The organism is Bradyrhizobium sp. AC87j1 (assembly GCF_002936975.1).
Lineage (GTDB): Bacteria > Pseudomonadota > Alphaproteobacteria > Rhizobiales > Xanthobacteraceae > Bradyrhizobium > Bradyrhizobium shewense.
Window position 1 is genome coordinate 1 of sequence record NZ_PTFE01000036.1, and the last position, 56,704, is coordinate 56,704.

Below are 56,704 nucleotides of genomic sequence, written 5' to 3' on the forward strand. Positions count from 1 at the left end.
GTGGTCTCCTCGATCTGCGCCTTGATCTGGGCCACGCGCGCCTCGATGTCGGCCTTCTTGCCGGCGCCGTTGACGATCGTGGTGTTCTCCTTGTCGATCATCACCTTCTTGGCGCGACCGAGCATGTTGAGCGTGACGTTCTCGAGCTTGATGCCGAGATCTTCCGAGATCGCCTGGCCGCCGGTCAGGATCGCGATGTCCTGCAGCATGGCCTTGCGGCGATCGCCGAAGCCCGGAGCCTTGACGGCCGCGACCTTCAGGCCGCCGCGCAGGCGGTTCACGACCAGGGTCGCGAGGGCTTCGCCTTCGACGTCCTCGGCGACGATCACCAGCGGCTTGCCGGTCTGCACCACGGCCTCGAGCAGCGGCAGCAGCTCGTTCAGCGAGGAGAGCTTCTTCTCGTTGATGAGGATGTAGGCGTCGTCCATCTCAACGCGCATCTTGTCGGCGTTGGTGACGAAGTAGGGCGAGATGTAGCCGCGGTCGAACTGCATGCCCTCGACGACGTCGAGCTCGGTCTCGAGCGACTTGGCTTCCTCGACGGTGATGACACCCTCGTTGCCGACCTTCTTCATGGCGTCGGAGAGGAACTTGCCGATCTCCTGGTCGCCGTTCGCCGAGATGGTGCCGACCTGGGCGATCTCGTCGTTCGAGGTGACCTTCTTGGAGTTCTTCTGGAGGTCCGCAACCACGGCTTCGACCGCGAGGTCGATACCGCGCTTCAGGTCCATCGGGTTCATGCCGGCGGCAACCGACTTGGCGCCTTCCTTCACGATCGCCTGGGCCAGCACGGTGGCGGTGGTGGTGCCGTCGCCGGCCGCGTCAGCGGACTTGGAGGCGACTTCGCGCACCATCTGCGCGCCCATGTTCTCGAACTTGTCCTCGAGCTCGATCTCCTTGGCGACGGTGACGCCGTCCTTGGTGATGCGGGGAGCGCCGAACGACTTGTCGAGCACGACGTTGCGACCCTTCGGGCCGAGCGTGACCTTCACCGCGTTGGCGAGAACGTCGACGCCGCGCAGCATCTTGTCGCGCGCTTCAACCGAGAATTTGACTTCTTTGGCTGCCATCTGGAATTTTCCTTGGATAATGTTTGACTGGAGGGAAAGAGGCTCTTAGGCCGCCTTCTTCTTGGAAGCGGGGACGTCGAGAACGCCCATGATGTCGCTTTCCTTCATGATCAGCAGATCGACGCTGTCGATCTTGACTTCGGTGCCGGACCACTTGCCGAACAGCACGCGGTCGCCGACCTTCAGGTCGATCGGGATCAGCTTGCCGGCTTCGTCGCGGCCACCGGGGCCGACGGCGACGACTTCGCCCTGCGAGGGCTTTTCCTTGGCCGTGTCGGGAATGATGATGCCGCCAGCGGTCTTCTCTTCTGCGTCGATGCGCTTGACCACGACGCGGTCGTGAAGCGGACGGAATTTCATGCAGTCCTCCTAAGCATTTGCTCAGATTGATGTTTCAAGGGATGTTAGCAGTCGATGCCCGCGAGTGCTAGCACGAGCGAAGCTGAAATAGGACAGGAATTTTGCGGGAGCAAGGGCTTCTAGCAGAAAAATCAGCACCCGGAAGCGCGGACTGCCAGAATCTCTTTTCCATCGTTAACCGAGGCCGGGCCCGTATTAGCACGGTGCCGCCTCTGCTGCTAACGCATTGAATTTCAACAGCTTGTTAAACTTTTGGGCTTGAGATGGGTTGTCAGTTTGCGTCACATTTCTCTCATGTGAGCGCATCAGTACCGGGTGGCTCGTAAGGCGCACACCGACCAGGCCGCCCCTTGAATGCGCTCCTGCAAAGGAGGTTGGCATGGGCGTGCGGAGTGGGGGCGTTTCCGAGGACTTTCGGAAACAGCTTTTAGGTTACGGGCTGACGACGGCGCAAATCCTCTACCGGATGCCGGATCATCCCTCGCTGCTCCAGACCTACGTCTGGCAGAACTACGACATGTTTCCGAAATTCCCGGCGCTGAAGGATTTCCTGGCCTTCTGGCAGGAAAAGCTCGACGGTCCCCTCCATTCGGTTACCGTCGCGCACTCCAAGCTGATCAAGCCGGCCGAACTGCGCGCCGTGGATGGCGTGTTCCGGCTGCATTGAGACGAACACCGGTTTCGTACGGTGGGCAAAGGCGCTTAAGCGCCGTGCCCACCATCTCTCCATGATCGCGCGCGGAAGGTAGGCACGCTCTCCGTTGCAGCTCGTCGGACGAACGCACTATTCCCGGGATCGCCTGAGGGGCGATCAGGCGCCGTCGCTGCAATAGCGTCTCCACATCGCGCGATAGGCCTCGTCGACCGCTCGCCCGTATGAGACGGGGTTGCTGGCGGCTGCGGACCGGATCTTGTCGGGCAGTTCGCGGCGCAACCTGTCGAGCTCGCTGATCTCAGAACCTCGGCTCGTCGCGATTTCGATATACGCCTCATGACTGTCCGTGACCCAGTCCGGCAGGCCAAGCGCCGTGAGGATGGAGCCGGCAGCACGGCTGGGCAGGCTGTTGCCGAGCTTCGCCACCACCGGCACGCCCATCTGCAAGGCTTCCCAAGTGCTGACACCGCCATTCTGCGGGAACGGGTCGAGGCAGATATCGACGCGATTGAACGATGCCAGATGTTCGCTTCGCGAGGTGGCACCGAGCATATCGACGCGTTCGGCCGGCAATCCGCAAGCCTCGAACCGGGCCAGCAAGTTCTCGCGGACCAGCTGGTCGTCCAGCGCGACGTCCTTGACCAGCAGTCGCGAACCCGGCACCCGCTCGAGAATCCTGGACCAGACTTGCGCAGCCTCGTCCGAAATCTTGCTGACGCGGTTGAAGACGCCGAACGTGACGAACCCGTTCGAGATCGCCGGCGTTGGTGCCCGCGGAATCTCGGTCGGCAGCGACGCCAGCGTCACGAAGCACGGCAGGTCGACAACGGTCTCGGCAAAGAGATGCCGAACTTCTAGGGGAATCGCGACCGGGTCCGAGAACAGATAATCGATCGTCGGCAGCCCGGTGCCGGTGCCGTGGCCCCAGCCATGCACCTGGACGGGTGCCGGCTTGCGCGCAAACACGCCGAGGCGGTTGCCTCGGGTATGGCCGGACAGGTCGATCAGGATATCGACGCCGTCGGCGCGGATCTCGGCGGCGAGGCGATCTTCGGTCCATTGCGAGGCGTCGCGCCAGCGATCGGCGATCCCCTGGAATTCGCCGGTCGTCGCATCCACTTTCGACGAGCAGGCGTAGCACACGACCTCGAACTGTGCCCGGTCATGGTGTTGGAGGACCGGCTTGAAAATCAACGCGGCCGAATGCGCGTTGAAATCCGACGAGACATAGCCGAGCACCAGACGGCGATCCGGATCGCGGCTGTTGTCATGCGGCCTCGCCGCTCCTGAAGCGATTTTCGCGCCGACACGCTCCCACCACACCTGACGCGCCTGCTGATGCCGTTCGACGGTGGCGTCCCCCGCAAAATCGAGCGTGAATATCTTGTTGGAGATCGCGCTCTGCAGGTCAGGCTGGATGTCGAGGGCTCTGTCGAAACTGGCGAGGGCTTCGTCGACCCGGCCAAGTCCGGCGAGGCAAAGGCCCAGCACCAGGTGAGCTTGAATGGAATCGGGATCGATCGCGAGCGCCTGCTCGCAGTCGTGGGATGCGTGGGCAATTTGCTGGATCTGGAGCAGGACACTGGCCCGCGCGAGCCACCCATTCGCGTCGTCGGGTGCCAGCGCAATTGCCTGATTGCCGTCTGCCAGCGCTTCGTCAAATCGCTGAAGTTCCCGTAAAGCCGTGGCACGGTTCGCCAGCGCCGCGGCATAGTCAGGCTTGATCGACAGCGCGTGGTTCAAGCTTGCGATGGCCTCGTCATAATTGCGCTGACGGCACAGCGCCCACCCCCGGCCGTTGTGGGCTTCGGCAAGATTTGCGTTGAGTGCGATCGCCTTGTCGTAGCTATGGAGCGCCTCCTCGTGAAGATCGAGGGCCACGCTCGCGTTACCGAGATTGGAGAGGGTTGCGGCGTGGTTGGGCCGCAAGGCGAGGGCCTTTCGATAGCTCGCGCAGGCCTCGTCGTGACGCCGCAGCCCGTTGAGCGCGACGCCCAGCCTCATATGAGCATCGGCAGATTGCGGATCCACGGCGACCGCCCGGCTCAGCAGGATTTCGGCTTGCTGAAAGTTTTTGGCATCAGACTCCAAAGCGCCGAGCATGTGCAGCGCCATGAACTGGTTGGGCGCGAGCTGCAGGAGTTGCCGATAGGCAGCCTGGGCCTCGGCGAGAAGCCCCATCTTGTGTAGCTGGAGCGCGTGCCCGAGCAACGGCAGCACTTCGGCCTTTTGCCGTTTCTGCAGCCGGGCATTTTGAAATGCACGCTGACCTACGCTGTTGCCCATGAATTCATTCCCCCAGAATCTCTCTTCGAGATTAATTCAGCGAGAGAACGAATACGAGACGACGGCCGCTCGCCACGACAGCCTGGGACAAGCTACGACCGATCGGCTCATCGAGCCGCCAGCCTTGCGCTCGGCAATTGCCGCCTCATCCAGGACTGGATAATCTGTCCTTCGGGTTGTACCCGTCCGGGCGCGGCTCAGATCAGGGAGGCAGAGAATGGCCAAGCAAAAGGCATCAAGACCCGCAACGAAGACCGCGGTGAAGAAGCGGAGCGGCGCCAAGGCGCCGGCGCGATCCTCGGCCCGCAAGGCGGTGAAGGCAAAGGCTCGCACTGCCGTACCGAAGAAGCCCGCACGTCCCAGGCAGCGCATCGCGATCAGCCATCACCGCGAGGAAGACTTCAAGGCCGATGGCCTGCGCGCTTACGCGAAATACCGCGACCTCGGCATCGCCGACGCAAGCCGCGGCCTCGCGCAAGCGCACGTGATCCGGCTGCAAGGTCCTTGCGATCCGGCCGAGGTGTCAAAGCTGCATTTTCACGACGTCGACTTCCAGATGGTCTACGTGCTCAAGGGCTGGGTGAAGACCTATATGGACGGGCAAGGCGAGACCTTGATGAAGGAAGGCAGCGCCTGGACCCAGCCGCCGAAGATCAAGCACATGATCCTGGATTATTCGGACGACGTCGAACTGCTGGAGGTGATCCTGCCGGCGGAATTCAAGACGGTGGAGTTGAAGGCGTAGGCAGATCTCTCTCCTTCGTCGTTGCTATGACGGTTCGTAGCCCGGATGGAGCGAAGCGTAATCCGGGGCCGCCTGCGACGACGCAGACCTTCCCGGATTGCGCTGTGCTCCATCCGGGCTACAGGACCGTCGCTACTCCAGCCCCACCGCCGCCCATCAAACACGTCGTCAGCGTTCCCGTCACGATCGCTAAAAAGCACCCGATCTGCGAAACCGGGCACTTACCAGTCGGATGGTTTCAGCTGCCCTGCAGGGCGGGCGCTAACCAGTCGAAATACCTCCCCCGTCAACTCAAAGCTGTGAAAACGCGGGAGTGCTTTCATGGCGACCAACACTTTTGGCCGACGCGGCGTTGTGGCGCCGCCCTCAAGAGCGTCGTTTCAACCCGTCGCCGCGCCGACTATTCGGGAGATCGTGCGTGATCCCGCTCGGCCCTTGCCTAGTGAGGGGACACTTTTTGGCGACAACAAGCTTCTGGCCGATATCCCTTTTCTCACCATTGGCCTGATTTTCGGTCTGCTCCTGATCTTCGCCCTGCAACGCGGTCTGGCCATCGACGTTGCGCGGGACGGTGACCTCGATGTCCGCTCGCTGATCGCTCAGGGCGCCTCCGGTTACGATCTCGTTGTCGGACGAGGAGAGTGGTGGAGGATTGGCCTTGCGCCGCTGCTGCACGGCAGCGGGTGGCACCTCATCAGCAACTGCGTTGGGTTGTTCATCGTTGGCGTCAGGCTGGAGTCTCTGATCGGCCGTGGCTGGTTTGCGCTGATCTTCGTCGCCAGTGCAGTGGCGGGTGAGGTCGGCTCTCTGCTGGGCAATGGCCCCGGCACGGTGGGCGTCGGCGCGTCCGGCGCCATTACCGGGCTCATTGCCGCGCTGTTCGTCGCGAGCTTCGATCCCGAAGCGGACGCCGATCAAACCATATCGCGATTGAAGACGTCGCTCTTCTTCGGCGTGCCCGCATTGCTGCCGCTGGCCTTCGGCGCCTCGGGCAATGTCAACTATTATGCCCATGCAGGCGGTGCGGTGGCCGGCGCCGCGCTTGCGATCACGCCGTGGCTCGCCTTCTGGTCCTATGACAGCCTGCCGCGGAGCGCCAGCATGACGTTGCTTGCAGCATCCCTCGGATCTCTGATCTGCGCCGGCTTCGCCGCTGTCCATTATTCGTCCTACATGGCCGATGCCGTGCATTATATCCGCGCGTCGGAAGTGCCGGCGAAGGCTGACGAGATGGTCAGCCGGTCGTTCGATCTCGTCACCCGCTACCCAAAAGATGCGCGGGCCCACGTGTTCCGTGCGGTCTTCTTCCTGGAACAAGCGAACCTCAGTGCCGCCGAGACGGAGGCGCGAACCGCCTTGTCGCTCGCCGCTTCAGATGTGGCGGGTGGGCCGGTGCGCTCCGGCGCGCAGGGCTTGATGGCGGTGTTACTGTGGGCGCAGGGACGAACCAGCGAGGCGAAGGCCATGGCGGTCGAGCCCTGCCGTGCCAAGCTGGCCGAGGTGCGTCGCATCTTGCAGAAGTCGAAATTGTGCAGTTGACCGGGCTACGGCATCGCCACGGGTCACGTGATGACCCCCACGACCGCGCCCATCAAGCAGGTCGTCAGCGTCCCCGATACGATCGATTTCAGCCCGAGCGCGTTGATCTCCTCGCGTCGCTCCGGCGCCATCACGCCCAAGCCGCCGATCATGATGCCGAGGCTGGCGAAGTTGGCGAAGCCGCACATTGCGTACAGCATGATCAGTCGCGAGCGCGGGTCGAGCGCATTGCCCGGCAGCTTCGAGAAGTCGACATAGGCGATCAATTCGTTGAGCACGGTCTTGGTGCCCATCAGGCTGCCGGCGGTGATCGCCTGGTCCCATGGCAATCCCATCAGCCAGCACACCGGCGCCATCACGAGACCGAGCAGGCGCTGTAACGAGATCGCGGCGCCGCCAACATTCGGCAGCAGGCCGAGCATGGCGTTGACGAGATAGACCAACGCCACCAGCACAAGCAGCATGGCGACGATGTTGATCAGCAGCTCGATCCCCGCGCTGGTGCCTTTCACGATCGCATCCATCGTGCTGGAGACTTCCATCTCCGGATCTTCGAGCGTGCCGCCGGTACGCGTGTTGGAGGTTTCAGGCACCATGATCAGGCTGACGAGGATCGCGGCCGGCGCGCCCAGCACGGAGGCGATGACGAAGTGCGCAGCCGCGTCGGGAATGAGAGGAGCAAGGAGCGTCGCATAGAGCACCAGCACCGTGCCGGCGATGCCCGCCATGCCGCCGGTCATCACCAGGAACAATTCGCTGCGGGTCATCTGCTTCAGATACGGCCGCACGAACAGCGGCGCCTCGACCATGCCGAGAAAGATATTGGCGGCGGTCGAGAGGCCCACCGCGCCGCCGACGCCCAGCGACCGCTCCAGCAGCCAGGCCATGCCGCGCACGATCGGCGGCAGCACGCGCCAGTAGAATAGCAGCGTCGTCAGCACACTCATGACCAGCATGATCGGCAGCGCCTGGAACGCCAGGATGAAATCGGCGCCAGGCACCTTGACGTCGAAGGGCAGGGCGCCGCCGCCGACATAGCCGAACACGAAGGCGGAGCCGGCGCGCGAGGCAGCCGAGATCGCACCGACCGCGTCATTGATGGCGCCGAAGGCGTGCGCGACGACCGGCAGCTTCAGGAGCACGATCGCGGTGACGAAGGTGGCGACGAGGCCGATCGCCGCCTGCCGCAGCGACACGGCGCGCCGATTCTCCGCCAATGCGAAGGCGATCAACAGCAATGCGAAAATGCCGAGTGCCGATTGCAAGCGCAGCATGATGTCCCCAAACCCCCAATGATTATGGCCGTGCCGGCGCTGCAAAGGCAATGCCGCAAGATGCGGGGTGCGTCGCACTGTTGACAAGCGGGGCCGCCTCAGCCACGCGGGGCCCATCGATAGCAGGGGCGAGCGGTCCGAGAGTGACCCAAAATTCGATCCACGAGGCGATGCCAGAGCAGCCAAATTCCGGACATCCGCCGGTCAGCGCCCGCGCGCTTCTCGCCCATCGCGCGTTCCTGTTCTTCCTGCTCTCGCGCAGCCTGTCGCGATTTTCCAGCCAGATCGCGGCGGTCGCGATCGGCTGGCAAATCTACGATCTCACCGGCTCGGCCTTCGACCTCGGCATGGTCGGCCTCGTGCAGTTCCTGCCCACGGCGCTCCTGGTGTTCGTTGCTGGCCACGCCGCCGATCGCTATGAGCGTAAGCGCGTGGTCCAGCTCTGCCAGCTCGTTGAAGCTGCGACCGCGCTCTATCTCGCAATCATCACCTATCTCGGCGCGGTCGGCGAAGTCCAGATCTTCATCGCGACCTTCGTGCTCGGCATTGCCGGCGCGTTCGAGAGCCCGACCACGGCGGCGCTGCTGCCGCTGATCGCGCCGCAGGGCTCGCTTCAGCGCGCCACCGCAGTCTCCAGCGGGGCGGCGCAGGTCGCGACCATCACCGGCCCGGCGCTCGGCGGCTTCGCCTATGCGGTCGCCCCGCATCTTGCCTATGCCATGATGGTGCTGTTCTGGATATTCGGCATGATCCTGACCGGCTTCATCCGGCCGCGCCCGCAGGCGATCGCGAAGGAGGGGACGGACTCGGACAACATCTTTGCCGGCGTTCGCTTCATTCGCAGCAATCCGGCCATCCTCGGCACCATCTCGCTGGACCTGTTCGCGGTGCTGTTCGGTGGCGTCACCGCGCTGCTGCCGATCTATGCCCGCGACATCCTGCAGACCGGGCCGGTCGGGCTCGGCGTGCTCCGTGCCGCGCCGGCGGTCGGCGCGCTCCTGATGACCATGGTGCTGGCACGCCACGCCATCTCGAGGCACGTGGGCCTGCGCATGTTCCAGGCCGTGATCGTGTTCGGCCTCGCCACCATCGTGTTCGCGCTGTCGTCCTGGATGTGGCTGTCGGTGCTCGCGCTCGCCGTGCTCGGTGCGGCCGATACGATCAGCGTCGTGATCCGCTTCTCGCTGGTGCAGCTGTCCACGCCCGACGAGATGCGCGGCCGGGTCGGCGCGGTGAACTTCCTCTTCATCAACGCCTCGAACCAGCTCGGCCAGTTCGAAAGCGGTGTGGCCGCCGCGCTGCTCGGCGCCATGCCGGCCGCCGTGCTCGGCGGCGTCGCCACGGTTGCGGTGGCGCTGCTCTGGATGAAGCTGTTTCCGAGCCTGCGGAAGGTGGAGAGCCTGGAGTAGGGGAATGTCTCGTGTCCCGGACAAGCTGCAGCGCGTCAGCGTTGCGGCGCAGAGCCGGGACCCAGAAAGCCAAGAACGAGATCGCGGAGGCATGGGCTCCCGGCTCAGCAGCGCGTCATTGCATGCCGCGCCGCGTCCGGGGCACGAGAGCGGCGACTAGCCCCGTCCGACGAACGGCATCTTGGTCGCCATGACCGTCATGGTCAGCACGTTGGCATCGAGCGGCAGGCCGGCCATGTAGGCCACGGCATCGCCGACCGCTTTCGCATCCATGCGCGGCTCGTGCTTGGTGGTGCCGTCCGGCTGCAGCACGCCGGGGCCGTTGACCATGCGATCGGTCATCGGGGTCGCGGCGTTGCCGATGTCGACCTGGCCGACAGCGATGTCGTACAGGCGGCCGTCGAGGTTGCTGGCCTTGGTCAGGCCGGTGATGGCGTGCTTGGTCGAGGTGTAGGCTGCCGAGAACGGCCGCGGCGCATGCGCCGAGATCGAGCCGTTGTTGATGATGCGGCCGCCGCGCGGGGTCTGGTCCTTCATGATGCGGAAGGCGTGCTGGGTGCACAGGAAGGGGCCGGTGAGGTTGGTGTTCACCACCGCCTGCCACTGCTCGAGGCCGAGGTCCTCGAAGTTGACGGCGGGGGCGCCCATGCCGGCATTGTTGAAGAGCACGTCGAGCCGGCCATAGGTCGCCTTCACCTTGTCGAACAGTGCGGCGATGGAATCCGGCTTGGTCATGTCGGCGGTGACGCACAGGCTTTTGCCGGCGGGACCGAGCTTTGCGGTCTCCTCGAGCATGTCGAGTCGGCGCCCGACCAGCACCACGGTGAAGCCGGTGTTCATCAATGCCAGCGATGCGGCGCGTCCGACACCGGTGCCGGCGCCGGTCACCACTGCGATCTTCTTTGCTTCGCTCATTATTTCCTGCCTTTTCTCTTGCTGTCAGGTTTTGGGTTCTTTTTCGTTCTTGTAGGGTGGCCGCGGAATGTTCTGGTGCGCCGCGCGCAGCGCCGCCGACCAGCGCGAGCGCAGATCGTGGAAATAAGGCTCGCCCGCTTCGATGCGATGATTGAGGTCGGCCTCGCAGGCATCGGCGCGCACCACCAGCACGTCGATCGGCAGGCCGACGCCGAGATTGGAGCGCATGGTCGAATCCATCGAGATCAGGCCGGTCTTCAGCGCCTCGTAGAGCTCGACGTCGTAATGCATGGCGCGGTCGAGCACGGGCTTGCCGTATTTGTGCTCGCCGATCTGCAAGTACGGCGTATCGGTGGTGCACTCGATGAAATTGCCGGCGGTGTAGACCATGAACAGGCGCATGCGCGCGCCCTTGATCTGGCCGCCGAACAGGAATGAGACGTCGAACGAGACGTCCTCGGATCTCAGCGCCGGGCCCTCGGTCGCATGCACCGCGCGGATCGCCCGGCCGATGCGCTGGGCGGCCTGGAACATGGTCGGCGCGTTCATCAGCGTCTCGACCTCGCCCGTGTTGGGGTCCTCCAGGCCTTCGGTCAGCGTGGACAGCACAGACTGGCTGATGGCGAGGTTGCCGGCGCTGGCGATCGCCATGATGCGCTCGCCGGGCTTGGAGAAGATGTGCAGCTTGCGGAAGGTCGAGACGTTGTCGAGGCCGGCATTGGTGCGGGTGTCGGCGATCATCACCAGACCGTCCCGAACCAGGATTCCGCAACAATAGGTCATTTCCAGTCCCCGAACGCGTTTGCGCGGAATTACTAGCCAATTTCGGGGGCCGGTCCAACCCCCGATTCCCATGGAAAGGTCGTCATTCCGGGGAGCGGCAGCTAGCTCTGTCGCTCAATCCGCCGCATCGACGAGAAACGCCTCGTCGACGGGTACGCCGAGCGCCGTGACCAGCCGGTTGGTCTCCGCGGCCATGCCGACGATGGCGAGCATCTCGGCATATTCGGCCTCGGTCATGCCCTTGGCCCGCGCGGCGGCGGTGTGGGAGTGAATGCAGTAGCTGCAGCCATGCGCGATCGAAACCGCGACATAGAGCATTTCCTTGACCTTGGGATCGAGCGCGCCGGGAGCCATCACCTCCTTGATGCTCTCCCAGGTCCGCCTCAGCGTCTTCGGATCATGTGCCAGCGCGCGCCAGAAATTGTTGACGAAGTCCGACTTTCGCACCTTGCGGATATCGTCGAAGACGGCGCGCGCTTCAGGAGTGAGTTCATCGTCCGAAAGCAGTTTTACAGTGGCCATTGGTACCTCGCGGGGGGCAGCTTCGATCCCCGCGAGTGTAGCACGACCCATGCGTTCGGACGGCTGCGCCTAGCTCTGCCGTTGGGATTGCGATTGCGACGGCCCGCCGCGGCCGGCCTGCTCGACCTTCACGGCCACGGCCAGCGTCTCAGCGCCGCCGCCATAGCGGGTGCCACGCACCGGGGCTGCGCCGAGATAGTCGAGCCCGATCGCGACGCGGACATGAGCGTCGGTGGCGCAGATGCTGTTTGCAGGATCGAATCCGACCCAGCCGAGATCGGGAACGTAGGCTTCAGCCCAGGCATGGCCGGCGTCCTGATGCACCGTGCCGTCCGAGCGCAGGAAGTGGCCGGAGACGAAGCGCGCCGGCACGCCGCCGGAGCGGGCGCAGGCGATGAAGATGTGCGCGTAGTCCTGGCAGACCCCGCGCTTGAGCGTGAACGCCTCCGCCGCCGAGGTTCCGCTGTTGGTCGGGTCCTCGTCGAAGGTCATGTGATCGCCGATCTCGGTCATCAGCGTATGCAGGAAGCCGAGCGTGTCGCTCTCGGCCTCGCTGCGCAACTGGCGCGCAACCGCCATCATCGCCGGATTGACCGAGGTGAGGTCGGTGGCGCGCAAGAACATGCCCGCCGGAAAGCGCTCGTCGGCGCCGCGCAGCACGCCCCCGGTGTCGTGGGTCTCGATCAGGCCCTCGGCAGTGATCTTGATGTCGCCGACAGGCCCGCAGGACAGCACATGGGTGACGTTGCCGAAGGCGTCCTCGTGGGTGTCGAGCTTGGTGTCCGTGGAGACGTCGATCTGCCATTCCGCCACATACTGCCCGTCATGGCTGCCGGGCGTCATGCGCAGGATCTGGATCACGCTCGTGGCCGCCGGCTCGTAGCGATAGGTCGTGGTGTGCAGGATTCGCAGGCGCATGACTAACCGTTGTTCTTGCGTCGTCATTCCGGGGCGATGCGCCAGCATCGAGCCCGGAATCTCGAGATTCCGGGTCTGGTCCTTCGGACCATCCCGGAATGACGGCGCTCATCAGATCAAATACTGCTTCGTGATGATTTCGCCCAGCCTGGAATTGTCGGTGATGAATTCCTGAATGAATTCATGCACGCCATGCTGGAAAATGTCGTTCATATTGCTGTGTTCGAGCCGGTTGCGGATGCCGCGGGCGTGGCGCTGGGCCGGGCCCTGGCGGCCATAGGCGACGCCGATCTGGTCGAGGTTGCGCACGAGATTGCCGTAGCAGCTGGCCAGCGAGCGCGGTAGCGTGTCGTTGAGGATGAGCAGATCCGCGATCAGCCACGGCTTCAGTGTCTCGCGATAGACCCAGTGATAGGCCGTCAGCGCCGAGACCGAGCGCAGGATCGAGCTCCACTGATAGAAATCGAGCGGGCCGCCGACATGCTCCTCCTCGGGCAGCAGCACGTGATACTTCACGTCGAGAATGCGCGCGGTGTTGTCGGCGCGCTCCAGATGCACGCCCATCCGCGAAAACCAGTAGGCGTCGTTGCGCAGCATGGTCCGGTAGGCCGAGCCGTCGAAGCGCAGCGAGGTCTCCTGCACGAAGCGCAGGAATTTTGCGAGGTCCTCGCGCGTCGAGGTGCCCTTGCTCCAGACCGCCTGAAGCTCGATCCAGGCCGAGTTGATGGTGTCCCACATCTCGCTGGTCAGCGCGGTGCGGACCGAGCGCGAGTTCAGCCGCGCCGCCTCGATGCAGTTTCTGATCGAGGATGGATTGTCCACGGAGAACGAGAGGTAGTCGACGACGTTGTGCTCGTTGGCTTCCTCGTAGGTCTGATAGAAGCTGGCGGCGACGCCGGCGGTGAGCAGCGCCGAGTCCCATTCATTGGTCTTGCCGATATAGGCGGCGGGAAGCGCGGTGACGCGCAGCGTCGCATCGATGGTGCGCGCGAGATATTCGGCCCGTTCGACGTAGCGGGCGAGCCAGTAGAGGTTTTCGGCGGTACGCGACAGCATCTGACTACTCGTCCAGGATCCAGGTGTCTTTGGTGCCGCCGCCCTGGCTCGAATTCACCACCAGGGAGCCTTCCTTCAGCGCGACGCGTGTCAGGCCGCCCGGCACGATGGTGGTGCTCTTGCTGCCGGTGAGCACGAAGGGCCGCAAATCGACATGGCGCGGGGCAAGGCCTGACGCCGTGCAGGTCGGGCAGGTCGACAGCGCCAGCGTCGGCTGCGCGATGAAACCTTCGGGCTCGCGCTTGAGCTTCTCGCGGAACGCTTCGATCGTTGCCTTCGTCGCGGCGGGCCCGATCAGCATGCCGTAGCCGCCGGAGCCGTGCACTTCCTTGACGACGAGCTCGCTCAAATGATCCAGCACATAGGCGAGGTCCTTCGGCTCGCGGCAGCGCCAGGTCGGCACGTTCTTCAGGATCGGCTCCTCGCCGAGATAGAATTTCACGATGTCCGGCATGTAGGAGTAGATCGCCTTGTCGTCGGCAATCCCGGTGCCGACGGCGTTGGCGAGCGTGATGTTGCCGGCCGCATAGGCCGACATCAGCCCGGGCACGCCGAGCGCGGAATCGGGACGGAAGGTGAGGGGATCGAGGAAGTCGTCGTCGACCCGGCGATAGATCACGTCGACCCGCTTCACGCCCTCCGTCGTCCGCATGAACACTTCGTTGTTCTTGACGATGAGGTCGCGGCCCTCGACCAGCTCGATGCCGAGCTTGTCGGCGAGGAAGGAGTGCTCGTAATAGGCCGAGTTGTAGACGCCGGGGGTGAGCAGGGCGACGGTCGGCTCGCCCGAGGCGCTGAGCGGCGCGACAGAGCGGAGCGCCGAGAGCAGCTCGTCCGGATAGCGCTCGACCGGCGCCACCTTGTGGCGGGCGAACAGATCCGGAAACAACCGCATCATGATCTCGCGGTTTTCCAGCATGTAGGACACGCCGGACGGCGTGCGCGCATTGTCCTCGAGCACGATGAAGTCGTTGGCATCGACCCGGACGATGTCGATGCCGGCGATGTGCACATAGACGTCGTGCGGCACCTGCTGGCCGTTCATCTCGGGCCGGAACACCGGGTTCTGGAAGATCAGATCGTCGGGCACGATCTCGGCGCGCAGGATGTCGCGGCCGTGATAGATGTCGCGCAGGAACATGTTGAGCGCGCGCACGCGCTGCTTCAGGCCCTTCTCCAGCAGTGCCCATTCCTTGCCCGACATGATCCGCGGGATCACGTCGAAGGGGATCAGGCGCTCGGTGGACTCGGCCTCGCCATAGACCGCGAAGGTGATGCCGATGCGGCGGAACAGCAGCTCGGCCTCCTGGCGGCGATATTCAAGCGCCTCGGGAGGCGTCTCCTTGAGCCAGCGCGCCAGCTCCTGATAGGCGGGGCGAAGGTCCCCGCCGGGAATATTCATTTCATCAAACGCGACTGCCATAGATGCCGACTGTTCTCCGCAAGGCGTTGCGCCAATGGACAGGTCGCCAGGCCTGGTGAAGCCGCAACGTCCTGGCCATGCAGCAAGAGTGCATGACTTTCATGTGGTAGCAAGGGCTGGGCCAGCGCGATAAGCATGGACTGGCAGCATTTGTCGGGGATGGCCGGCGGCTTGCCTGAAAAAATGGCTGAGGACTGCTTATTTCGACAGCAAAACCGCGTGACTTCAACGCGTTACCTCGGCAAAGTCGGCGCCACAGGTGAGGGACTTAAGTTATGAGCGAGATCGTCACGGCGGGCATTCTGGTCATTGGGGACGAAATCCTGTCCGGCCGGACCAAGGACAAGAATATCGGCTTCATCGCGGAATACCTGACCAATATCGGCATCGATTTGAAGGAGGTCCGGGTCGTCTCCGATGACGAGCCCGATATCATCGCGGCCTTGGATGCACTGCGGCATCGCTACACCTACGTCTTCACCACCGGTGGCATCGGGCCGACCCATGACGACATCACCGCCGACAGCGTCGCCAAGGCGTTCGGCGTCGGCATCGACCACCATCCGGAGGTGGTCGCCCGTTTCCGCGAGCGCTGGAGCGAGCAGGATCTCAACGAGGCCCGCTTGCGGATGGCCCGCATCCCCGACGGTGCCGAGCTGATCCAGAGCGCCACCATCCTCGCGCCCGGCTTCAAGATCGGCAATGTCATCGTGATGGCCGGCGTGCCCTCGATCATGCAGGCGATGATGGACATCGTCTCGCCCAAGCTGAAATCGGGCGTGCGCATGCTCTCCGAATCGGTCCGCGCCAATGCGCGGGAGGGCGACATCGGCAGCCCCTTGCGCGCGATCGCCGCCGCCCATCCCGACACCATCATCGGCAGCTACCCCTTCATGGACGAAGAGCAGAAGCCGAATACGAACCTCGTGGTGCGCTCGCGTGATGCGGACAAGCTCGCGGCAGCGATGGGCGCGGTGAAGGAAATGCTGGCAGGATTGAACATCACCCGCTAGCTGAGAATTTGCCGGCAGGCGAAGCAGGAGACGACAATGGCTGGTGAAGCACCGGAACTGAGTGCGCAGGAGCGGGCGGGCAAGGCCTTTCCGGTCTCGTGGGACCAGTTCCACCGCGACTGCCGGGCGCTGACCTGGCGGCTCAACGAAGTCGGCCCGTTCCACGCCGTGATCGCGATCACCCGCGGCGGCCTGGTGCCGGCCGCGATCGTGGCGCGCGAGCTTGGCGTGCGCATCATCGATACGGTCTGCGTCGCCAGCTACGACCACGACAAGCAGGGGGACCTCCAGGTCCTCAAGGGTATTTCGGAACAGGCCATGAAGCTTGGGGGTGGCACTGGCAAGGGGCTGTTGATCGTCGACGATCTCGTCGACACCGGCAAGACCGGCAAGCTGGTGCGCGAGATGCTGCCCGACGCGCATTTCGCCACCGTCTACGCCAAGCCGAAGGGGCGCCCGCTGGTCGACACCTTCATCACGGAAGTCTCGCAGGATACCTGGATCTTCTTCCCCTGGGACACCGCGCTGTCCTATCACCCGCCGCTGCGCGACGGCGCGGCGTGATCAAAGGCGAATGGCGAGTAGCGAATGGCGAGTAGCAGCCCCTCCACTCGCAATTCGCCATTCGCTACTCGCCCTCTCCAAAACCGCGTCCTGCCCACCGGCGACATCATCGCTACCCCACACCGCGGCACATTCACCGGCAATCGCGGCATCATCCATGATCCCGCAACGAAGACGCTGCTGAACAAGCGCTGGTCGTCGCCGGCATGGATTACATGCCTGTGTGAATTCCGCGGCTGGCGCCGGCCGGTGATGGCGCGGCGGAGCTGGACCGAGCTGTTTTTTCTCGACGAGGCCACCGCCTTTGCCGCCGGCCATCGTCCCTGTTTCTTCTGCCGGCGCGAGGATGCCAACCGCTTTCGCGCGGCGTGGGAGAAGGGGAATGGCGTGAGTAAGGTGAGTGCGAAGACGATGGACGCCCAGCTGCACCTCGAGCGTCTGGATCATGGTCGCAAGCGCCTGCACGCGCTGCCGGTGCCGCTGGCAGAATTGCCCGACGGCGCGATGGTTCAACGGGGCGAAGACAGCTTTCTGGTGGTGCAGGGAAGGGCGCTGCTTTGGTCGCCAGCCGGCTATGCCCGCGCCGGGCACGAGCTGGAGAGCCCGATGTTGCTGACACCCCCGTCCACGTTGCGTGCGATGAGCGCCGGATATCAACCGGCGCTGCATCCGACGGCTCTGGACTAGCAGAGCGGCCTGCGGATCACCCCAGCTTCTCGCGCGCCAGCGCGGCGCCTGCGCCGAGCGCCATCAGCTTGGCTTCGGCGATCTCGCGCCGCATCGGTGCCATGCCGCAATTGGTGGTGGCGATGATGTTGCTCTTGGGGACGAATTTCGCCACCGCGTCGATCACCTTCACGACATCCTCTGCGGTCTCCACGGTGTCGCTGGCAACGTCGATCACGCCGGCCTGCACGATCTTGTTCTTCAGAAGCGCGAGCAGGTCGAGCGGCACTTTCGAATTGCGACATTCGATCGCGACCTGCTGGATCGGACTGGCATCGATCGCCGGAAAGATCTGCTCATATTGCCGCCATTGGCTGCCTAACGTTTCCTTCCAGTCGGTGTTGGCCTTGATGCCGTAACCGTAGCAGATGTGCACGGCGGTGGCGCAGGTGAGGCCCTGCGCAGCGCGCTCCAGCGCCTTGATGCCCCAATCGTTGACCTCGTCCATATAGACGTTGAAGGCGGGCTCGTCGAACTGCACGAGATCGACGCCGTCGGCCTGCAGCGCCCGGGCCTCCTCGTTGAGCAACTCGGCGAAGGCAAACGCCATCTTGACGCGGTCGCCATAGTAGCGATCGGCAATGGTGTCGATGATGGTCATCGGGCCGGGCAGGGTGAACTTCAGCTTCCTCTTCGTGTGCGTGCGCGCCGCGCGCGCCTCGAATGCATGGACGCGACCCTTGAGCCGGAGCGGGGCGACCACCTGCGGCACCATCGCCTTGTAGCGGTCCTTGCGGATGCCCATCTCGACCTTGTGCGCGAAATCGATGCCGTCGATCTTCTCCAGAAAACCGTGCACGAAATGCTGGCGGGCCTGCTCGCCCTCGGTGAGGATGTCGATTCCGGCGTCCTCCTGGATCTTCAGCCAGATCAATGTCGCGTCGCGCTTGGCGCGGAGCAACTCGTCGCCCTGCGACTTCCAGGGCGCCCAGAGCATGTTGGGTTCGGCAAGCCATTCCGGCTTCGGCAAGGAGCCGGCGATCGTGGTTGGAAACAGCATGGCGGCTCTCCCGGCGGGTTGTGTTGCGCCCCTTCCTGCCATGTCCTAACGTCGAGGTACAGAACAACAAAAGTCGTTATTTTAGCTGGCGGCATCGACAGGGAAGGCCAAAGGATGCCGAGGGAAAGGTCATGATCGATCTCCATTACGCGCCGACGCCGAACGGCTGGAAAATCTCGATCATGCTGGAAGAGCTCGGACTTCCCTATACGGTGAAGCCCGTCGACATCCGCGCCGGCGAGCAGTTCAGTCTCGAGTTCCTGGCGATCTCCCCGAACAACCGCATCCCCGCGATCGTCGATCACGCACCCGCCGACGGTGGCGGGCCGTTCTCGGTGTTCGAGACCGGTGCAATTCTGATTTATCTCGCGGATAAGACCGGCCGTTTCTTGCCCACTGACTTGCGCGGGCGTTCCACCACAATTCAATGGGTGATGTGGCAGATGGCCGGCCTCGGGCCGATGCTCGGCCAGCACGGGCATTTTGCGCTCTATGCGGCCGAGAAGATCCCCTATGCGATCGAGCGCTACCGCGACGAGGCGGCCCGGCTCTACGGCGTGCTCGATCGGCAGCTGGAGAAGACCGGGGCCTATGTCGCCGGTGACTATTCCATTGCCGACATTGCCTGCTTCCCCTGGACCATGACCCACAAGGCGCAGGGCTTTACGCTCGATGACTTCCCGAACGTCAAACGCTGGTATGCCGAGGTCCGCGCCAGGCCGCAGGTGCAGGCGGGGCTTGCGATCGGAAAATTCGTGAAAGAGCCGTTCGACGAGGAATCACGCAAGATCATGTTCGGCCAGCGTGCGAAGGAAGTGTTGGGAAGGAAGTGACGGCAACGCCGTCATTCCGGGGCGCGCGAAGCGCGAACTATGATGCGCAATTGCGCACCCGAGAATCCATCGGGCCGCAACAAGGCTGGTGAAATGGATTCTCAGGTGCGCAATTGCGCACCGTAGTTCGCGCCCGAGAGGGCGCGCCCCGGAATGACGAGAGCAAAGGAAACGCCATGATCGAATTCTTCTTCGACTGCTCCAGCCCCTGGACCTATCTCGCCTTCCACAACATCCGGCCGCTCGCCAGGGAACTGGGCGCCGAGATCGTCTGGCGGCCGATCCTGGTCGGCGGCATCTTCAACACGGTCAATCCGAGCGTCTATGCGCAGCGCGAGACGCCGGTGCCGCTGAAGGCGCGCTACATGAAGAAGGACCTTCAGGACTGGTCGCGGTCGGCTGGCCTTGCGATCAAGATGCCGCCGACGGTGTTTCCGGTGAACAGCGTCAAGGCCATGCGCGGCTGCATCTGGCTGGGTAAGGACATGGTGCCGTTCGCGACCGCATTGTTCGAGGCCTATTGGGGTGAGGACAAAGATATCTCGCAGGACGCGGTGCTTGCCGACATCTGCACGAAGGTCGGCGTCGACGAGAAAAAATTCTTCGCCGGAATCTCGGAGCAGGGGATCAAGGATCAGCTCAAGGCGAATACTGAAGAGGTCGTCGCGCGCGGCGGCTTCGGCTCGCCGACGATCTTCGTCGGCAAGACCGACATGTATTTCGGCAACGACCGGCTGCCGCTGATCCGCGAGGCGCTTTTGCGCAGTAAGGCGAGTGCGGCCTGATGGTGCGCGCCGTCGTCTGCCACTCGCTCGGCGCACCCGAAACCTTGCGGCTGGAAGAATTTCCGCCGCACGCCCTGAAGCCCGGCGAGGTGCGCGTTGCGATCCGGGCCGCCGGGCTGAACTTTCCCGATGTGCTGATGGCCGCCGGTCAATATCAGCTCAAGCCGGAACTGCCGTTCACGCCCGGCATGGAAGCAGCCGGCGATGTGACCGAAGTGGGTGCGAAGGCGAAGGGCGTTTCTGTTGGCGACAAGGTCATCGTGAAGATGCGGCACGGCGCATTCACCGACGAAGCCATCGTCGCGCCGTCGCAGCTCACCCCGATGCCGTCGACGTTCGATTACGCCGAGGCTGCGACCTATCTTGCTGGCCATGGCACGGCCTATCATGCGCTGATCGATCGCGGCCGGGTCGAGCCGGGAGAGGTGCTGCTGGTGCATGGCGCCGGTGGCGGCACGGGACTGGCCGCCGTCGAGATCGGCAAGATGCTGGGCGCGACCGTGATCGCGACCGCGTCCAGCGACGAGAAGCTTGCCATCGCCAAGGCGCGCGGCGCCGATCATCTTATCCGCTATGACCGCGAGCCGTTTCGCGATGCCGTCAAGCGCATCACCGATGGTCGCGGCGCGGACGTCGTGTTCGATCCCGTCGGCGGCCAGGTCTTCGAAGACTCGATGCGCTGCATCGCCTGGGGCGCGCGGCTGCTGGTGATCGGCTTCACCGGCGGCATCGGCTCGGCCAAGACCAACCTCCTGCTGATCAAGGGCGCCAGCGTGCTCGGCGTACGTGCCGGCGAAGCCGTGCGTAAAAATCCCGCGCTCGGCGAAGTCCGGCTGAAGGCACTGCTGCAATGGGCGGAGGAGGGCAAGCTGCGCCCCACCGTTTCACACCGCTTGCCGCTGGAAGATTATGCGAAGGCCATGCGGCTCTTGATCGACCGCAAGGCGATCGGGCGTGTGGCGCTGATGATGGAGTGATCTCCACCCGTCGTCATTCCGGGGCGCCCCGAAGGGCGAACCCGGAATCTCGAGATTCTCAGGTGCGCAAGTGCGCACCATAGTTCTCGCTTCGCGAGCCCCGGAATGACGGTGAGCTATTTATACTCCCGCTCCGTCCACCACGGGAAATAGTCCGGCATGTCGCTGGACACCTTGTTTTTGAACTGCGCGGGGCGCTTTTCCAGGAACGACACCACGCCTTCCTTGACGTCGTCGGAGCGGCCGCGGGTGTAGATGCCACGGCTGTCGACCTTGTGGGCTTCCATCGGATCGTCGGCGCCCATCATGCGCCACATCATCTGGCGGATCAGCGCGACCGAGACCGGTGCGGTCTTCGCCGCGAATTCCTTGGCGAGCGCGCGGGCGGTCGGCAGGAGGTCATCGGGGGCGACGACCTTGCTGACGAGACGGCCGGCGAGGGCTTCCTGGGCCGGGAAGACGCGGCCCGAATAGCACCATTCCAGTGCCTGCGAGATGCCGACGATGCGCGGCAGGAACCAGCTCGACGCGGCCTCCGGCACGATGCCGCGCTGGGAGAACACGAAGCCGAAGCGCGCGGCGTCGGAGGCAATGCGGATGTCCATGGCGAGCTGCATGGTGACGCCGATGCCGACCGCGGGGCCATTCACCGCGGCGATGACGGGCTTGAGGCACTTGAAGATGCGCAAGGTCACCTGGCCGCCGCCGTCGCGTACCTGGGGATCGCTGTAGTCGACTTTGCCGTCGGCAAAACGCTTCACCGGCCCGCGTCGCGCATCGCGGTCGAACGTGTCGGCGCCCGACGAAAGATCGGCGCCCGCGCAAAAACCACGGCCGGCGCCTGTCACGATGATGGCGCGGACATTGTCGTCCTTGTCGGCGGCGTCGAACGCGTCGATCAGCTCTGCCTGCATCTGCGCGTTGAAGGCGTTGAGCTTGTCGGGCCGGTTCAGGGTGATGGTGAGGATCTGCTCGGCGACCTCATATTTGATCGTCTCATACGCCATGGTGGTTTCCTTCCTTGTCATTCTTGAATCAATTCTGTCATTGCCGGGCTTGACCCGGCAATCCATCTTTTTTTGAAGAGGATGGATGCGCGGGTCGAGCCCGCGCATGACGATTTGTGCTGAGACGCTAGATGCGCGCTTAATGAGCCGGAGGCTTCGGCCAGGGCTTCTGCGCGCCGCGCAGGGCCTCGAAAGCCTTGGCCATGCCGAGCACGCCGATGTCGTCGAAGCGGCGGCCGACGATCTGCACGCCAATGGGAAAACCCTTGGCGTCGAAGCCGCCGTTGATCGAGATGGCAGGGTTCTCCGACATATTCCACGGCACGGTATAGGCGATGTGCTCGAACGGTTTCATGGGGTCGTTGGTCGGCGAGGCCCAGTCCGCCGGATAGTTCACGTTCGGTGCAGTCGGCGAGATCACGTAATCAAGCTCGCAGAACAGCTTTGAAGCCGCGGCCCGGATCGCCATGGTCTGGTTGAAGCCGCGGATGACATCGACGCCCGAAAGCTTGGCGCCGGACTCGCCCCATTTGAAGATATAAGGCAGCACCTTGGCCTGTTCGGCCGGGGTCAGCTTGGCCAGATCATCCCACATTCGCGCGCGCCAAAAGTTGTCGAGACCATCGAGCATCTCGCGGGTGAGGATGCCGTTGATTTCGGTCACGACGCTGCCTGCGGATTCGAACGCTTTCGCCGCCTTCACCGCGACCTCGCGCACCGGTTTCTCCAGCGCTAGGCCGCAGCCGGGATCGAGCATCAGGCCAATGCGCAGCTTGCGCGGAGACTTCTCTGCTCCCTTCCAGTTCAGCGGCTCGGCGGGCAGGCTCATGCCGTCGCGCCGGTCGGGTTTTGCGATCACGCTCATCATCAGCGCGCAATCGTCGACCGTACGGGTCATGGGGCCGGCGACGCGCCCGACATAGGTGGGGTCGATCGGCACGCGGCCGAAGCTCGGCTTCAGGCCGACGAGGCCGCACCAGCCCGCGGGCAGGCGAACCGAGCCGCCGATATCGGTGCCGAGATGCAGCGGACCATAACCGGCCGCGGCAGCCGCGCCTGCGCCCGCGCTGGAGCCGCCGGGATTCTTGGACAGGTCCCAGGGGTTACGCGCGAGTACGTGGAAACTGGAGAGTCCGGAGGACAGCATGCCGTAATCGGGCATGGTGGTCTTGGCGAAGATGACCGCGCCGGCCTCGCGCAGGCGCGCGGCGGGCGGGGCATCCTTCTCGGCCGGCACGAGCTTGACGCTGGCAGCGCCCAGCGGCACCGGCACGCCCTTGGTCGCGATGTTGTCCTTCACCGTAACAGGCACGCCGTCGAGCGCGCCGGACGGCTCGCCGCCGGTCCAGCGCGCGGTCGAGGCCTTCGCGGCCTCGCGCGCGCCCTCGGGATCGAATGCATAGAGCGCCTTCAGATGCGGCTCCCACGCAGCGACATGCGTGAGCAAATCCTCCAGCACCTCGCTCGGCGAGAATTGCTTGGCGCGATAGCCCGCGATCAGGTCGACCGCGGACAGATCGTGCAGCGAGGTGACGGCATCTTCGACGCTCTTTTTATGCATTTCTAGCCCACCGGCATGCGCGTTTCGATGATCCGGGCGAACATGCTGGCGCCGATCGGCAGGATCTTGTCGTCGAGCACGAAGCCGGGATTGTGCACGGGCACGTTGCCGTCATGGCCGACCCAGAAATAGGCGCCGGGAATGGTCTCCAGCATGTCGGCGAAATCCTCGCTGCCCATCTTGGGCTGGGCGCGGGTGATTACGTTGGCGGGGTCGACGATGGTGCGCGCGACGTCCTCGACCACCTTGGACTGCTCGACCTGGTTGACCAGCACGCCGAACGTGTCGCGGATTTCGACGTCGATCACGCACTGGTAGGCGCTTGCGATGCCGGCGCAGATGGTGCGGATGCGTTCGCTGACCAGGGTGCGAACTTCCTTCGAGAAGGTGCGGATGGTGCCGCAAAGATGCGCGTCGCCGGGAATGACGTTGTAGGCGGAGCCCGCGTGGATCTGGGTGATCGACACCACCGCGGCCTGCAGCGGCTCGACGTTGCGGCTGACGATGGTCTGGATCGCCTGCGCCAGCGTGGTCGCGATGATCACCGCGTCCTTGGATCGTTCGGGCATCGCGCCATGCGCGCCATAGCCGGTGATACGCAGGTCGAAGAAGTCGGCGCTGGCCATCGCCGGGCCCGGCAGGATCGCGATCTCGCCATGGTTGAGGTCGGGCGCGTTGTGCAGGCCGTACAGTTCGTCGCAGGGGAATTTTTCGAACAGCCCGTCTTTGATCATCGCGCGGGCGCCGCCGAGGCCTTCCTCGGCCGGCTGGAAGATCAGGTGCACGGTGCCGTCGAAGTTCTTGGTCTCGGCGAGATAGCGCGCGGTGCCGAGCAGCATGGTGGTGTGGCCGTCATGGCCGCAGCCGTGGAAGCGGCCGGGGATTTTCGAGCTCCACTTCAGATTGGTGTTCTCTTCCATCGGCAGCGCGTCCATGTCGGCGCGCAGGCCGATGCGCTTGTTGCCCGAACCCTTGCCCTTGATCACGCCGATCACGCCGGTGCCGCCGAGACCGCGATGCACCTCGATGCCCCAGCTCTTCAGCTTGTCGGCGACGATGCCGGAGGTGCGCACTTCCTCGAATCCGATCTCGGGATGGGCGTGCAGGTCGCGGCGGATGGCGGTGAGCTCGTCGGCGTAACCGTCGATGCGGTCGATCGTGGGCATGGGTTCTGTCCAGTTAGCGTGAGGGGGGCGAGAAAACGGGGCCGTTCGGCTTGATGCGAATGCCCGGCCGCAGGCGCGTCCAGGGCAGGGTGGCGGTGTCGGCCGGCATCGCGCCGGGCGCGGCGCAGATCATCAGCTTTTCCGCGATCGGCTCGAAATCGGCGCGGAAGTGCACCGAGCTCTTGTTGACGAGGATCTTCTCCTCAGTCGGCTCGATGCCGACATAGCGGTACATCGCCTGGTCGGCGAGCTGCGCCTTGTGCGAGGAGACGACGACGCGGACGTCGCCGATGCGCAGGCAGGCCGAGGGCCCCATCTCCATCTCCCGGCCGCCATAGTAAGGGCCGGGCGCGATGAAGCGGCCGTCGGACAGCTTTTCGACCACGAAGGTCTCGCGATAGGGCGCGTCGCCGGGGATGCCGGACTTGCCGCCGAGCGACAGCGTCACGGTGGCACCGACGCCGGCGTCATGCGCGGCCTTGGCCGAGACCGGATCGTAGATCGCCCCGGTCGCGGCGCTCGCTCTGTTGCGCACCAGCGCGCGCAGCATGCCGGTCGTGTCGGAATCGCCGCCGGCACCGGGATTGTCCTGGGTGTCGGCGATGATGATCGGCTTGCTCGCGCCTTTCGACAGCTCCATCGCATGGCGCACGCCGTCATCGGGCGACCAGATCTTGCCGTCGAAATCATCCTCGTGGCTTTCGATCAGCTTGACGACCGCATCGGCGGCGCGGTCGGCATCGGCTTGCGTCTCGCCATAGGCGAACACGCTCGGCCCGCAATCGCGGAAGTCGGCAGCGGGGAAGCCGGGCGCGAAAGACAGCGTCGGAACCGCGTCGCACTCCAGCGCAGCGAGCTGTTCGTAGATGCCTTTGGTCGGCTGGTCGTTGGTGCATTGCCAGCTGATCGGGATCAGGAACGGCAATTGCCGGAACGATTTGGCAAAGCGCTGCTTCGTTTTCAGCAGCAGCGCCAGATGCCTTGCAGAGGCGCGGCCGGTCTCGGCCATGTCGACATGCGGATAGGTGCGGTAGGCGATCAGCGCGTCGGCATGTTCCATCATCTCGGGCGTGACGTTGGCATGGAGGTCGAGGCTGGTGACCAGCGGAACATCCTTGCCGATGACGCGGCGCACGCGCGCCAGAATCTCGCCTTCGCCGTCGTCGAGATGCTCGGTCACCATCGCGCCGTGCAAATCGAGATAGACCGCATCGATCGGGCCGGCGGCTGCGATGCCGTCGACCATCACCTTCACGATGCGCTCGAAGGCGTCCTTGGTGACATGCGCCGATGGGCTCGCACCGCAGGCGATCGTCGGAACGAGTTCCCAGCCGTTCGCTTCGGCGCTGTCGACGAAGCCGGCAAGGCCGACATTGATGCGCCGCATCACCTTCAGCACGTCGGCGCCTTCTGTCATCGCAGGCCAGCCGCCGCCATGCTGGAAGTCGGCGAAGGTCGCCTTGGTGGGAGCGAAGGTGTTGGTCTCGTGCAGGAAGCCGCCGACGGCGATGCGTGTCATTCAGTTCAGATCCGGTGAGCAAAGAGGGTGGAACGTTAGCCTTGGCCCTGCGGCGAGAGCAAGGTGGGACGCACTCGCGTTGCGCATAGGGTCAAGCTGTTTTGGGAATGCTGCGGGTGCGGTGGGTGTTGTGAGCTGGCTCCGCCAACCACACTCTCGGTGTCGTCCCTGCCTAGTGCGCAATTGCGCACGGGGCGCAGGGACCCATAACCCCAGGGAGGAGTTTGGCGAAGGCTAGTCGTTCGGGATCAGCACCACGCGCAATCGATGGATTCTGCGGTATGGGTCCCTGCGCCCGTGCGCAATTGCGCACTAGGCAGGGACGATACTGAAATGTCGAGCTACGCCGTCGCCCCCACGCCCTCTGCGACCGGCCGGAAGTTCGCAAAGTCCCAGTCGCGCCCCGGAGCTGCGTCCAGCAGCGCCCTGGTGTAGGCCTCCTTCGGATGCGTCAGCACCTCGGCAGCCGGGCCCTGCTCGACGACACGGCCGTGCTGCATCACCACGACCTCGTCGCAAATCTGCGCCGCGACGCGCAAATCGTGGGTGATGAACAGGATCGCGATGCCGAGGCGCTTCTGGATCTCGTCGAAGAGTTCCAGCACCTGCGCCTGCACCGAGACGTCGAGCGCGGAGACCGCTTCATCCGCGACCAGCACGTCCGGATCGAGCGCGAGCGCGCGCGCAATGGCGATACGCTGGCGCTGGCCGCCGGAGAACTGGTGCGGATAGCGCGATACCGCATCAGGGGGCAGGCCGACGAGCTCGAGCAGCTCGCGGGCGCGTTTCATCGCATCGGGATGGGCGACGCCGTAATTGATCGGGCCCTCTGCAATGCTTTCGCCGACCGTGACGCGCGGGTTGAGCGAGCGGTAGGGATCCTGGAACACGATCTGGATCTTCTGCCGGTGCGGCTGCAGCAGGCGGCGCGAGATGCCGGCGATCTCTCGGCCGGCGAGGCGCACCCCACCGGAGGTCGGATCGATCAGGCGGACGATGCAGCGCGCCACGGTCGACTTGCCGGAGCCGCTTTCGCCGACGATGCCGAGCGTGCGGCCCTTGCGCAGCGTCAGCGTCACCTTGTCGGCGGCGACGACCTCGCGGCCTTTGCCGAAGAAGGCGCGCTCCTTGTAGACCTTGCTGAGATCGTTGGCTTCGAGCACCACCGGCTCGCGGCTCTCCTCGCGCGGTGGCCGCGGCACCAGGCTCGGCACCGAGGCGAGCAGATTGCGGGTGTATTCCATGGTCGGATTGCGCAGCACGGTCTCGAGCGGGCCGGTTTCGACCAGCCGGCCCTGCCGCATCACTGCGACGCGGTCGGCGATCTCGGCGACCACGCCCATGTCGTGGGTGATGAACAGCACGGCCGTGCCGTGATCGCGCTGGAGCTCGCGGATCAGGGACAGGATCTGCTTCTGCGTGGTGACGTCGAGCGCGGTGGTCGGCTCGTCCGCGATCAGCAGCTTCGGCTCAAGCACGAGTGCCATCGCGATCATGATGCGCTGGCGCTGGCCGCCGGAAAGGCGGTGGGGATAGGAGGCGAAGATGCGTTCGACCTGGGGCAGGTGGACCTGCTCCATCATGTCGAGGATGCGCTTCTTTCGGGCCCTGGCGTCGAGCTTGGTGTGGGCGCGCAGCACCTCGTCGATCTGGCGGCCGACCGGCACCACCGGATTGAGCGCGGTCATCGGCTCCTGGAAGATCATCGCCATCTGCGTGGCGCGCAGCTGGCGCAGGCGGCGGTCGGACGCGGTGAGCAGCTCTTCGCCGACCAGCTTGATGCTGCCGCTGGTCGGAACCAGCGTCCCCTTCGGCAGCAGGCCCATCGTGGTCAGCGAGGTCACCGACTTGCCCGAGCCGCTTTCGCCGACGAGGCACAGCGTCTCGCGCTCGCGGACCTGGATCGAGATGCCGTCGATGATCTTTGGCCCGCCCGGCTTCTTGCCGACGGAGACGACGAGGTTGTTGATGTCGAGGACGGTGTTGGTCATGCAATGTCTCCAACGTCGTTCCGGGGCGCGCGGAAGCGCGAACCCGGAACCTCGAGATTCCGGGTTCGGTGCTTCGCACCGCCCCGGAATGACGGTGTAAAGGATTTCACTTGCCTTCCCGCTGCTTCATGCGCGGATCGAGTGCGTCGCGGGCGGCGTCGCCGATCAGATTGATGCTGAGGATGGCGATCGAGAGCAGCAGGCCCGGCCAGAAGATCAGCGACGGCTTGATCTGGAAGTACTGGCGGCCCTCGGCCATGATGTTGCCCCAGGTCGGCGTCTCTGGCGAGATGCCGGCGCCAAGGAAGGAGAGGATCGCCTCGGTGAGGATGGCGCTCGCGCAGATATAGGTGCCCTGGACGATCAGCGGCGCCACCGTGTTCGGCATCAGATGCCGCCACATGATCTTGGGCAGCGACGAGCCGACCGAGATCGCCGCCTCGACATAAGGCTCTTCGCGCGCCGAGAGCACGACCGAGCGGACCAGGCGTGCCACGCGCGGAATCTCGGGGATGGTGATCGCGATCAGCACGGTCCAGAGACTGGCACCGGACAGCGACACCACGGCGATCGCGAGCAGGATGCTCGGCATCGCCATCAGGCCGTCCATGACCCGCATCAGCACGGCATCGACCAGCTTGAAGAAGCCGGAGACGAGGCCGATCGCAAGGCCAATGACGATCGACAGGATCGCCGAGCCGATGCCGATCAGTAGCGAGATGCGGCCGCCATAGACGACGCGTGACAACAGGTCACGACCATAGGCATCGGTGCCGAGCAGGAATTGCGCGGACGACGGCTTGAGCCGTTGCGACGGTGCCAGCTGGATCGGATCATGCGGCGCGATCAGCGGCGCGAGGATCGAGATCAGGATGATCAGCGCGAGCAGGACTGTCGCCGTGGCGATGATCGGCGTCGAGGTGAGGAAGCCGAAGCGCGGCCGCAGCGGCGACGTGATCGGAATGGACGACTGGGGAAGGGTATCGACCGACATTAATTCTTGTCCTTGCCTCAGTACCGGATCCGGGGATCGAGCAGGGTGTAGGCGACGTCGATGAGAAGGTTGACGACGACATAGATTAGCGACGTCAGCAGGATCATCGCCTGGATCACCGGATAGTCGCGCGCCAGCACCGCATCCACGGTGAGGCGGCCGATACCGGGAATGTTGAACACGCTCTCGGTGACGACGACGCCGGAGATCAGCAGCGCAAAGCCGGTGCCGATCACGGTGATCACGGGCACGGCGGCGTTGCGCAGCGCATGGCGCATCATCACGGCGACCTCGTTGATGCCCTTGGCGCGCGCGGTGCGCACATAGTCCTCGCCGAGCACGTCGAGCATCGCCGCGCGCGTCATGCGCGCGATCAGAGCGATATAGATGAAGGAGAGCGCGCAGGTCGGCAGGACCATGCGCTCGAAGAACGGTCCGAAGCCGTTAAAGATGCTGCGGAAGCCCTGCACCGGCACCCACCGCAGTTCGATCGCGAAGACCTGGATCAGAATATAGCCGACCACGAACACCGGCACCGAGAAGCCGAGCACGGAAAGCCCCATCACGAAACGGTCGATCCAGGTGCCGTGCTTCCACGCGGCGATCACGCCGAGGGGAACCGCCACGATCACGGCGAGGATGATGGTACACAGCGCGATCGAGATCGACGGCTCGACGCGCTGGCCGATCATCTTCATCACAGGCAGATTGGAGATCAGTGAGGTCCCGAGATCGCCGTGCAGCAGCTTGTTCACCCAGGTGATGAACTGCACGATCAAGGGCTCGTTGAGGCCGAGCGAGGTGCGGATGCGCTCCAGCCGCTCCGGCGTTGCATTGTCGCCGGCGAGGATCGCGGCGGGATCGCCGGGGGTGAGGCGGAGCAGGAGGAAGACGAACAGCGCGACGACGCCCATCACGGGCACGGCGGCGAAGATTCGGCGAAGGAGATATCCGAGCAAGTTGGATCCGTCAGATTAGAGTAAATCGGCGGCAGCGGTCATAGCCTGTTCTGCCACCAGCCTAACATTTCAGCAATTCCCGTGCCATCAGGGCCACAGTTTTTGCAGTGCGGTCAGTCGCTGCTGCGCAGGCTTGTTCGAGCCTGTCATTCCGGGGCGCGTCGAAGACGCGAACCCGGAATCTCGAGATTCCGGGTTCGGTCCCTTCGGACCGCCCCGGAATGACGGGCTCAAAAGTCACTCCAGCGTCGCAAGCAGCCCAGCCATCAGCCGGCCGCGCTCAACGAGACTCTCGACTTCGATATACTCCTCTAACGTGTGGCCATTGGCTCCGCGCACGCCCAGGCCGTCGAGCGTCGGGATTCCCATCGCGCCGGTGAAGTTGCCGTCGGAACCGCCGCCGGAGCTCGCATGCGGCAGTTCGGCGCCGAGCGACTTGGCGATGCCGCGCGCCTTCTCATACAACGCCATCGTGCCGGCATCCGGCTCCCACACCGGACGCGTCACCCCGCGCGTCACCTTGAAGGAGACATCGTTGGCCGTGCCCGACAGCGCCAGCATCCGCTCGACGCCGCGATCGAGATCGGCCTGCCGCTTGGCCATGGAGAGCGCTTCGCCCGTGGCGGTCGTGGCAACGCAATTGACCCATTGCCCGCCATGCACGACGCCGACCGAGAAAGTGCAGTCCTCCGTCGTCATCGCGTCGATGGCGAGAATCTGCCGCGCCATCTCGCGGATCGCCGAGCGTCCCGCCGACAGCGTCGCGCCGGCGTGGCTCGGCCGGCCCGTCGCCTCGAGATTGAAGCGTGCGATGGCGTAACGTCCGGTGGTGACGCCGTTGTCGGCACGGCCGGGCTCGGGCACCAGCACGTATTTGTTGCGCGCGGCTTCCGCCTCGATGATGTCGCGCGTCGAGGGCGTGCCGACTTCCTCGTCCGGCGTGAACAGCACAGTAATCGGCAGCGGCGTGGTGAACGATGCACGCGCCAGTTGCCGGATCGCTTCCAGCGAGAGGTAGTTGCCGCCCTTCATGTCGTAGATGCCGGGGCCGTAGCACCGGTTGCCCTCGCGCCGCCATTTCAGCTTCTCGATGGTACCGACCGGGTGGACGGTATCCATATGGCCGGCGATCAGGATGCCCGGTTCGCCCTGTTTCGGATGCGGAAACCGCGCGCGGATCACGCCGCCGAAACCTTGCCGGCCGGCGATGCGCTCGATCGTCGCACCCATGATCGCCATATCCCGCGCTGCGATATCGAGCATGCGATTCACCGCACCAGCGTCCCAGGTCGGGCTTTCGCATTCGACCCAGCCGCGCAGACCCTGGAGCATCGCCTCGGAATCGAAAGGAAGATTGGCTGGATTCATCTCAATGTCTCTCAAGCTTCGAAAGATGGAATGCCCATTGCATTGGTGCGGGGCAGGACGAGTGGAGCGTGTTGTAGAGCCAAACCGATCCTTGTGGAGCCCGTGCCCGCGCCGCCACGGCTTGCAGCGAAACCGGATTGACGCGCTCGGCACTGTCTGCAAGTCTCGAAAGATAAAGGCATTGCATGAGGTTAGTTCGCCCAAGGAACGAGCCGCATGCTTAACCAATAACCTGCCTTTGAACAGTTTCACGTCAGGAGAAACTTTTTATGTTCCACTTCATGCGCCGGGGGCCTCGCGCGTTTGCCTCCAAACTTGCGCTGTCTGTCGTTGCGCTTTCGACGGCGCTTGCCTCGCCAGTGCTTGCAGCCGGCAAGACCATTACGGCGGTGATGCATTCGGATCTGCGCATCATCGATCCGATCTTCACCACGGCCTACATCACGCGTGACCATGGCTACATGGTCTACGACACGCTGGTGGCTCCCGATTCGAGCTTCAAGATCCAGCCGCAGATGGCGGACTGGAAGATCTCCGACGACAAGCTCACCTACACCTTCACGCTGCGCGACGGCCTGAAGTGGCATGACGGTGCGCCGGTGACGGCGGAAGATTGCGTCGCCTCGCTGAAGCGCTGGGCCGCGGTCGACGGCATGGGCCAGAAGCTCCTGGACTTCACCGCGAGCATCGAGGCGACCGACGCCAAGACCATCACGCTGAAGCTGAAGGAGCCCTACGGCCTCGTGCTCGATTCCATCGGCAAGCCGTCCTCGCGCGTCGCCTTCATGATGCCGAAGCGCCTCGCCGAGACGCCGCCGGACAAGCAGATCCCCGAGCAGATCGGCTCGGGCCCCTTCAAGTTCGTGGCATCGGAATTCCAGCCCGGCGTCAAGGCGGTCTACGTCAAGAACACCGATTACGTGCCGCGCAAGGAGCCGGCGAGTTGGACCTCCGGCGGCAAGGTGGCGAAGGTCGACCGCGTCGAATGGATCACCATGCCGGACTCGCAGACCGCGGTGAACGCGCTGCAGTCGGGCGACATCGACTTCATGGAAAACCTGCCCTACGACATGCTGCCGGTGCTGGAGGCGAACAAGGAGATCACGATCGAGGTCTCGAACAAGTTCGGCTTTCAGACGCTCGGCCGGATGAACTTCCTCTATCCGCCGTTCGACAACGTGAAGGTGCGACGTGCCGCTCTTCTGGCGATGAACCAGAAGGACGTTCTCGACGCGCTGGTCGGCAATGCCAAGTACCAGAAGGTCTGCGGCGCGTTCTTCGTTTGCGATACGCCGTTCGCGACCGAGGTCGGCGCCGAGACCCTGGTGAAGGGCAATGGCATGGCGGAAGCCAAGAAGGCGCTCGCCGAGTCAGGCTATGACGGCACCCCGGTCGTGGTGATGGCGCCCGGTGACGTCACCACGCTCAAGGCCCAGCCCATCGTTGCGGCCCAGCTGCTGCGCGAAGCCGGCTTCAAGGTCGACCTGCAAGCGACCGATTGGCAGACGGTGGTGAGCCGTCGCGCCAGCCAGAAGCCGCCGAAGGAAGGTGGCTGGAACATGTTCTTCACCAACTGGGTCGCGGCCGACGTCTCCAACCCGATCGCCAATCTCTCGATCGGCGGCCAGGGCAAGAAGGGCGGCTGGTTCGGCTGGGCGGAAGACGCCAAGATCGAGCAGCTCAAGGACGCGTTCGTCCGCGCGCCGTCGATCGACGAGCAGAAGAAGATCGCCGCCGACATCCAGAAGGAAGCCTATGAGCAGGTGATCTACATCCCGCTCGGGCAGTACCTGCTGCCGAGCGGCTGGCGTAAATCGCTGACCGGCGTGCTCGACGGCCCGGCGACGCCGCTGTTCTGGAACGTCGACAAGTCGGAGTAAGGCCCAGTCCAAAGAAGGAAGGCAGTTCGCGCCTTTCACGCCAACGTTACGCGGCGCCGCTGTCATCAGCGGCGCCGTGCGCCAGCCGGTCGCCAGGAGAACGTCAATGTTCCAACTCATGCGTCGGGGGCGTCTCGCGTTCGCTTCCAGACTTGCGCTTTCGGTCGCGGCACTTTCGGCACTTGCCTCGCCAGTTCTTGCCGCAGGCAAGACCATCACCGCTGTGATGCATTCGGATCTGCGAATTCTCGATCCGATCTTCACCAGTGCCTATATCTCGCGCGACCATGGCTACATGGTCTACGACACGCTCATCGCGACGGATTCAAACTTCAAGATCCAGCCGCAGATGGCCGACTGGAAGATGTCCGACGACAAGCTGACCTATACCTTCACGCTGCGCGATGGCCTGAAGTGGCATGACGGGACGCCGGTCACCGCGGACGATTGCGTTGCCTCCCTGAAGCGCTGGGCCGCGGTCGATGGCATGGGACAGCAGATGATGCTGTTCACCGCGAGCATCGAAGCGACCGACCCCAGGACCATCACACTGAAGCTGAAGGAACCCTACGCGCTCGTGCTGGAATCGATTGGAAAGCCGTCCTCGCGGGTCGCTTTCATGATGCCGAAGCGTCTCGCCGACACGCCAGTGGACAAGCAGATTCCCGAACAGATCGGCTCCGGTCCCTTCAAATTCGTCGCATCGGAATTCCAGCCCGGGGTGAAGGCGATCTATGTCAAGAACACCGATTACGTGCCGCGCAAGGAGCCGGCGAGCTGGACCGCGGGCGGCAAGGTGGCGAAGGTCGACCGCGTCGAATGGATCACCATGCCGGACGCGCAGACGGCGTTGAACGCGCTTCAGTCGGGCGACATCGATTTCATGGAAAATCCCGCCATCGAGATGTTGCCCACGATCGAAGCCGACAAGGGACTCAAGCTCGATATTCTGAATAAGTTCGGATTCCAGACGGGCGCACGAATGAATTTCCTTCATCCGCCGTTCGACAACGTCAAGGTTCGTCGCGCGGCGTTTCTGGCGATCAAGCAGAAGGATGTGCTCGATGCGTTGATCGGCGATCCCAAGTATTACAAGACCTGCGCGGCGGCCTTCATCTGCGACACGCCGTTCGCGACGGAGGTTGGCGGTGAGACGCTGGCGAAGGGGGGCGACATGGCCGCGGCCAGGAAGGCGCTGGCGGAGTCCGGTTACGACGGAACACCTGTCGTGCTGATGGCGCCGGGCGACGTGCTGACCCTGAAGGCGCAACCCATCGTCGTCGCGCAGCAGCTGCGCGAAGCCGGTTTCAAGGTCGACCTGCAGGCGACCGATTGGCAGACGGTCGTGAGTCGGCGCGCCAGCCAGAAGCCCCCGAAGGAGGGAGGCTGGAACATGTTCATCACCAATTGGGTCAGCGCCGACGTGGACAACCCGATTTCCAACGTCGCCGTCGGCGGGCAGGGCAAGAAAGGCGGCTGGTTCGGCTGGGCGGAGGATGCCAAGATCGAGCAGCTCAAGGACACCTTCGTTCGTGCTGCCTCGCTCGACGAGCGAAAGAAGATCGCGACCGAGATCCAGAAAGAGGCCTACGATCAGGTGCTCTACATGCCACTCGGCCAGTATCAAGCGCCTAGCGCCTGGCGCAAATCGCTGACCGGCGTGCTCGACGGCCCGGCAACGCCGCTTTTCTGGAACGTCGACAAGTCGGAGTAAGCGGCGGCGGATTCACGCCTTCGCTGTCTTCACCACACGGCGCCGCTGTTATCAGCGGCGCCGTTGCCATTTGTCAGCTTCACGTCAGCTTGAAACCGGTCGGTTTTTAACCCTTCCAATGTCCGGTCATTGCTATTTGTTTCAATCTTGAAATAGATGCGTCGTCCTTACGCGTCATTTTCCCTCCTCAACCTGATTCCCGTGCCGATCGATTTTGCATTCCAGGCGATGGCCGAACGGTCCGATCGCGCGCCGGCGCGCTGGCGGCGGCCTTTCCTGCATTGGCTCGATGGCGTCGAGGCGGGCTGGGCCGTTCCGCTCCTCATCGGCTGTTTCGTCGCGATCTGGACTCTCTATCTGGCGATCGCCTATGCCGGCGGCGGCCTGCACCCTGATACGCTCGAGGCCTGGATGCTGGGGCAGCATTTCGCCTGGGGCTATCACAAGCATCCGCCCTTGACCGGCTGGATCGCCGCCAGCTGGACTTCTGTCTTCCCGCTCAGCGACTGGTCATTGCAATTGATGGCGATGGCCAATGCCGGGCTTGCGCTGATCTTCGTCGACCGGATCGCGCGGCAGTTCGTGACCGGGCACAAGCGCATCCTGGTGCTTTTGCTCCTGATGCTGACGCCGGTCTATCAATTCCATGCCCAGCGCTTCAATGCCAATTCGGTGCTGCTGGCGGTCTGGCCGCTGGCGACCTGGTGCTTCCTGCGCGCATTCGAGACGCGCGCCCCGCTGTGGGCGGTCGCGGTGGGCTGTACGACGGCGCTGGCGATGGTCGGCAAATATTATTCGATCTTTCTCATCACGAGCTTCGCGTTTGCCGCGCTCGCGCACCCGGCGCGGCGTGCTTATTTCACCTCTGCTTCACCCTGGATCTCGGTCGTCGTCGGGCTCGCGGCGCTGTCACCTCACATCTATTGGCTTGCGACAACGGGCGCGTCGACCTTCACCTACGCGCTGGCGCACGCAAACGGCAACGCTGCGACCTCACTCGGCGAGGCGAGAAACTTTCTGCTGGGGCTGGCGGCGGCGCTGAGCATGTCGGCCGTGTTCTGGGTGCTCGTCGCAGGAACGCGCTTGAAGCGGTTTCCGACGGACTTCGCGGCAATGGGCCCGGGCCTGCGGCTTTTGTTCTACGTCACGATGGGCACGATCGTGCTGCCGGTGGTGACGTCGCTCGTGATGGGCACCGATCTGCCGTCGCTATGGGCGCTGCAGGGACTGTTCCTGTTCACCGTTCTCGTGGTCTGCGGGACGAGCTACCCGATCGAGCGCTTCTACACGGTCAACCTCACCGTGATCGTGGCCGGCGTCGCGCTCGCGGCGGTCCTGATCGCCGCGCCGATCCATGCCGTCTATCGCAATGATCACGGGTATGAGGAGGGCCGGAATCTCTACGCCCAGGCGGCCAGTGAATTGACGCGCGAGTGGCGCGAGCAGACCGGCGTGCCGCTGAGCGCGGTGAGTGGTGATGGTTCGCTGGCCTTCGCCACCGCGTTCTACAGCCCGGACCATCCACGTCATGCGGCGCCCTTCGAGTACGAACAGACGTTGGGCTTGCCGCGCAAGATGTCGCTCGACCGCGGCTGGGCCGCGCTGTGTTTCCGCGACCAGGAGTCTTGCACCCGGTGGATGGCGTGGGCGTCCTCGCAGACCGGACACTTCGTCAAGCGCGAGTTCACGGTGCGGGCCACCCTGTGGGGGCGGCCCGGTCTCTCGCGGCAAATGGTCGCTCTGATAGTGCGGCCCCGGGGAATGCGGATGATACCCAAGAGCGCTGCGGATGATTTCAGCGCCAGCAGGCGCGGTTCGGAATAGGCTCCGCGCTCAGCAATGACTGTCGCGGACCTGCTCGAGGCCCTCGCTCGCCAAAGGCGTCGTCAACGTGGCCTGCTCTGCGCTCGGCTCCGAACGTTCCGTCTTCCGCAGTTCGGCGTCGCGGCGATCTTCCCGGTGTTCCGGTTCCATTGAATGTGACCTCTCGAATTGCTGCAGGACAACATCGAGGCGATCGGGAAGTTCCTTAAGCGATGGGACGATGATGCGGCTTGAACAGCCGGCCCTTTTCCACCACCAGCACGATCGCGAGCGCAGCGAGCGTCGACAGGAAGAAGCCGACCGAGAACGGCAATAGCGTGCCGTCGAAGCTCTGTCCGATCGCCATGCCGACCACGATTCCGATCAGCGTCGTGATCGAGCCGTAGAGCGAGGAGGCGGTGCCGGCGATGTGGCCCTGCGGCTCCATCGCGAGCGCCGTGAAGTTGGCAACCATCATGCCGAACGAGAACATCATCAGAGCCGAGAGCACCATGAACAGGGTAAGCGGCAGGATGCCGAGAATTTCCGTCAGCAGCATCACGGCGGCGACGATTGTGTAGAGCGTCAGCGCGCCATGCGAGATCACGCGCATGCCGAGCCGCCCGACCAGCCTCGCATTGAGGAAGCCGGCGACGGCCGTGCCGGCCGCAATCGCGGCGAAGGCGAGTGGGAAGTAATGGCCGAGGTGATAGATGCCGGTGAAGACCTGCTGAGCGCAGAAGACAAAGGCAAAGAGCGCGCCGATGACGCTGCCGGCGGCCGTGGCATAGCCGATGGTCTGGCGATTGGTCAGGGTCTGCCGAAACGCCGAAAGCACGTCGGCGGGCGCGAGCGACCGGCGCCCGGATTCAGGCAGGGTTTCCGGCAGCCGCAGCACGCACCAGGCGAGCGCGAGCAGGCCGTAGAGCATCAGCACGACGAAGATGCCGCGCCATGCCGTCACAAGCAGCACCGCCTGTCCGAACGAGGGGGCGATCACGGGCACCGCGATGAACACCATCATGGCAAGCGACATCACGCTCGCCATGCGGCGGCCGACATAGCAGTCGCGCACGATCGAGGTCGCGATCACGCGTGTCGCCGAGGTGCCGAGCCCCTGCAGCGCGCGCGCCAGCAGCAGCGTCTCGAACGAGGGCGCCGCGACCGCCAGCACGCTCGCCACCGCATAGACCGCCATGCCGCCGAGCAGCACCGGCCGGCGGCCGAAGCGGTCCGACAGGGGACCCATGACGAACTGGCCGGCGCCGAAACCGATCAGGAAGGTCGACAGCACCAACTGGAGATGGTTGGCGACGGGAATGTTGAAGGCTGCCCCGATATTGGGCAGTGCAGGCAGCATCATGTCCATCGCAAGCGGATTCAGCGCCATGATGGACGCGATCACGACGACGAATTCTGGAAATCCCATTGGGCGGTGTCCCGCGGACACCCAATCGTCGGCATTGACGTCAGACAAGAAGCTCACCTCTGAAATTGACCGACTTTATCCATCGCCCATGCTGCGTTGCACAACCCATGTTTCGGGATGGCTGGCAGCGGAGGAGGGGCGGACAAAAATTGGTGAGGGGGAGCCCCCGCGCGAGCCGAACCGCGGGTCCTGCTATGGCCCGGAAACCAGTGATTCACCATCCCTCCCTAAAGATCGGCGCCGGGCGGGGCAGGTCGGGCCCGGCGGGATGAAACGGAAACGCCTCCTGTCCACTGTGGCGGCCGATCGATCAGGCGCCGAGAGAACCAGACCAAACAAGGTATCCGATTGTGTCTGATGTCACCGGTACAGCACGATGGTTGCAGCCCTCGGCCGACATGGCTTCGAGGCGAAACCTCTGGCTTGCCTGCCTGATCGCACTGACCGCGCTTCTGGTGTTGGGCAATCTCGCCAGCGACGTCGGCCTCGATGTGAAATATGGCTGGGACACCCGCGTCAATTGCGCGGCGGTGGATGCCTATGCCGGCGGACTCGATCCCTACTTCGTCAAGAACCTGAAGGGCACCAAGCTCTCTTACCCCTATCTGCCGGTGACGCTGGAGGCGTTCCGTCCCTTCTGCGCGGACGGCATTCTGGTCGCTCATCACAAAACTATCTTTCCCGTGCTCGCCGTGCTCTGCGGCCTCCTCTTGCCCGGTCTTGGCTTGCCAGGTCTTGGTTTGCCAGGTCTCGGCCGAACGCGCCCGAGCGCTCGCGACGTCGGGCTCAGGGTGCTCTGCGCGCTCGGCGCATTCGTCGGTTTCGAATGGGTGCAGGCGTCGGGCAATTTCGCGATCCTGAGCGGCGTGCTGACCGCGATCGCGCTGAGGCTTCTGCTTTCTCCGCCCGCATCCGGAGCGGCGGAGGACCGCAGCTTTCCGTCGCGCCTCGCCGGCGCCGCGCTGCTCGGCCTCGTGATGTCGTTCAAGCTGGTGTTTTTTCCCGTGCTGGCCGCGCTCTATTTCCTGCCGCTGCCGCGCGGCCGCAAGCTGATGCTGATCGCGATGGCGGTGTTCAGCTTCGCCTTGCCGATCCTGATATCGTGGCTGGCATACCCCGATCTGTTCGCGAGCTGGCAGCTTGCGGTGGCCGGAAAGATTCCCGACCAGCACCTCGTCGAGCTGTTCGAGAGCAATCCGTCACTGCTGCTGCTGGCGCGGGATCTGATGGGCCATGTGGGCCTGATCGATAGCAAACCGGCGATCTTCGCAACCTATGCCTTCGCCGTGACCGCACTGGTGCTCGTGCCGTTCGCCTTATCCGTCCTGCGCTTGATCGGGAGCCGGCCGGCGCACGAGGGAGATTCGCTTCTTGCGCGAGTGGATCGCTGGCTGATGGATCACCCCCGTGCAGCAATGCGCATCACGGTGCTGGCCATGTTTGCGCTCTATCTCAGCTCGCCGCGCCTCAAGGAATATGCCTTCTTCGAGCTCGCGCTCTATGCCGCGATCCTGCTAGTCGATCTTCCGGCCAGGGCACTCGCCGCCGCGCTTACCGTCGGTCTCCTGATGCCCTCATTGATCTTCGTGACGGGGAGTTCCCCCGAGGACAATTCTATTCAGCTCTTCAGTGCGCTGATGTTCTTCTGGGTCCTGCTGCTCGACGCCCGTCATGCGGGCCGGGTGCCGGACACGGTCCAGCTATAGCCGTGGCGGTGGTAGAGCCTGACATCCCCGAATCCGCCATCCGACAGCAGCGCCTCCGCCTCGGCGCGCGTGTAGTATTTCGCGTAGGCGGGATTGAGCTGGTCGTAGATGGTCAAGCGGCGAACGCTGCGCGGAAACTTCGCCAGCACCGAGCGCATGTAGGACCGCATCGGTAGCGGCAATATCCGGCACAGCCCGATATAGGCCGTCAGCGCCCATTCCAGACCATGCGACAGCACCACCAGCAGCCGGTGCGGCAGCAGCACGGTGAGCTTGCGCAGCGGGATCGCGAGCGACAAATAGGTTCTGGTCCTTCAGGTCCGGCACGTGCCCGCTCCCTACGCTCGGCGCGGCGAGGGGGTCGCAAGCCCCGTCAACCAGATGCCCAGCGTCAGGATCGGCCACAGCGCGAACGCATTGTCGCTCCTGGCCTCGCGATGCGCAGTCCACAGCAGCCGGATCGCCTCCGGTTTCAGGAAGGGCGCAAAAACGTCGGCCTCCCTGTCGAGCACGCGGTCGCAGATCGGCCGCAGCCCACCGCGCCGCATCAGTTGCGCGATCGGCACGTTGAAGCCGCGCTTGCGCGACCATGCGGCCTCTTCCGGCATGCCCAGGCGCTCGGCGAGTTTGCGCAGCACATATTTCGGTGCGCCCTTGGGCCAGGGATTGAGCAGCGAGACATCGAGGCTGCCGGCGAGGTCCATGACCCGTCGATCGAGGATCGGCACGCGCACTTCGAGACCATGCGCCATGCTCATGGCATCGACCTTGGTGAGGACGCTTTGCAGATGGAAGCGCTGGTCGGCGATCAGCGCCCGATCCAGCACGTTGTCATGCGGCTCCGAATAATATTCGGCGTATTCCGCGAACGGATCGGCCGATGCAAGATCGGCCATCCCGCGGTCATAGATCCTCTCGGCGAGAAAGCGGGGAACGAGCCGCCGCCATTGCAGATGCGGGCTGTTGCCGGCTTCGCCCAACCCGAGCGCGAAGCGGGCGAGTTGCGCCGCTGCCGGAAGCCGCTTCTCGTTGCCGCGCACCGATGCATAGGCGAGGCGCCCGGTCAGGCCGGCAAGGCCGCGCGGAACGACGTGGCGCGCGCGCTCCGCCATCATGGTCGCGGCATAGGTTTCATATCCGGCGAAGAACTCGTCGCCGCCGTCGCCGGACAGAACCACCGTGGAATGCCGGCGGACCGCGCCAGCCAGATGATAGAAGCCGAGGGCGCCCGTGTCGGCGCATTGGCCGTCGAAATGATAGACCACCGCCCGCAGCGCCGCCTCGGCATCCTCGCCGGCTTCCCCGTCGATGACGTTGAGCGACAGGCCGGCGGCGGTGGCGATCTGCTGCGCCACCGCGGTTTCATCATGGCTTTTCTCGGTGAAGCCTGCCGTGAACAGCGGCGGCTTCAAGCCGAGCCGGCCGAGCGTCAGGCTGATCAGCGAACTGTCGATGCCGCCGCTCTGCAGCACGGCGAGCGGCACGTCGCTCACCATCTGGCTCTTGACCACGGTCTCGATCGTCGATTGCAGCCGGACAACGGCTTCGTCGAGGTCGCGGATCGCAGGCGCGCGCACCGGCCGCCAGAAGCGTCGCTCGGTTCGCTCGCGCTCGGTGAATCCGATCATCGTGCCGGGCGGGAGCTGCTTGATGTCCTGGTACAGGCTCGTTTGCGTCCCCGGATGGCCTGCGGCGAGATAGGTGTGCAGGGCCACGGGATCGATCCGCGCGGCGAGGTCTCCGCTCGCCGTAAGTCCTTTGATTTCGCTTGCGAACAGAACGCGGCTGCCGTTCTCGGAATAATACAGCGGCTTGATGCCGATGCCGTCGCGCGCCAGGATCAGGCGGCGCTCCTGCCGATCCCACAGGCCGATCGCGAAAAAGCCCTCCAGGCGTTCGAACATCGCCTCACCCCAGGCGAGATAGGCGTAGGGAAGGATTTCGGTGTCGCAGGTGCTGCGAAAGCGGACGCCGAACGATCGCTCGAGCTCGCTGCGCAACTCGTGATCGTTGTAGATCTCTCCGTTGTAGGTGACGACGATGCGCTCCGAGGCATCGAGCATCGGCTGGCGTCCGGCATCGGAGAGATCGCGGATGGCGAGCCGGCGGTGGGCGAGGCCGACGGGGCCGTCCAGCCAGGTGCTCTCGCCGTCCGGCCCACGATGGACCAATGCTGCCGACATCGCCGCAACCGCGCGGCCGTCGGCGGGCCGGCCGTCACGATGAAATATGCCCGCTATGCCGCACATCGCGTTCCCTTGCCGCGGGAGGTCATGGTCGCTGATTCATGATCTGCTTCAGCAGCACCGCGAGCAGTCCCATGGCGACGACGAGAATGCTGAGCAGGATCGCGCCGACGCCCAGCACGAAGGCGCTGACGACCTGCAGGATGATCCCGCCGACCAGCGAGACCAGCGCGAGCGCCATGCACATCATCGCCAGCAGCACGAAGATCTTCAGCGGATTGTAGTAGGTGCAGGCCTCCAGGACGTATTGCAGGGTGCGAATGGAGTCGCGGAACAAGTTCACCTTGGAGCGGCCGATGCGCTCCTTGTAGTCGATGTCGATGTAGTCGACGAACTTCGCGTTCATCATGTAGGCGAGCGTCAGCGACGTCGTGAAGCTGAAGAGGTCGCTGACATGCTCGAAATAGGAGATCGCGACCTGCCTGCCGAACACGCGCAGGCCGGAATTGATGTCGGGGATATTGCGGTTGGCGGTGAATTCGACGATCGCCTTGAGGATTGCGCGTAGCGGCGATTTCAGCCTCGACTCGCGGTAGTTGGGCCCGGTCCGGGCGCCGACGACCATGTCGAACCCCTGGTTGAAGCGCGCGACCAGCGCCGGGATCGCCTCCATCGGGTAGGAGCCATCCGCGTCGCTGATGACGATCGTGTCGTAGGACGCAGCGCGAATTCCATCCTTCAGCGAGCGGCCATAGCCGATGTTGTGGGGATGCCTGAGCACCTTTGCACCGGCCTGTTCGGCGAGCTCTCCGGTGCTGTCGGCCGAACCATCGTCGACAATGATGATCTCATAGGGAGTGAGCTGAGCGCCGTCGAGAGCCGCCTTGGCTCGATCAATGGTTTCAACAATGCCGTTGCGCTCGTTGAGCGCAGGAATGACGACTGAAATCATAAGCGGCGTGCAATGCAGGTGACGGATTGCCCAAAGAAGCTTCGCGAGAGCGGATCGAGCGCCCGCGACAGCGGCACGGCATATTTGTCGAACAGGGCGATCTGCCCGTTGACGGCGGAATCGTTCAGCGACTGATGCCGCTTCAGGCGATTGGCAAGCCACCCGAGCCCGCCGATCGGATTGAAGTAATTCAGCCGGACCAGCTCGACCGGTTGATCGGCGAGCAGCTTGGCAAGGCGCGCGGTGGTGTAGCGGCGGCAGTGTCCGGCCAGGCGATCGAGATCGTTGTAGAGCAGCATCAGGGCGGGAACGCTGATCAGGAGATGGCCGCCGGGCTTGAGCACCTGGACCAAATTGGCAACCGCCGTGGCGTCATCCTCGATGTGCTCGAGGACGTTGATGGTGAAGACCGCATCGACGCCTTGGGGAAACAGGGAACTCAGCTGATCGCGGACCAGAATGTCGCAGACGGCGAACTTGCGATCGGGCATCGCCTTGGCGGCACGTTCGACGCTGTCGCGGTCGTGGTCCACGCCGCAATAATCGCCAAGCTCTCCGAGCACTCTGCTGTAGAGCCCATGGCCGAACCCGACCTCGAGGATCGCACCCTTCAGGTAGGGACGGAACTGGTCGATAACCCAGTTCATGTAATTCTGCGCGTCGGCGATCGCGCTCGAATACGTATCGGCCCCGACTTTCAGGCCTTCCGTCGTGGACTGGGCGGGAAAGGAGGTTTGAGCCATGGAGCCTGTGCCTTGTTCTCGCCCGGGTTAGCAGCGAGCGCCGCATTTCTCAAGGACATGTGCGGCACAATCGCCTTAAAGTTGACGGCTCTTGCGACAGGAACATGATGTGCTCCAGCGCGCGCTCGATGCACTGAAATCCCGCCTCGATCATCGATCGTCGCCTGCTTTCGTCGAAGGCTGCTCGGACTCGGACGAGGCGATCTTCAGATGCCGAAGCCGCGCAACAGAGCTGTTGGGCAGATCGAGACGTCACCGGAGGCGTGTTCGATGATCGCTCAGCTGAAGCGGAGGGCAGACCGCCTTCATCAATGGCCCACGCGGGAGCATCAAATCTCGTGGTGCGGGCAGCCGGGGTCGAACCGGCACAGCGCTTGCGCACCGAGGGATTTTAAGTCCCTTGCGTCTACCAATTCCGCCATGCCCGCTTGATCCAACGAGATCAAACACTTAAGTCCATCCTGGCCGTCTGGAATTGGCGCGTTGCCAGCCCGGAGGGACGGTTCTTCCTTAAGCGAGCCGGGCGCACAAGGCAAAGCCTCAATCCGGACATCTGTTGTTGCTTTAGGCATTCTCAATCCACGGGGACTATTCATCCGGCATGGCTGCTTCGTTTTCCACATCGCCGCGCGGCTTCGGCGCGCTCCTCGCGCTGCTTGCGGCCGGCGCCGCGCTGTCCGGCTGCGCCGGCATGAGCGAGACGGTCGCGCCGGCCTTTGCCGATCCCGCCAAATACGAATTGTACGACTGCAAGCAGCTGGAGGCTGAGCGCAAGTCGCTCGCCAAGCGCACTGACGATTTGCGGGGGTTGATGGAGAAGGCGGAGACCGGGACTGGTGGCGCCGTGGTGTCCGAGCTCGCTTACCGCAACGACTATGTTGCCGTGCGCGGGTCGGCGCAAATGGCCGATGACGCCTGGCGCCGCAACAAGTGCCGGGAAACGCCGCCGGAGGCGACCCCGCCTGCCACGCAATTGTCGCCTGCGGCGATTGCCAAGCCCGCTTCGAAATCCGGGAAAGCGTCCCGCTGAGGCGCCGCGCCGGCGGCGCTTCGCATCAGGGCCGCCAGCCGTAGATCCAGTCCTGCCGCGCCAGCATGCGGTTCGGGCCGAGCGCGCGGATCGCAAGATCGCGTGCGGCCGCAAGCGGCCCGCCGAGATGATAGATGCGGCCCTGCTGCCGCGCGGTCCGCTGCACCCGCCGCACCCGCGCCTGACGGGCGCGGCCGTATTGCGTCAGCGCAGCACTGATGCCCGCCGTGCTCTCGGCGGCTTCAAAGCTCAGATGCCGGGCGAGCACCGCGGCGTCCTCGATCGCCATGCCGGCGCCCTGGGCTGCAAAAGGCAGCATCGCATGCACGGCATCGCCGAGCAGCGCCACCGGACCTTTGCTCCAGGGGCAGCCGTCGGGCACGCCGAACAGCGCCCATTTCCGCCAGCTGTCGACCGTGGCCAGCATCATCCGCGCCGAGGCCGGCCAGCGCGGCGCGGCGAAGGCGTCCATCACTTCCAGCGGATCGCCGGGCGTGCTCCAGCCCGGCCTGTTCCAGGTGCCCGGAAGCACTGCGACCACGTTGATCTGGCGTCCGCCCGCGATCGGATAGGCGACGAGATGGGCATTCGGCCCCATCCACAGCTGCACCCGGCGTGCGGTGTAGTCCTTTGGCAGTTGCGTGGCATCCAGCGTGCCGCGCCAGGCGATCAGCCCGGAGAAGCGCGGCTGCACCTCGGGAAACAGATGCTGGCGGACCGTCGACCAGATGCCGTCGGCGCCGATCAGCGCGCTGGCGAGATCGCTGCGGCGGATCGTGCCGCTGCGGTGGACCACCGTCAGCCCCTTGGCGTGAGGCGCGACGTCTTCGAAGGTTGCGCCCAGCTTCAGATCGATGTCGGGATGGTCCGCAACAGCACCGGCCAGCGCGGATTGCAGGTCGGCGCGGTGCACCACCCAATAGGGGGCGTCGGCCCGCAGCGAAGCGGCCTCGCCGAGCGGCATGCGCAGCAGCTCGCCGCCGGCCCGCGCGCTCATGATCGAGACCGCTTCCGGAGTGACGGCGCGCAGCTTGAGGCGCTCAGTGAGGCCGAGCTCGACCAGCACGCGGCTGGCATTGGGGGAGAGTTGCAGGCCGGCGCCGACTTCCTCGAGCCGCTCGGCCTTTTCCAGCACGACGATGCGGAAGCCGCGGGCTGCCAGCGCCAGCGCGGCCGTCAGTCCACCGATGCCGGCACCGGCGATGACAATCGTGCGGGAGAGCGCCACCCCTGACCGATGGAAGCGGTCAGGCCACCTTGTCCTTCAGGACGCATTCCGGCGGGCGGGCTTCGCCCGCCTTCAGATCGGCCGCGAAGCGGTACAGCGTCGAGCAGTACGGGCAGATGATCTCGTTGTCGTTGCCGAGGTCGAGGAAGACGTGCGGATGGTCGAACGGAGGGTTGGCGCCAACGCACATGAACTCTTGCGAGCCGATCTCGATGACGGGGACGCCGGCATCGTTATGGAAGTGCGGGACGACATGGTCGGACATCGTAACTCATCCTGGAGTGGCAATGGCGGCAGACACAATCACGAACTGACGCGGCATCTTTAAGGCGCCGCGGACCATACTGGCGGGTGTGGATGATTGCTAGTCCAGCGGAACCGAAAGGTTCGCAATTGCCCCATGCTCATTTGCTCAATGCAAATTCGACACAATCTTAAGGCCTGAGAGAAGCCCTTCTTTCGTCGGGGACGTTGTGTCGCAATTTTGGCATACTATGTCTGTGGACGAGCAAATTTGCGCCGAAAGACGAATCGACCGGCGTAGACGATCCCACGGACCGCCCGAAGGACCGCCCAGGCTTTCCACATGAAGTGGCTGCGAATCACCACAGCTTTGACCGGTATCGCCGCGTGCGGCTTCATGCTCGCGCAGGTAGCACCGCACGCCCGCGAGGCCGGCGCGATCCTCGTCGCCCAGGATGATCCGGCCGCGCTCTCCGAACTCAAGCTCGATCAAGTGCTGCGGCAGAACGATCGCCTGGTTCAGGACAATATCGAGGCCGCGCTCGCCGTTGATGATGCCGATCTCGCCGACAGTTTCGTCGCGCTGGCGCGTGACCGCAACATCGCACTGCCTGACGACCTCCTGAGTCGCGTCAATGACGCGGTCAAAGCCCAAGGTTCCACCTCGCATTTCGCCAAACGTTTCGCCACCGGCCTCGTCACCGGCAATGCCGACGATGTCGCGAGCCTCTCGGGGACGGTGGCGGGCGATCTCTTCGTGATCGGCGACATCAGGGACGTGGTGCGCGAGGGCAAGCATCTGGCCATGGGCGAGGACACCGACCGGCTCGTGCTCGGGCTTGCGGCGGCCGGACTTGCGGTGACGGCGGCGACCTACGTGTCCGTCGGTGGCGCGGTGCCGGTGCGCGCCGGACTGACGCTGGTGAAGGATGCGCGCAAAGTCGGGCGGCTCGGCGAGGGGCTCGCCGTCTGGGCCGGCCGGTCCGCGCGCGAGGTCGTCGACACGCCGGCGCTGCGGAATGCGGTGGTATCAGGCTCGGTGCTGCGGCCGGGCGAGACCGTCAGCGCGATCAAGGCCGCGTTCCGGGCCGAGAAGGCCGGTGCGCTGGTCCGGCTCGGCAAGGACGTCACCCGTGTCGCCGAGAAGACCGGCACGCGCGGGGCGATGGATACGCTGCGCATCGCCGAAGGTCCGAAGGACGTCGCGCGCGCGGCGCGGCTTGCCGAAGCGCAAGGCAGCAAGACGCGCGCGGTCATGAAGCTGCTCGGCCGGGGCGCTCTGCTGCTGATCGGCGGCGCGTTCAATCTGGCGCTCTGGCTGCTCAGTGCGGCGCTGACGCTGTTCGGCCTTCTCTCCTCCATCAAGGCGACCACCGAGCGCCTCACCCAGGCCTGGTGCGATCGCAAACGGGCGCGGCGGCTTCGCCGTGCCCAGATCGCCGCAGAAGCTGCTCTGGCCAACGCGGCCGTCACGGCCTGAGGCGCGGCGCTTCGGGCTATTGTTTGAGCATGATGTTGCCGGAAAACCGCTGCACACATTTCCGGATCGTGCTCTAAGATCAACCATTCCCCTCCAGACCCGCGGAACTGCTGATGCCGAGCTTTCACAACGGCGCCGTTGAAATTGCCTATCTCGATGAAGGCGAGGGCGATCCGATCATCCTGGTGCACGGCTTCGCCTCGAGCAAGAACGTGAACTGGGTCTATCCGACCTGGGTCTCGGAGCTGCGCAAGAACGGCCGCCGCGTGATTGCGCTCGACAATCGCGGCCATGGCGAAAGCGCAAAGCTCTACGAGCCCGCGCAGTATTCGATCCCGACCATGGCCGGCGACGTGCTCGCGCTGATGGATCATCTCGCCATCCCGCAGGCCGACATCATGGGTTATTCGATGGGCGGACGGATGGCGGCGTGGCTCTCCCTCAACGAGCCGCAACGCCTGCGCTCGGCGATCCTCGGCGGCATCGGCATCGGCGGGCTGATCGAAGGCACCGGCCCCGGCGAGAACGTCGCGAAGGCGCTGGAGGCGCCCTCGCTGGATGACGTCACCGATCCCGTCGGCCGCACCTTCCGTGCGTTCGCCGACCAGACTCGCTCCGATCACCGTGCGCTCGCCGCCTGCCTGCGCGGCACGCGCGACCTCATGACCCGCGACGAAGCCGCGCGCATCGACTTGCCGGTGCTGATCGCGGTCGGCTCGACCGACGACGTCGCAGGAAGTGCCGGCGCGCTCGGTGCCATCATCCCCGGCTCCGAAGTGCTCGACATTCCGAACCGCGACCACATGCGCGCGGTCGGCGACAAGGTCTACAAGACCGGCGTGCTCGATTTTCTGTCACGCCGCGGCTGAGGCCATGTCGTCTGAGGCGACGAGGTTGTTGCCCAGCTATCCTGAAATGTTCCATCCCAAAGGGCTGTCCGCTCCTTTCAGGTCGGCGCGAACCAGGGACGCCTGCACGTAAGATGTTGCCCCGCGTGAGGCGGCTAAGTCTTCGGAGGCGACTGTAATCGATGCACGGCCTCGGCGCGTCGCTCCGCCTCTTCGACTCGAAGGCGGAGGTCTTCCAGTTCTGACAGTCGGGAAGAGAGGTCGTTCAGCCGTTGGGCCAAAAGGATCGCGCAAGACTCCTTCATCAACGCCTCCCGCTCCAAAAGCCGCTCTTGGGACCCACGGGAGGCGCCAGCTTCGGGCGCGTGATGAGGCTCGGGCCGACTGCGTTGCCCTAGGGAATGGGCGGCGGGAAAACAGGATACCCGTCCAACCGTTCCACCGTTGGGCTATGACTTTCAGCATATGGTCCTAACCTGGCGAGAACACCAAAATTCACGAAAGCGAGACTTAGCTGGTACCCGGCCAAATCTCGATTTTGGCATGGAGGTGCTTGTATGTCCTTTGACGCGATGGCCGCGGCGGTCGATTGGTTAGACGCCTACCGCGCCGGCGATGTCGACACGATCTTGCGGATGTACGCTGAAGATGCGGTCATCGTCTGCGGCTGCGGTTGCACGAAGACCATTACAGGGCCCGAAGGTCATCGCGCGTATTGGGTCGATCGGATGATCCAATATCCTGCGTCGAGGCTCGACAACTTACAGCAGGCCGAGGAGGGAGCGCTGATCTCTTACGTCGTGCCCGAAGGCCTGGTCAGCGCGGTCTTGAAGTTCAACGCCGCTGGCCAGGTAGCGGTGCACACCTGCGGACCTGCAAACTGACGTGCGATAGGAAACGCAACAGTTCGCGGTCAATGGGATGCGAGCTGATGCCTCTCCCAGGCTCTCGGTCCTTTCCGCGCGGGAAAATAACGGCCCTTCGGCCTGTGCGTTCATGATTGGGCTCGGAGGAGCACCGCTATAAGCGCGGCAGCCAAGATCGCTAGCCATATCAACGAGACGATCGTGGAGGCGAAGTGCCAATCTACGTCGCGGCGCCTGGGCTGCATTGTGTCTCCTTCCGGAGGTCGCGCGTCGGCTCAGCGGCCTCCATCGTTCTTCCCGTTGGGGCTGCCATCGCGGCCGCCGTTGCCCCAGCCATTGTTGCCATGGTGCTGATGGTCGTGGTGGACAGCCCCCGCGCCAGACTGTGCAATCGCGTTGGACGTGAGGGACGTTGATAGCAAAAGGGTGATGGTCGGCGGCGTCACGGCGGCGAACTTTCCGCAGGTCTTCAAGAACTCCCGTCGGTCGTCGTCCTGGTCTGGCATTGCAGTTTCTCCGGAGGGTAGGGCAATTAAATCACATTAAATAAATTAAATAAATTAAATTTTGTTCCTGGGAACAGGCGGGAATTCCGGCGCCAGCTGCTGACCTTCGGCGTCTTGGAGTCCGCTAAGGGTGGTTATCGGACCTCAGCTCGAGGCGGGCCGGGGGCAGCAAAGGGCCAAACAGGCGGCATTCCGCCCCGATGCTCTGGACGTTGGCGCCGGCTACCAAGTGGGAGGCTGTGGTGTGCGTTGAAGCGATGCAGGAGGGAGTGTTTTCTCGTACTCCGCCAAATAGTGCTCCAGCGGCCTTGCTGTGCCTGTTACACGTAACTCACCCGTATTTCTGTCCACGATGAGCGGCGCGTTACCAACAAGCACTGCTGAACAGTCGTCGGCATCGAGGTACTGGTTGGATTGATAAAAAAATATCCACCCGTAGGGTTTCGCAATGGTGGCTTCACGCATAATGCGTGCCTGTCCCTCGCAAAGAATGTCCACCCAGGCTCCTGCAAGTGCTGCCGCCTTTTCGAAGTCCATGTGTCACTATTCCATGGGGCTCTGTGAAGTGCCGCCAAGCTTACGGCTGGACTAAGCGGCAAGCATGATTGGCCAAATATTCGTGAGACCGCAAGCCGCCTGCGTTCGCAACGGGGATGCATCACCCCAATCTCATCGCGCTTTGATGTCGTCCCCAAACCGTCGCGCCAGCGCCGTCAATACCACGAAGGTGGCGACCCATGCCATCCGCGCGCCGTAGCGGTCGTGCGGGCCTGAGATGACGGCGCAGATGAAGGCGTTGCCGAGCAGCGCTAGCGTCACGGTCGCCGCCAGCAGCGTCAGCTCGTCGAGCCGGCGGTTCGCGAGCGCATGGCCGAGCAGCGCGACCAGCGCCAGCATCGAGGCCAGCGCCACCGGCACGTGCAGCCAGTTGATGGCGGTGAAGTCGAGCTGCCAATTCTGCTGTCGCGCGGAGCGCATCGACGCGGCCTGCGCGGGGACGTAGCGCTCGACGATGCCACGGGTGTGCGGGATCCAGCCATTGGTGCCTTCGCCGGTCGCGACATGCAGCAATTGCTGGCCCATCGCCCGCAGCGCCGCGCCGGCCTGCCAGGCCGGATAATCTTTGAGCGACTGCACGACGATGTAGCCCATCTCCTCGTTCATGCCGTCGAAGCGGCCGAGCGTGTTGAACATGCTCTTGCCCCACAGGAACTCATCTGCCGTCGCCGGCAGCTCATTGCGATACGGACACAGCTTGTAGCGTTCGCGGGGGCAATGATCGCTGAGGTAACGCGCGACGATGCCGTCCTGCATCATGCGGCCGAAGGCGACGCCGTAACCGCCGGGCGTCCAGGCCAGCTTGCCGGACAGCGCATAATTCGCCGAGACCAGCATCAGGCCGCCCGCAACGATGGTGAGGCTGGCCTGCGCCAATCCCGCAAGCGGTAGGCGCTCCCTCAGAAACGGCCGTGCCATCCAGCCCGCGACGCAAAGACCGAGCAGCACGCCGAGCGTGGCGCTGTGGGTGGCGGCGGCAAAGGCGGTGAAGACGAACAGCGAGATTTTCTCGAGCGCCGAGGTTCGGCTTGCGCCGACGACCAGCAGGAACAGCGACAGGATCGAGAGTCCTGCAAAGATGTCGGTGAGCAGCATGCTCGCAAGCCAGGGCAGCGCGGTCGACAGGATCAGGCCAAGGCTGATCGCGACGAAGCAGAAGGTCTGCATCATCGAGAGCACGCGCAGGGTGAGCTGCAGCAGCCACAGCGTCGCCAGCGACTGGACCGCGAGGTTGATCCAGAAACCAAAACTTTCGCCATAGTGCAGGTAGAGGCCGAACACCGTGGAGCGGCTGGGGACGAGATACCCCTCGTACCAGCGCGCCAGATAGCCGCCGGTATCCCATTGCAACAGCGGGTAGCCGTTCCAGAATGCCGGCGCGATCATCAGGAGGGGCAGGGCCACCGCCGCCAGACGCAGCCAAAGCGAGCCCGCGGCGCGCGCGCGCAATTGATCGGTGGTGATGCTCAAATTTGTTCCCCGTCCTCGCCCCGAACCATGCTCGCAATAACGGTCGGGAGAGAATTCACCAATAGTTTGACGCCGCCCGACTTGAATTTGGCAAAACTCTGACCACTTTGAGCCGACCTTGCCGCTTGGGGGCTTCGAAGAAACTGTTGTGTTTCAACGTCTTGGCATGCTTTGGCAGGGCAAGGCGCTGTTCACTCTCAGGCAAGCCGGTTCAGGACTTCGTCGCTTAGACTATGCTATAAAGCCGGCAAAACGAGCCCACTCGAAAGAGCAAATCCCAAAGAGCAAATCCATGGCAGTGCATCAGGTCAATCCGGGAGGAAAGCTCGCATCGCTCGATCCGATCTGGGACCGGATCCGGGGCGAAGCGGAGGACATCGTCCGTCGCGAGCCCGAGCTTGCGACTTTCATCTATTCGACGGTGCTGCATCACAGCCGCCTGGAAGATTCGGTGATCCACCGCGTCGCCGACCGGCTCGATCACTCCGCGCTGTCGGGCGACCTCGTGCGCCAGACCTATGGCGAGGCGCTGCGCGACGATCCCGATCTCGGCAACGCCTTCCGCGCCGATCTCGTGGCCGTCTACGATCGCGATCCCGCGACCTCGCGCTTCATCGATCCCTTGCTCTACTTCAAGGGCTTTCACGCCATCCAGACCCATCGCCTGGCGCACTGGCTCTGGCTGAAGGGCCGCAAGGATTTTGCGTATTACCTGCAGAGCCGCGCCTCCGCGGTGTTCCAGACCGACATCAATCCCGCCGCGCGCATCGGCCGCGGCATCTTCCTCGACCATGCCACCGGCTTCGTCTGCGGTGAGACGGCGTTGATCGAGGACGACGTCTCGATCCTGCACGGCGTGACGCTCGGCGGCACCGGCAAGGAGAACGAGGACCGTCATCCGAAGATCCGCCATGGCGTGCTGATCGGCGCCGGCGCAAAGATCCTCGGCAACATCGAGATCGGCCATTGCGCGCGCATCGCCGCCGGCTCGGTCGTGGTCAAGCCCGTGCCGCACAACGTCACCGTCGCGGGCGTGCCTGCCAAGGTCGTCGGCGAGGCCGGCTGCGCCGAACCGTCGCGCACCATGGATCAGATGATCAACGCGATGGGGCTTTGAGACTTGGGGGAGACTTGGGGCTTTAAGACCTGATTTTGAAGGCGAAAAGGGGCGGTTTTCCGGCCCTTTCGATCCCCAAATTCTTTGGCAATTCATGCTGGCGGTTCGTCGCGTCTCGTCCTAAAACCCGCCGACCATTTTCGATCGGAGACTTGCCGTGGACGTCAAAGAAGTCAGAAAGTTAGATGCGTATTTGAAGCGCGTATTCGGCAATCCCAAGATCCGCGTCGTGCCGCGGCCGAAGAAGGACGATTCCGCCGAAGTCTATATCGGCGAGGAATTCATCGGCGTGCTCTTCGTCGACGACGAGGACGACGATCGCTCGTTCCAGTTCCAGATGGCGATCCTCGAGGACGATCTCGTCGATCAGGAATAGATGCGAGCGTGGTCCGGAAAAGTGCGCAGCGGTTTTCCGAAAAGATCATGCTTAAACAACAACCTAAAGCGCGATGACGATTCATCCTGATCGCATCGCGCTTTAGCGCGGTCCGGTGGCGCGATCGGTTCCGGGGTTACGCGCCCACCGCTGCGAGCATGTCGGGGATTGTGACGAATTTTTCCCGCGGCTTGCCGAGCAGGGCTCCCCTGGATTTCTCGGCAGTATCGATCACCATCCAGTCCGGATAGCTCACGACGCGGGTGACGCGGCCGACGACGCGTGCCAGCAGCGCATCCGGCGTGTCCGGGCGCGCTCGCCGATGCGCAAGATCCGCCAGCACGGCCTCTGCCGTGGCGATGCCGCAGCCGCGATTGGTGCCGATCGTGCCGTTCGGACCGCGCTTGCTCCATCCGCAGGCATAGAGGCCCTCGATCACGCAATGCCCGTTCGTGACACGTCCATTGGCGTTGGCATGAACGCCGCGATGTGTGTCGTAGGGCACGCCGGTGACGGGCGCCGTCCTGCGGCCGACGCTGCCGAACACGAGGCCGCCGGCGATGTCCTCGACGGCGCCGGACCGGTGCGTCACCGAGAGGGTCTCCACCCGGTCTCGTCCGTGGATCGCGAAGGGCGAGAAGCCAAATCGAAAGACACAGCGGCGCGGCCTGGTCGCGGTCTGCTGCGAAAATCCGCGCAGCAGCGACAGCTTCTCGACCAGCTCCGGATCTGCGGGATGCTGCGGTTCGAAGTCCTTCGGTGTGACATCGCGGTCGTTGACGAGCGTGTCGCATGACTTCAATTCGAGGAAATCGCGCAATTCCTTGGCGCTGAATTTGGCCTGCACCGGTCCGCCGCGGCCGACGATGGAGATCTCGCGAATCCGGCTCGCCGCCAGCACCTCGAGCGCGTGGCGCGCGATATCGGTCTGTCGCAGCTCGTCGGCGGTCTTGGCGAGAATGCGTGCGACGTCGAGTGCGACATTGCCGTGACCGATGATGATTGCCGCCTCATGGTCGAGATTGAAGCTGAGATCGGCGAAATCGGGGTGTCCGTTGTACCACGCGACGAAATCGCCGGCGCTGTGGCTCCCGGGCAGAGCCTCGCCCGGAATGCCCAGCGGCCGGCTCAGTTCGGCGCCCGTTGCCAACACGACGGCGTCATAGGCCTCACGCAGCTCGTCGACCGTGACATCGTCTCCGACCGTGACACCGCCGATGAAGCGAAAGCCGGGCATGGCGGCGATGCGGTCGAACGCTGCCGTCACCTGCTTGAGCTTCGGGTGGTCGGGCGCCACGCCGAACCGCACCAGCCCGTACGGCACCGGGAGCCGTTCGAACATGTCAACCGTCACAGATGTACCGGAACGCAAGAGGGCCTCGGCCGTATAGAAGCCGCTCGGTCCGCTCCCGACGACGGCGACGCGCGTCCCGCCCGTCATCGGCCGAGCGCCAGGCGGCGTTCGTCGGCGCCCGGCAGAGGCACCAGGCGCGCGCTGATGACGGGAGTTTCGGCGGCGCGCTTGCGGTTGACGTCGATCCAGAATTTCTTGTCGGCTGCGAGGCGATAGTCGGGCTCGATCGCACCGACCGGGCAGGCCGGCGCGCAGCCGCCGCAGTCGATGCAGTTTTCCGGATCGATATAGGTCATCGACTCATCGAGGTGAAAACACTCGACGGGACACACCGTGACGCATTCGGTGTATCGGCACCCCCGGCAATTGTCGGTGACCACATAAGTCATCGTCACGCCCCGCTGACTTGGACGAGGATGTCGGAGAATGTCGGGGCCCGGCCGAGGTCGGCGAACGCCGGCGGCGTCAGAACGTGGACCGTCGCGCCCTTGCGATTGGACCGCTGCCAGTAACCGGACGGCGCCACCACGACTCCAGGCATGATGTCGGACGAAACGGTCGCAAAGGCTTCGAATGAGCCCCGATCGTTGAACACGCGAATGGGCGCGCCGGCGACGATCCCGCGCTGTGCGGCATCATCGGGATTGAGAAGCACCGCCTGTTCTTCGCCGGCCTGGGCGGTTTGCGCGGGAAGATTGCCGTAATTCGAGTTCAGGAAGGCGTGGCTCTTCGGCGAGATCAGGCTGAGCGGGTAGCGCGTCGCGAGCACCGGCGCCGTGCGCGGATTCTCGTTCGGCGGGATGTAGTGGGGCAGGGGATCCACGGGCGTGGCATCCTGGTCGCCGTTGTAGCCCTGGCGGAACAGCGGCACCACGAAGTTGCCGCCGCCCGCGATCGTCGATTTGAACTCGCACTTGCCGGAGGCGGTCGGGAAATTGCCCTCGCGATGCGGCGCCCAGTCGGCGGGCGCCGGCATGTTGAGGCGCGCATAGCCCTTGGTCTTGACGCCGTCGAGCGTGATGCCTTCAAGAACCGGGCTGCTCCAGTCGAGCGAAGCTTCGATGATTTCGTCGTCGGTCCGGAAGAAAGTGGGGTCGGTGATGCCCATTGCGCGCGCCAGGCGGCGGAACAGTTCTGTGTTGGAGACGGCTTCGCCGAGCGGCGCGATCGCCTGGTTGTTGTAGGAGAGGTAAAGGTGCCCCCAGGAGAACATGATGTCCTTCTGCTCGAGCTGCGTGGTTGCGGGCAAAACGATGTCGGCATATCTGGCGGTGTCGGTCAGGAAGTGCTCGCTGACGACGGTGAAGAGATCCTCGCGTTCGAGCCCTTTTTCGAGCTTGGCCTGTTCGCTCACCATCGCCATCGGGTTGGCGTTGTAGACGAACAGCGCCTTGACCGGTGGGTCGAAGCCGAGCTCGCCGGTCAGCGCAGCTCCAAGCCGCCAGGAATTGAGCACGCGCATTGTCTCTGGCTGCAGATCGGGCCGCATCAGCACGTCCCATCTGACCGGGAAGGCCCAGATTGGCAGCTGGAGCAGGCCGCCACCGACATGCTTCCAGGCGCCGATCAGCCCCGGAAGGCAGGCGATCGCACGCACGGTCTGGCCGCCGCCGGCATGCCGCTCGACCGCGACGCCGATGCGTACGACGGCGGGCGATGTGGTCGCAAATTCTCTGGCCAGCTTGAGGATGTCGTCGACGGGAATGCCAGTTTCCTGCGAGGCAAATTCGGGGGTGTAGGTCGCGGCCCGCTCGGCCAGCTCCTCATAGCCAACGGTGTATTTGTTGACGTAGTCGC

Annotated in this window: 52 protein-coding genes and 1 tRNA gene (1 of these 53 cut by a window edge); 20 read left to right on the forward strand and 33 right to left on the reverse strand. The window is 64.2% G+C overall.

Going from position 1 to position 56,704, the window contains the following annotated elements; translation table 11 throughout:
• On the reverse strand, nt 1-1,070 hold a 1,070-nt coding region (groL, locus tag CV770_RS19580; protein ID WP_104463473.1), incomplete at its 3' end, for a chaperonin GroEL.
• Between the two features lie 45 nt (nt 1,071-1,115).
• Nucleotides 1,116-1,430, reverse strand: a complete 315-nt coding sequence (locus CV770_RS19585; RefSeq protein WP_011088371.1) for a co-chaperone GroES — start codon at nt 1,428-1,430, stop codon at nt 1,116-1,118.
• Between the two features lie 379 nt (nt 1,431-1,809).
• Between CV770_RS19585 and CV770_RS19590 the strand changes: the two genes are divergently transcribed.
• Nucleotides 1,810-2,097 carry an usg protein gene (locus CV770_RS19590; protein ID WP_028141201.1) on the forward strand — a complete coding sequence of 96 codons (288 nt, stop codon included), beginning with the start codon at nt 1,810-1,812 and terminating at the stop codon, nt 2,095-2,097.
• Between the two features lie 144 nt (nt 2,098-2,241).
• On the opposite strand, the gene CV770_RS19595 is transcribed toward CV770_RS19590, so the two are convergent.
• Nucleotides 2,242-4,371: an O-linked N-acetylglucosamine transferase, SPINDLY family protein gene (locus tag CV770_RS19595; protein WP_104463474.1), complete on the reverse strand. Its 2,130-nt coding sequence runs from the start codon at nt 4,369-4,371 to the stop codon at nt 2,242-2,244.
• 217 nt (nt 4,372-4,588) lie between these two features.
• Here CV770_RS19595 and CV770_RS19600 point away from each other — a divergent pair, with 217 nt between their 5' ends.
• Together CV770_RS19600 and CV770_RS19605 are read left to right on the forward strand one after the other, a co-directional pair.
• Nucleotides 4,589-5,116 carry a cupin domain-containing protein gene (locus CV770_RS19600; protein ID WP_104463475.1) on the forward strand — a complete coding sequence of 176 codons (528 nt, stop codon included), beginning with the start codon at nt 4,589-4,591 and terminating at the stop codon, nt 5,114-5,116.
• A 321-nt stretch (nt 5,117-5,437) separates the two neighbouring features.
• Nucleotides 5,438-6,655 carry a rhomboid family intramembrane serine protease gene (locus CV770_RS19605; protein ID WP_245453801.1) on the forward strand — a complete coding sequence of 406 codons (1,218 nt, stop codon included), beginning with the start codon at nt 5,438-5,440 and terminating at the stop codon, nt 6,653-6,655.
• A 23-nt stretch (nt 6,656-6,678) separates the two neighbouring features.
• Here CV770_RS19605 and CV770_RS19610 read toward each other — a convergent pair whose 3' ends face one another.
• Nucleotides 6,679-7,929: a NupC/NupG family nucleoside CNT transporter gene (locus CV770_RS19610; protein WP_104463476.1), complete on the reverse strand. Its 1,251-nt coding sequence runs from the start codon at nt 7,927-7,929 to the stop codon at nt 6,679-6,681.
• Nucleotides 7,930-8,099: 170 nt separating this feature from the next.
• Here CV770_RS19610 and CV770_RS19615 point away from each other — a divergent pair, with 170 nt between their 5' ends.
• The gene (locus tag CV770_RS19615) at nt 8,100-9,338 is read left to right on the forward strand and encodes an MFS transporter (RefSeq protein ID WP_201759931.1); all 1,239 of its coding nucleotides are present in this window, start codon (nt 8,100-8,102) and stop codon (nt 9,336-9,338) included.
• 156 nt (nt 9,339-9,494) lie between these two features.
• Here the strand turns inward: CV770_RS19615 and CV770_RS19620 are convergent, their stop codons facing one another.
• The 6 genes from CV770_RS19620 to CV770_RS19645 form a co-directional block, all read right to left on the reverse strand.
• Nucleotides 9,495-10,253, reverse strand: coding sequence for an SDR family oxidoreductase (locus tag CV770_RS19620; RefSeq protein ID WP_091966255.1), 759 nt, complete (start codon nt 10,251-10,253; stop codon nt 9,495-9,497).
• A 24-nt stretch (nt 10,254-10,277) separates the two neighbouring features.
• A complete protein-coding gene (locus CV770_RS19625) occupies nt 10,278-11,036 on the reverse strand; it encodes a proteasome-type protease (protein WP_091966256.1) in 759 nt (252 codons plus the stop codon).
• A gap of 114 nt (nt 11,037-11,150) precedes the next feature.
• Nucleotides 11,151-11,558, reverse strand: a complete 408-nt coding sequence (locus tag CV770_RS19630) for a carboxymuconolactone decarboxylase family protein (RefSeq protein ID WP_091966257.1) — start codon at nt 11,556-11,558, stop codon at nt 11,151-11,153.
• A gap of 69 nt (nt 11,559-11,627) precedes the next feature.
• On the reverse strand, nt 11,628-12,476 hold the full coding sequence (locus tag CV770_RS19635; protein ID WP_104463478.1) for a transglutaminase family protein: 849 nt from the start codon (nt 12,474-12,476) through the stop codon (nt 11,628-11,630).
• Between the two features lie 111 nt (nt 12,477-12,587).
• Entirely contained in the window at nt 12,588-13,532 is a 945-nt protein-coding gene (locus CV770_RS19640) for an alpha-E domain-containing protein (RefSeq protein ID WP_028141191.1), read from the reverse strand.
• Nucleotides 13,533-13,536: 4 nt separating this feature from the next.
• Nucleotides 13,537-14,955, reverse strand: a complete 1,419-nt coding sequence (locus CV770_RS19645; protein WP_038949939.1) for a circularly permuted type 2 ATP-grasp protein — start codon at nt 14,953-14,955, stop codon at nt 13,537-13,539.
• A 275-nt stretch (nt 14,956-15,230) separates the two neighbouring features.
• On the opposite strand from CV770_RS19645, the gene CV770_RS19650 reads away from it, so the two are divergent.
• From CV770_RS19650 to CV770_RS19660, 3 genes are read left to right on the forward strand one after another with little or no spacing between them, the layout of a single operon-like run.
• Nucleotides 15,231-15,968, forward strand: a complete 738-nt coding sequence (locus CV770_RS19650; RefSeq protein WP_104463479.1) for a competence/damage-inducible protein A — start codon at nt 15,231-15,233, stop codon at nt 15,966-15,968.
• Between the two features lie 36 nt (nt 15,969-16,004).
• Nucleotides 16,005-16,532: a xanthine phosphoribosyltransferase gene (gene gpt / locus CV770_RS19655; RefSeq protein WP_018322072.1), complete on the forward strand. Its 528-nt coding sequence runs from the start codon at nt 16,005-16,007 to the stop codon at nt 16,530-16,532.
• 24 nt (nt 16,533-16,556) lie between these two features.
• Complete coding sequence (locus tag CV770_RS19660) at nt 16,557-17,219, forward strand: hypothetical protein (protein WP_104463480.1); 663 nt, start codon at nt 16,557-16,559, stop codon at nt 17,217-17,219.
• Nucleotides 17,220-17,235: 16 nt separating this feature from the next.
• On the opposite strand, the gene CV770_RS19665 is transcribed toward CV770_RS19660, so the two are convergent.
• A complete protein-coding gene (locus tag CV770_RS19665) occupies nt 17,236-18,258 on the reverse strand; it encodes a methionine synthase (RefSeq protein WP_104463481.1) in 1,023 nt (340 codons plus the stop codon).
• 131 nt (nt 18,259-18,389) lie between these two features.
• Between CV770_RS19665 and CV770_RS19670 the strand changes: the two genes are divergently transcribed.
• The 3 genes from CV770_RS19670 (at nt 18,390) to CV770_RS19680 (ending at nt 20,853) form a co-directional block, all read left to right on the forward strand.
• The gene (locus tag CV770_RS19670; protein ID WP_104463482.1) at nt 18,390-19,091 is read left to right on the forward strand and encodes a glutathione binding-like protein; all 702 of its coding nucleotides are present in this window, start codon (nt 18,390-18,392) and stop codon (nt 19,089-19,091) included.
• A gap of 176 nt (nt 19,092-19,267) precedes the next feature.
• Nucleotides 19,268-19,876: a 2-hydroxychromene-2-carboxylate isomerase gene (locus CV770_RS19675; RefSeq protein ID WP_104463483.1), complete on the forward strand. Its 609-nt coding sequence runs from the start codon at nt 19,268-19,270 to the stop codon at nt 19,874-19,876.
• The gene (locus CV770_RS19680; RefSeq protein ID WP_104463484.1) at nt 19,876-20,853 is read left to right on the forward strand and encodes an NADPH:quinone oxidoreductase family protein; all 978 of its coding nucleotides are present in this window, start codon (nt 19,876-19,878) and stop codon (nt 20,851-20,853) included. Before CV770_RS19675 ends, CV770_RS19680 begins: the two co-directional genes overlap by 1 nt.
• A gap of 116 nt (nt 20,854-20,969) precedes the next feature.
• Here CV770_RS19680 and CV770_RS19685 read toward each other — a convergent pair whose 3' ends face one another.
• The 8 genes from CV770_RS19685 to CV770_RS19720 all read right to left on the reverse strand — a co-directional run bounded on the left by CV770_RS19685 (nt 20,970) and on the right by CV770_RS19720 (nt 31,418).
• Nucleotides 20,970-21,860, reverse strand: coding sequence for a crotonase/enoyl-CoA hydratase family protein (locus CV770_RS19685; RefSeq protein ID WP_091966264.1), 891 nt, complete (start codon nt 21,858-21,860; stop codon nt 20,970-20,972).
• Nucleotides 21,861-21,999: 139 nt separating this feature from the next.
• Nucleotides 22,000-23,421: an amidase gene (locus CV770_RS19690; RefSeq protein ID WP_104463485.1), complete on the reverse strand. Its 1,422-nt coding sequence runs from the start codon at nt 23,419-23,421 to the stop codon at nt 22,000-22,002.
• Between the two features lie 2 nt (nt 23,422-23,423).
• Nucleotides 23,424-24,587 (reverse strand): M20 aminoacylase family protein, encoded by a 1,164-nt coding sequence (locus tag CV770_RS19695; RefSeq protein ID WP_104463486.1) that lies wholly within the window; start codon nt 24,585-24,587, stop codon nt 23,424-23,426.
• Between the two features lie 13 nt (nt 24,588-24,600).
• Nucleotides 24,601-26,106: a M81 family metallopeptidase gene (locus CV770_RS19700; RefSeq protein ID WP_104463487.1), complete on the reverse strand. Its 1,506-nt coding sequence runs from the start codon at nt 26,104-26,106 to the stop codon at nt 24,601-24,603.
• A 341-nt stretch (nt 26,107-26,447) separates the two neighbouring features.
• Entirely contained in the window at nt 26,448-28,097 is a 1,650-nt protein-coding gene (locus CV770_RS19705; protein WP_104463488.1) for an ABC transporter ATP-binding protein, read from the reverse strand.
• Nucleotides 28,098-28,203: 106 nt separating this feature from the next.
• Nucleotides 28,204-29,091, reverse strand: coding sequence for an ABC transporter permease (locus CV770_RS19710; RefSeq protein WP_028141177.1), 888 nt, complete (start codon nt 29,089-29,091; stop codon nt 28,204-28,206).
• Nucleotides 29,092-29,108: 17 nt separating this feature from the next.
• Nucleotides 29,109-30,050: an ABC transporter permease gene (locus CV770_RS19715; RefSeq protein ID WP_165637838.1), complete on the reverse strand. Its 942-nt coding sequence runs from the start codon at nt 30,048-30,050 to the stop codon at nt 29,109-29,111.
• Between the two features lie 237 nt (nt 30,051-30,287).
• Entirely contained in the window at nt 30,288-31,418 is a 1,131-nt protein-coding gene (locus CV770_RS19720) for a M20/M25/M40 family metallo-hydrolase (RefSeq protein ID WP_028141175.1), read from the reverse strand.
• A gap of 269 nt (nt 31,419-31,687) precedes the next feature.
• On the opposite strand from CV770_RS19720, the gene CV770_RS19725 reads away from it, so the two are divergent.
• The 3 genes from CV770_RS19725 (at nt 31,688) to CV770_RS19735 (ending at nt 36,836) form a co-directional block, all read left to right on the forward strand.
• Nucleotides 31,688-33,298 (forward strand): ABC transporter substrate-binding protein, encoded by a 1,611-nt coding sequence (locus CV770_RS19725; protein ID WP_104463489.1) that lies wholly within the window; start codon nt 31,688-31,690, stop codon nt 33,296-33,298.
• 106 nt (nt 33,299-33,404) lie between these two features.
• Nucleotides 33,405-35,012, forward strand: coding sequence for an ABC transporter substrate-binding protein (locus CV770_RS19730; RefSeq protein ID WP_091966271.1), 1,608 nt, complete (start codon nt 33,405-33,407; stop codon nt 35,010-35,012).
• A gap of 156 nt (nt 35,013-35,168) precedes the next feature.
• On the forward strand, nt 35,169-36,836 hold the full coding sequence (locus tag CV770_RS19735; RefSeq protein WP_104463490.1) for a glycosyltransferase family 39 protein: 1,668 nt from the start codon (nt 35,169-35,171) through the stop codon (nt 36,834-36,836).
• A gap of 205 nt (nt 36,837-37,041) precedes the next feature.
• Here CV770_RS19735 and CV770_RS19740 read toward each other — a convergent pair whose 3' ends face one another.
• Nucleotides 37,042-38,292, reverse strand: a complete 1,251-nt coding sequence (locus CV770_RS19740; protein WP_104463516.1) for a multidrug effflux MFS transporter — start codon at nt 38,290-38,292, stop codon at nt 37,042-37,044.
• Between the two features lie 350 nt (nt 38,293-38,642).
• On the opposite strand from CV770_RS19740, the gene CV770_RS19745 reads away from it, so the two are divergent.
• Nucleotides 38,643-39,950, forward strand: a complete 1,308-nt coding sequence (locus CV770_RS19745; protein ID WP_245453802.1) for a hypothetical protein — start codon at nt 38,643-38,645, stop codon at nt 39,948-39,950.
• Here the strand turns inward: CV770_RS19745 and CV770_RS19750 are convergent.
• From CV770_RS19750 to CV770_RS19770, 5 genes are all read right to left on the reverse strand, one after another.
• The gene (locus tag CV770_RS19750) at nt 39,914-40,249 is read right to left on the reverse strand and encodes a hypothetical protein (RefSeq protein WP_201759933.1); all 336 of its coding nucleotides are present in this window, start codon (nt 40,247-40,249) and stop codon (nt 39,914-39,916) included. The genes CV770_RS19745 and CV770_RS19750 overlap by 37 nt on opposite strands.
• A gap of 39 nt (nt 40,250-40,288) precedes the next feature.
• Nucleotides 40,289-42,199 (reverse strand): asparagine synthase (glutamine-hydrolyzing), encoded by a 1,911-nt coding sequence (gene asnB, locus CV770_RS19755; protein WP_104463492.1) that lies wholly within the window; start codon nt 42,197-42,199, stop codon nt 40,289-40,291.
• Between the two features lie 22 nt (nt 42,200-42,221).
• Nucleotides 42,222-43,088 carry a glycosyltransferase family 2 protein gene (locus tag CV770_RS19760; protein WP_104463493.1) on the reverse strand — a complete coding sequence of 289 codons (867 nt, stop codon included), beginning with the start codon at nt 43,086-43,088 and terminating at the stop codon, nt 42,222-42,224.
• Complete coding sequence (locus CV770_RS19765; RefSeq protein ID WP_104463494.1) at nt 43,085-43,831, reverse strand: class I SAM-dependent methyltransferase; 747 nt, start codon at nt 43,829-43,831, stop codon at nt 43,085-43,087. Before CV770_RS19765 ends, CV770_RS19760 begins: the two co-directional genes overlap by 4 nt.
• Nucleotides 43,832-44,170: 339 nt before the next feature.
• Nucleotides 44,171-44,259 (reverse strand) — tRNA-Leu (locus CV770_RS19770).
• A gap of 173 nt (nt 44,260-44,432) precedes the next feature.
• On the opposite strand from CV770_RS19770, the gene CV770_RS19775 reads away from it, so the two are divergent.
• A complete protein-coding gene (locus CV770_RS19775; RefSeq protein WP_104463495.1) occupies nt 44,433-44,861 on the forward strand; it encodes a twin-arginine translocation pathway signal in 429 nt (142 codons plus the stop codon).
• Nucleotides 44,862-44,886: 25 nt separating this feature from the next.
• Here CV770_RS19775 and CV770_RS19780 read toward each other — a convergent pair whose 3' ends face one another.
• Nucleotides 44,887-46,089 (reverse strand): FAD-dependent monooxygenase, encoded by a 1,203-nt coding sequence (locus CV770_RS19780; protein WP_104463496.1) that lies wholly within the window; start codon nt 46,087-46,089, stop codon nt 44,887-44,889.
• A 19-nt stretch (nt 46,090-46,108) separates the two neighbouring features.
• Entirely contained in the window at nt 46,109-46,354 is a 246-nt protein-coding gene (locus CV770_RS19785) for a zinc-finger domain-containing protein (protein ID WP_007602543.1), read from the reverse strand.
• 321 nt (nt 46,355-46,675) lie between these two features.
• On the opposite strand from CV770_RS19785, the gene CV770_RS19790 reads away from it, so the two are divergent.
• The 3 genes from CV770_RS19790 (at nt 46,676) to CV770_RS19800 (ending at nt 49,544) form a co-directional block, all read left to right on the forward strand.
• On the forward strand, nt 46,676-47,812 hold the full coding sequence (locus CV770_RS19790; protein WP_104463497.1) for a hypothetical protein: 1,137 nt from the start codon (nt 46,676-46,678) through the stop codon (nt 47,810-47,812).
• Nucleotides 47,813-47,925: 113 nt separating this feature from the next.
• Nucleotides 47,926-48,681, forward strand: coding sequence for an alpha/beta fold hydrolase (locus CV770_RS19795; RefSeq protein ID WP_104463498.1), 756 nt, complete (start codon nt 47,926-47,928; stop codon nt 48,679-48,681).
• 536 nt (nt 48,682-49,217) lie between these two features.
• Complete coding sequence (locus tag CV770_RS19800) at nt 49,218-49,544, forward strand: nuclear transport factor 2 family protein (RefSeq protein WP_104463499.1); 327 nt, start codon at nt 49,218-49,220, stop codon at nt 49,542-49,544.
• A gap of 257 nt (nt 49,545-49,801) precedes the next feature.
• On the opposite strand, the gene CV770_RS19805 is transcribed toward CV770_RS19800, so the two are convergent.
• From CV770_RS19805 to CV770_RS19815, 3 genes are all read right to left on the reverse strand, one after another.
• Nucleotides 49,802-50,032, reverse strand: coding sequence for a hypothetical protein (locus CV770_RS19805; RefSeq protein ID WP_104463500.1), 231 nt, complete (start codon nt 50,030-50,032; stop codon nt 49,802-49,804).
• Between the two features lie 222 nt (nt 50,033-50,254).
• Nucleotides 50,255-50,569: a YrhB domain-containing protein gene (locus CV770_RS19810; protein WP_104463501.1), complete on the reverse strand. Its 315-nt coding sequence runs from the start codon at nt 50,567-50,569 to the stop codon at nt 50,255-50,257.
• Nucleotides 50,570-50,701: 132 nt separating this feature from the next.
• On the reverse strand, nt 50,702-52,060 hold the full coding sequence (locus CV770_RS19815; protein ID WP_201759934.1) for a hypothetical protein: 1,359 nt from the start codon (nt 52,058-52,060) through the stop codon (nt 50,702-50,704).
• Between the two features lie 292 nt (nt 52,061-52,352).
• On the opposite strand from CV770_RS19815, the gene cysE reads away from it, so the two are divergent.
• On the forward strand, nt 52,353-53,177 hold the full coding sequence (cysE, locus tag CV770_RS19820) for a serine O-acetyltransferase (RefSeq protein WP_091966282.1): 825 nt from the start codon (nt 52,353-52,355) through the stop codon (nt 53,175-53,177).
• A gap of 157 nt (nt 53,178-53,334) precedes the next feature.
• Nucleotides 53,335-53,553, forward strand: a complete 219-nt coding sequence (locus tag CV770_RS19825; protein WP_007602550.1) for a DUF3126 family protein — start codon at nt 53,335-53,337, stop codon at nt 53,551-53,553.
• Nucleotides 53,554-53,689: 136 nt separating this feature from the next.
• On the opposite strand, the gene CV770_RS19830 is transcribed toward CV770_RS19825, so the two are convergent.
• The 3 genes in view from CV770_RS19830 to CV770_RS19840 are tightly spaced (at most 2 nt apart) and all read right to left on the reverse strand, a layout consistent with a single transcriptional unit that may run on beyond the window.
• Entirely contained in the window at nt 53,690-54,994 is a 1,305-nt protein-coding gene (locus CV770_RS19830; protein ID WP_104463502.1) for an FAD-dependent oxidoreductase, read from the reverse strand.
• Entirely contained in the window at nt 54,991-55,296 is a 306-nt protein-coding gene (locus tag CV770_RS19835; RefSeq protein WP_026202677.1) for a ferredoxin family protein, read from the reverse strand. The genes CV770_RS19830 and CV770_RS19835 overlap by 4 nt, the downstream gene beginning before the upstream one ends.
• Before the next feature lie 2 nt (nt 55,297-55,298).
• Nucleotides 55,299-56,704: the 3' portion of a molybdopterin-containing oxidoreductase family protein gene (locus tag CV770_RS19840; RefSeq protein WP_104463503.1), read on the reverse strand. The gene runs 721 nt beyond the window's last position; only the last 1,406 of its 2,127 coding nucleotides appear in the window; its start codon lies off the right edge, out of view; its stop codon occupies nt 55,299-55,301.

Bases quoted from the DNA above. Each gene is read 5' to 3' on its own strand.
- CV770_RS19670 (WP_104463482.1), top strand. From the start codon at position 18,390: ATGATCGATCTCCATTACGCGCCGACGCCGAACGGCTGGAAAATCTCG.
- CV770_RS19630 (WP_091966257.1), bottom strand. From the start codon at position 11,558: ATGGCCACTGTAAAACTGCTTTCGGACGATGAACTCACTCCTGAAGCG.
- CV770_RS19745 (WP_245453802.1), top strand. From the start codon at position 38,643: ATGGCTTCGAGGCGAAACCTCTGGCTTGCCTGCCTGATCGCACTGACC.
- CV770_RS19605 (WP_245453801.1), top strand. From the start codon at position 5,438: ATGGCGACCAACACTTTTGGCCGACGCGGCGTTGTGGCGCCGCCCTCA.
- CV770_RS19635 (WP_104463478.1), bottom strand. From the start codon at position 12,476: ATGCGCCTGCGAATCCTGCACACCACGACCTATCGCTACGAGCCGGCG.
- CV770_RS19725 (WP_104463489.1), top strand. From the start codon at position 31,688: ATGTTCCACTTCATGCGCCGGGGGCCTCGCGCGTTTGCCTCCAAACTT.
- CV770_RS19705 (WP_104463488.1), bottom strand. From the start codon at position 28,097: ATGACCAACACCGTCCTCGACATCAACAACCTCGTCGTCTCCGTCGGC.
- gpt (WP_018322072.1), top strand. From the start codon at position 16,005: ATGGCTGGTGAAGCACCGGAACTGAGTGCGCAGGAGCGGGCGGGCAAG.
- CV770_RS19600 (WP_104463475.1), top strand. From the start codon at position 4,589: ATGGCCAAGCAAAAGGCATCAAGACCCGCAACGAAGACCGCGGTGAAG.
- CV770_RS19710 (WP_028141177.1), bottom strand. From the start codon at position 29,091: ATGTCGGTCGATACCCTTCCCCAGTCGTCCATTCCGATCACGTCGCCG.
- CV770_RS19800 (WP_104463499.1), top strand. From the start codon at position 49,218: ATGTCCTTTGACGCGATGGCCGCGGCGGTCGATTGGTTAGACGCCTAC.
- cysE (WP_091966282.1), top strand. From the start codon at position 52,353: ATGGCAGTGCATCAGGTCAATCCGGGAGGAAAGCTCGCATCGCTCGAT.
- CV770_RS19695 (WP_104463486.1), bottom strand. From the start codon at position 24,587: ATGCCCACGATCGACCGCATCGACGGTTACGCCGACGAGCTCACCGCC.
- CV770_RS19650 (WP_104463479.1), top strand. From the start codon at position 15,231: ATGAGCGAGATCGTCACGGCGGGCATTCTGGTCATTGGGGACGAAATC.
- CV770_RS19615 (WP_201759931.1), top strand. From the start codon at position 8,100: ATGCCAGAGCAGCCAAATTCCGGACATCCGCCGGTCAGCGCCCGCGCG.
- CV770_RS19595 (WP_104463474.1), bottom strand. From the start codon at position 4,371: ATGGGCAACAGCGTAGGTCAGCGTGCATTTCAAAATGCCCGGCTGCAG.
- CV770_RS19645 (WP_038949939.1), bottom strand. From the start codon at position 14,955: ATGGCAGTCGCGTTTGATGAAATGAATATTCCCGGCGGGGACCTTCGC.
- CV770_RS19625 (WP_091966256.1), bottom strand. From the start codon at position 11,036: ATGACCTATTGTTGCGGAATCCTGGTTCGGGACGGTCTGGTGATGATC.
- CV770_RS19610 (WP_104463476.1), bottom strand. From the start codon at position 7,929: ATGCTGCGCTTGCAATCGGCACTCGGCATTTTCGCATTGCTGTTGATC.
- CV770_RS19680 (WP_104463484.1), top strand. From the start codon at position 19,876: ATGGTGCGCGCCGTCGTCTGCCACTCGCTCGGCGCACCCGAAACCTTG.
- CV770_RS19700 (WP_104463487.1), bottom strand. From the start codon at position 26,106: ATGACACGCATCGCCGTCGGCGGCTTCCTGCACGAGACCAACACCTTC.
- CV770_RS19830 (WP_104463502.1), bottom strand. From the start codon at position 54,994: ATGACGGGCGGGACGCGCGTCGCCGTCGTCGGGAGCGGACCGAGCGGC.
- CV770_RS19730 (WP_091966271.1), top strand. From the start codon at position 33,405: ATGTTCCAACTCATGCGTCGGGGGCGTCTCGCGTTCGCTTCCAGACTT.
- CV770_RS19590 (WP_028141201.1), top strand. From the start codon at position 1,810: ATGGGCGTGCGGAGTGGGGGCGTTTCCGAGGACTTTCGGAAACAGCTT.
- CV770_RS19675 (WP_104463483.1), top strand. From the start codon at position 19,268: ATGATCGAATTCTTCTTCGACTGCTCCAGCCCCTGGACCTATCTCGCC.
- CV770_RS19660 (WP_104463480.1), top strand. From the start codon at position 16,557: ATGGCGAGTAGCAGCCCCTCCACTCGCAATTCGCCATTCGCTACTCGC.
- CV770_RS19795 (WP_104463498.1), top strand. From the start codon at position 47,926: ATGCCGAGCTTTCACAACGGCGCCGTTGAAATTGCCTATCTCGATGAA.
- CV770_RS19785 (WP_007602543.1), bottom strand. From the start codon at position 46,354: ATGTCCGACCATGTCGTCCCGCACTTCCATAACGATGCCGGCGTCCCC.
- CV770_RS19585 (WP_011088371.1), bottom strand. From the start codon at position 1,430: ATGAAATTCCGTCCGCTTCACGACCGCGTCGTGGTCAAGCGCATCGAC.
- CV770_RS19835 (WP_026202677.1), bottom strand. From the start codon at position 55,296: ATGACTTATGTGGTCACCGACAATTGCCGGGGGTGCCGATACACCGAA.
- CV770_RS19810 (WP_104463501.1), bottom strand. From the start codon at position 50,569: ATGGACTTCGAAAAGGCGGCAGCACTTGCAGGAGCCTGGGTGGACATT.
- CV770_RS19665 (WP_104463481.1), bottom strand. From the start codon at position 18,258: ATGCTGTTTCCAACCACGATCGCCGGCTCCTTGCCGAAGCCGGAATGG.
- CV770_RS19690 (WP_104463485.1), bottom strand. From the start codon at position 23,421: ATGCATAAAAAGAGCGTCGAAGATGCCGTCACCTCGCTGCACGATCTG.
- CV770_RS19735 (WP_104463490.1), top strand. From the start codon at position 35,169: ATGCGTCGTCCTTACGCGTCATTTTCCCTCCTCAACCTGATTCCCGTG.
- CV770_RS19720 (WP_028141175.1), bottom strand. From the start codon at position 31,418: ATGAATCCAGCCAATCTTCCTTTCGATTCCGAGGCGATGCTCCAGGGT.
- CV770_RS19640 (WP_028141191.1), bottom strand. From the start codon at position 13,532: ATGCTGTCGCGTACCGCCGAAAACCTCTACTGGCTCGCCCGCTACGTC.
- asnB (WP_104463492.1), bottom strand. From the start codon at position 42,199: ATGTGCGGCATAGCGGGCATATTTCATCGTGACGGCCGGCCCGCCGAC.
- CV770_RS19790 (WP_104463497.1), top strand. From the start codon at position 46,676: ATGAAGTGGCTGCGAATCACCACAGCTTTGACCGGTATCGCCGCGTGC.
- CV770_RS19805 (WP_104463500.1), bottom strand. From the start codon at position 50,032: ATGCCAGACCAGGACGACGACCGACGGGAGTTCTTGAAGACCTGCGGA.
- CV770_RS19620 (WP_091966255.1), bottom strand. From the start codon at position 10,253: ATGAGCGAAGCAAAGAAGATCGCAGTGGTGACCGGCGCCGGCACCGGT.
- CV770_RS19685 (WP_091966264.1), bottom strand. From the start codon at position 21,860: ATGGCGTATGAGACGATCAAATATGAGGTCGCCGAGCAGATCCTCACC.
- CV770_RS19775 (WP_104463495.1), top strand. From the start codon at position 44,433: ATGGCTGCTTCGTTTTCCACATCGCCGCGCGGCTTCGGCGCGCTCCTC.
- CV770_RS19760 (WP_104463493.1), bottom strand. From the start codon at position 43,088: ATGATTTCAGTCGTCATTCCTGCGCTCAACGAGCGCAACGGCATTGTT.
- CV770_RS19765 (WP_104463494.1), bottom strand. From the start codon at position 43,831: ATGGCTCAAACCTCCTTTCCCGCCCAGTCCACGACGGAAGGCCTGAAA.